Source organism: Bacteroides sp. RCH18 (assembly GCF_058231005.1).
Window position 1 is genome coordinate 1614799 of sequence record NZ_JBIPTC010000001.1, and the last position, 57671, is coordinate 1672469.

The 57671-nt window shown below is 43.8% G+C and carries 54 protein-coding genes and 1 tRNA gene (1 of these 55 running past the window's edge); 26 read left to right on the forward strand and 29 right to left on the reverse strand.

Annotated features, from left to right (window positions below):
* Positions 1–76: 76 nt before the first annotated feature.
* From ACHLI0_RS06540 to gpmA, 4 genes are all read right to left on the reverse strand, one after another.
* A complete protein-coding gene (locus ACHLI0_RS06540; protein ID WP_490748699.1) occupies positions 77–1027 on the reverse strand; it encodes a tyrosine-type DNA invertase cluster 3b in 951 nt (316 codons plus the stop codon).
* Positions 1028–1199: 172 nt separating this feature from the next.
* Positions 1200–1856, reverse strand: a complete 657-nt coding sequence (gene fsa / locus ACHLI0_RS06545; protein WP_490748701.1) for a fructose-6-phosphate aldolase — start codon at positions 1854–1856, stop codon at positions 1200–1202.
* 67 nt (positions 1857–1923) lie between these two features.
* Complete coding sequence (locus ACHLI0_RS06550; protein ID WP_008763387.1) at positions 1924–2976, reverse strand: class I fructose-bisphosphate aldolase; 1053 nt, start codon at positions 2974–2976, stop codon at positions 1924–1926.
* Positions 2977–3026: 50 nt separating this feature from the next.
* Positions 3027–3773, reverse strand: a complete 747-nt coding sequence (gpmA, locus tag ACHLI0_RS06555; RefSeq protein ID WP_011107928.1) for a 2,3-diphosphoglycerate-dependent phosphoglycerate mutase — start codon at positions 3771–3773, stop codon at positions 3027–3029.
* 240 nt (positions 3774–4013) lie between these two features.
* Here gpmA and ACHLI0_RS06560 point away from each other — a divergent pair, with 240 nt between their 5' ends.
* Positions 4014–5819, forward strand: coding sequence for a PAS domain-containing sensor histidine kinase (locus ACHLI0_RS06560; protein ID WP_490749554.1), 1806 nt, complete (start codon positions 4014–4016; stop codon positions 5817–5819).
* A gap of 88 nt (positions 5820–5907) precedes the next feature.
* Here the strand turns inward: ACHLI0_RS06560 and ACHLI0_RS06565 are convergent, their stop codons facing one another.
* The 4 genes from ACHLI0_RS06565 to ACHLI0_RS06580 all read right to left on the reverse strand — a co-directional run bounded on the left by ACHLI0_RS06565 (position 5908) and on the right by ACHLI0_RS06580 (position 10356).
* A complete protein-coding gene (locus ACHLI0_RS06565) occupies positions 5908–7362 on the reverse strand; it encodes an ATP-binding cassette domain-containing protein (RefSeq protein ID WP_490748702.1) in 1455 nt (484 codons plus the stop codon).
* 36 nt (positions 7363–7398) lie between these two features.
* On the reverse strand, positions 7399–9405 hold the full coding sequence (pulA, locus tag ACHLI0_RS06570) for a type I pullulanase (protein ID WP_490748703.1): 2007 nt from the start codon (positions 9403–9405) through the stop codon (positions 7399–7401).
* 85 nt (positions 9406–9490) lie between these two features.
* Complete coding sequence (ruvC, locus tag ACHLI0_RS06575) at positions 9491–10057, reverse strand: crossover junction endodeoxyribonuclease RuvC (RefSeq protein ID WP_008763383.1); 567 nt, start codon at positions 10055–10057, stop codon at positions 9491–9493.
* Positions 10054–10356, reverse strand: coding sequence for a DUF4286 family protein (locus tag ACHLI0_RS06580; protein WP_151210105.1), 303 nt, complete (start codon positions 10354–10356; stop codon positions 10054–10056). Before ACHLI0_RS06580 ends, ruvC begins: the two co-directional genes overlap by 4 nt.
* Positions 10357–10476: 120 nt before the next feature.
* Here ACHLI0_RS06580 and ACHLI0_RS06585 point away from each other — a divergent pair.
* A tRNA-Ala gene (locus ACHLI0_RS06585) sits at positions 10477–10550 on the forward strand.
* Positions 10551–10640: 90 nt separating this feature from the next.
* Here ACHLI0_RS06585 and ACHLI0_RS06590 read toward each other — a convergent pair.
* The 3 genes from ACHLI0_RS06590 to ACHLI0_RS06600 form a co-directional block, all read right to left on the reverse strand.
* On the reverse strand, positions 10641–11417 hold the full coding sequence (locus tag ACHLI0_RS06590) for a Cof-type HAD-IIB family hydrolase (protein ID WP_234120716.1): 777 nt from the start codon (positions 11415–11417) through the stop codon (positions 10641–10643).
* Positions 11418–11527: 110 nt separating this feature from the next.
* Positions 11528–11740: a hypothetical protein gene (locus ACHLI0_RS06595; RefSeq protein WP_008767859.1), complete on the reverse strand. Its 213-nt coding sequence runs from the start codon at positions 11738–11740 to the stop codon at positions 11528–11530.
* 62 nt (positions 11741–11802) lie between these two features.
* Complete coding sequence (locus ACHLI0_RS06600) at positions 11803–12855, reverse strand: energy transducer TonB (protein WP_258973167.1); 1053 nt, start codon at positions 12853–12855, stop codon at positions 11803–11805.
* 121 nt (positions 12856–12976) lie between these two features.
* Between ACHLI0_RS06600 and pheS the strand changes: the two genes are divergently transcribed.
* The 7 genes from pheS to ACHLI0_RS06635 all read left to right on the forward strand — a co-directional run bounded on the left by pheS (position 12977) and on the right by ACHLI0_RS06635 (position 21738).
* A complete protein-coding gene (gene pheS, locus ACHLI0_RS06605; protein ID WP_055221940.1) occupies positions 12977–13996 on the forward strand; it encodes a phenylalanine--tRNA ligase subunit alpha in 1020 nt (339 codons plus the stop codon).
* 147 nt (positions 13997–14143) lie between these two features.
* The gene (locus ACHLI0_RS06610; protein WP_055221954.1) at positions 14144–15343 is read left to right on the forward strand and encodes an MFS transporter; all 1200 of its coding nucleotides are present in this window, start codon (positions 14144–14146) and stop codon (positions 15341–15343) included.
* Positions 15340–16017 (forward strand): endonuclease III, encoded by a 678-nt coding sequence (gene nth / locus ACHLI0_RS06615; protein WP_151210093.1) that lies wholly within the window; start codon positions 15340–15342, stop codon positions 16015–16017. Before ACHLI0_RS06610 ends, nth begins: the two co-directional genes overlap by 4 nt.
* Positions 16018–16110: 93 nt before the next feature.
* The gene (locus tag ACHLI0_RS06620; RefSeq protein ID WP_008763375.1) at positions 16111–17370 is read left to right on the forward strand and encodes a phosphoglycerate kinase; all 1260 of its coding nucleotides are present in this window, start codon (positions 16111–16113) and stop codon (positions 17368–17370) included.
* An 88-nt stretch (positions 17371–17458) separates the two neighbouring features.
* A complete protein-coding gene (locus ACHLI0_RS06625) occupies positions 17459–18430 on the forward strand; it encodes an ABC transporter substrate-binding protein (protein ID WP_258973169.1) in 972 nt (323 codons plus the stop codon).
* 62 nt (positions 18431–18492) lie between these two features.
* Complete coding sequence (locus ACHLI0_RS06630; RefSeq protein WP_490749555.1) at positions 18493–19485, forward strand: porin; 993 nt, start codon at positions 18493–18495, stop codon at positions 19483–19485.
* A 48-nt stretch (positions 19486–19533) separates the two neighbouring features.
* Complete coding sequence (locus ACHLI0_RS06635; protein WP_490748706.1) at positions 19534–21738, forward strand: tetratricopeptide repeat protein; 2205 nt, start codon at positions 19534–19536, stop codon at positions 21736–21738.
* Here the strand turns inward: ACHLI0_RS06635 and ACHLI0_RS06640 are convergent.
* From ACHLI0_RS06640 to ACHLI0_RS06660, 5 genes are read right to left on the reverse strand one after another with little or no spacing between them, the layout of a single operon-like run.
* Complete coding sequence (locus tag ACHLI0_RS06640) at positions 21733–22314, reverse strand: Maf-like protein (RefSeq protein WP_011107938.1); 582 nt, start codon at positions 22312–22314, stop codon at positions 21733–21735. The two genes, ACHLI0_RS06635 and ACHLI0_RS06640, sit on opposite strands and share 6 nt — an antisense overlap.
* A gap of 30 nt (positions 22315–22344) precedes the next feature.
* The gene (locus tag ACHLI0_RS06645; protein WP_048695643.1) at positions 22345–22866 is read right to left on the reverse strand and encodes a KdsC family phosphatase; all 522 of its coding nucleotides are present in this window, start codon (positions 22864–22866) and stop codon (positions 22345–22347) included.
* On the reverse strand, positions 22847–23641 hold the full coding sequence (locus tag ACHLI0_RS06650; protein WP_413555588.1) for a Rossmann-like and DUF2520 domain-containing protein: 795 nt from the start codon (positions 23639–23641) through the stop codon (positions 22847–22849). Before ACHLI0_RS06650 ends, ACHLI0_RS06645 begins: the two co-directional genes overlap by 20 nt.
* Before the next feature lie 7 nt (positions 23642–23648).
* Complete coding sequence (locus ACHLI0_RS06655; RefSeq protein WP_008763370.1) at positions 23649–23984, reverse strand: hypothetical protein; 336 nt, start codon at positions 23982–23984, stop codon at positions 23649–23651.
* Between the two features lie 2 nt (positions 23985–23986).
* Entirely contained in the window at positions 23987–24523 is a 537-nt protein-coding gene (locus tag ACHLI0_RS06660) for a nitroreductase family protein (protein ID WP_055221928.1), read from the reverse strand.
* 99 nt (positions 24524–24622) lie between these two features.
* Here ACHLI0_RS06660 and ACHLI0_RS06665 point away from each other — a divergent pair, with 99 nt between their 5' ends.
* A complete protein-coding gene (locus tag ACHLI0_RS06665; RefSeq protein WP_008763368.1) occupies positions 24623–24808 on the forward strand; it encodes a hypothetical protein in 186 nt (61 codons plus the stop codon).
* A 113-nt stretch (positions 24809–24921) separates the two neighbouring features.
* On the opposite strand, the gene ACHLI0_RS06670 is transcribed toward ACHLI0_RS06665, so the two are convergent.
* From ACHLI0_RS06670 to ACHLI0_RS06680, 3 genes are all read right to left on the reverse strand, one after another.
* Positions 24922–25464 carry a beta-class carbonic anhydrase gene (locus ACHLI0_RS06670; protein ID WP_008763367.1) on the reverse strand — a complete coding sequence of 181 codons (543 nt, stop codon included), beginning with the start codon at positions 25462–25464 and terminating at the stop codon, positions 24922–24924.
* A 186-nt stretch (positions 25465–25650) separates the two neighbouring features.
* Entirely contained in the window at positions 25651–27606 is a 1956-nt protein-coding gene (locus ACHLI0_RS06675) for a RagB/SusD family nutrient uptake outer membrane protein (protein WP_490748707.1), read from the reverse strand.
* Between the two features lie 11 nt (positions 27607–27617).
* Positions 27618–30812 carry a SusC/RagA family TonB-linked outer membrane protein gene (locus ACHLI0_RS06680; RefSeq protein ID WP_490748709.1) on the reverse strand — a complete coding sequence of 1065 codons (3195 nt, stop codon included), beginning with the start codon at positions 30810–30812 and terminating at the stop codon, positions 27618–27620.
* Between the two features lie 248 nt (positions 30813–31060).
* Between ACHLI0_RS06680 and ACHLI0_RS06685 the strand changes: the two genes are divergently transcribed.
* The 7 genes from ACHLI0_RS06685 (at position 31061) to ACHLI0_RS06715 (ending at position 38341) form a co-directional block, all read left to right on the forward strand.
* Positions 31061–32059: a GNAT family N-acetyltransferase gene (locus tag ACHLI0_RS06685; RefSeq protein ID WP_055221920.1), complete on the forward strand. Its 999-nt coding sequence runs from the start codon at positions 31061–31063 to the stop codon at positions 32057–32059.
* 173 nt (positions 32060–32232) lie between these two features.
* Positions 32233–32637 carry a methylmalonyl-CoA epimerase gene (mce, locus tag ACHLI0_RS06690; RefSeq protein WP_004311398.1) on the forward strand — a complete coding sequence of 135 codons (405 nt, stop codon included), beginning with the start codon at positions 32233–32235 and terminating at the stop codon, positions 32635–32637.
* A 29-nt stretch (positions 32638–32666) separates the two neighbouring features.
* Positions 32667–34220: an acyl-CoA carboxylase subunit beta gene (locus ACHLI0_RS06695; RefSeq protein WP_008763364.1), complete on the forward strand. Its 1554-nt coding sequence runs from the start codon at positions 32667–32669 to the stop codon at positions 34218–34220.
* A 31-nt stretch (positions 34221–34251) separates the two neighbouring features.
* Positions 34252–35172 (forward strand): OadG family transporter subunit, encoded by a 921-nt coding sequence (locus ACHLI0_RS06700; protein WP_008767844.1) that lies wholly within the window; start codon positions 34252–34254, stop codon positions 35170–35172.
* Between the two features lie 24 nt (positions 35173–35196).
* Positions 35197–35631, forward strand: a complete 435-nt coding sequence (locus tag ACHLI0_RS06705) for a biotin/lipoyl-containing protein (protein WP_048695632.1) — start codon at positions 35197–35199, stop codon at positions 35629–35631.
* A 1-nt stretch (position 35632) separates the two neighbouring features.
* Positions 35633–36793, forward strand: a complete 1161-nt coding sequence (locus ACHLI0_RS06710; protein WP_490748712.1) for a sodium ion-translocating decarboxylase subunit beta — start codon at positions 35633–35635, stop codon at positions 36791–36793.
* Between the two features lie 213 nt (positions 36794–37006).
* A complete protein-coding gene (locus tag ACHLI0_RS06715; RefSeq protein ID WP_055221918.1) occupies positions 37007–38341 on the forward strand; it encodes a tetratricopeptide repeat protein in 1335 nt (444 codons plus the stop codon).
* 79 nt (positions 38342–38420) lie between these two features.
* Here ACHLI0_RS06715 and ACHLI0_RS06720 read toward each other — a convergent pair whose 3' ends face one another.
* Complete coding sequence (locus tag ACHLI0_RS06720; RefSeq protein ID WP_490748713.1) at positions 38421–39425, reverse strand: class II fructose-bisphosphate aldolase; 1005 nt, start codon at positions 39423–39425, stop codon at positions 38421–38423.
* Positions 39426–39826: 401 nt separating this feature from the next.
* Between ACHLI0_RS06720 and ACHLI0_RS06725 the strand changes: the two genes are divergently transcribed.
* The 4 genes from ACHLI0_RS06725 (at position 39827) to ACHLI0_RS06740 (ending at position 46152) form a co-directional block, all read left to right on the forward strand.
* A complete protein-coding gene (locus tag ACHLI0_RS06725; RefSeq protein WP_005678397.1) occupies positions 39827–40081 on the forward strand; it encodes a type B 50S ribosomal protein L31 in 255 nt (84 codons plus the stop codon).
* Positions 40082–40726: 645 nt separating this feature from the next.
* Positions 40727–41779: an efflux RND transporter periplasmic adaptor subunit gene (locus tag ACHLI0_RS06730; protein WP_234120691.1), complete on the forward strand. Its 1053-nt coding sequence runs from the start codon at positions 40727–40729 to the stop codon at positions 41777–41779.
* Positions 41776–44814, forward strand: a complete 3039-nt coding sequence (locus ACHLI0_RS06735) for an efflux RND transporter permease subunit (RefSeq protein WP_490748714.1) — start codon at positions 41776–41778, stop codon at positions 44812–44814. Before ACHLI0_RS06730 ends, ACHLI0_RS06735 begins: the two co-directional genes overlap by 4 nt.
* 66 nt (positions 44815–44880) lie before the next feature.
* Positions 44881–46152, forward strand: a complete 1272-nt coding sequence (locus ACHLI0_RS06740) for a TolC family protein (RefSeq protein WP_032813712.1) — start codon at positions 44881–44883, stop codon at positions 46150–46152.
* Between the two features lie 115 nt (positions 46153–46267).
* On the opposite strand, the gene ACHLI0_RS06745 is transcribed toward ACHLI0_RS06740, so the two are convergent.
* From ACHLI0_RS06745 to ACHLI0_RS06760, 4 genes are all read right to left on the reverse strand, one after another.
* Positions 46268–47503, reverse strand: coding sequence for a sodium ion-translocating decarboxylase subunit beta (locus tag ACHLI0_RS06745; protein WP_008763355.1), 1236 nt, complete (start codon positions 47501–47503; stop codon positions 46268–46270).
* Positions 47503–49332: a biotin/lipoyl-containing protein gene (locus tag ACHLI0_RS06750; protein ID WP_008767838.1), complete on the reverse strand. Its 1830-nt coding sequence runs from the start codon at positions 49330–49332 to the stop codon at positions 47503–47505. The genes ACHLI0_RS06745 and ACHLI0_RS06750 overlap by 1 nt, the downstream gene beginning before the upstream one ends.
* Positions 49333–49360: 28 nt before the next feature.
* Positions 49361–49621, reverse strand: a complete 261-nt coding sequence (locus ACHLI0_RS06755; RefSeq protein WP_225719488.1) for an OadG family protein — start codon at positions 49619–49621, stop codon at positions 49361–49363.
* A 233-nt stretch (positions 49622–49854) separates the two neighbouring features.
* Positions 49855–50004, reverse strand: coding sequence for a hypothetical protein (locus tag ACHLI0_RS06760; protein ID WP_008763350.1), 150 nt, complete (start codon positions 50002–50004; stop codon positions 49855–49857).
* Between the two features lie 153 nt (positions 50005–50157).
* Between ACHLI0_RS06760 and ACHLI0_RS06765 the strand changes: the two genes are divergently transcribed.
* On the forward strand, positions 50158–50784 hold the full coding sequence (locus ACHLI0_RS06765; RefSeq protein WP_490748715.1) for a BT4734/BF3469 family protein: 627 nt from the start codon (positions 50158–50160) through the stop codon (positions 50782–50784).
* A 65-nt stretch (positions 50785–50849) separates the two neighbouring features.
* Positions 50850–52691, forward strand: coding sequence for a DUF3987 domain-containing protein (locus tag ACHLI0_RS06770; RefSeq protein ID WP_258973194.1), 1842 nt, complete (start codon positions 50850–50852; stop codon positions 52689–52691).
* 155 nt (positions 52692–52846) lie between these two features.
* Here ACHLI0_RS06770 and ACHLI0_RS06775 read toward each other — a convergent pair whose 3' ends face one another.
* Positions 52847–53065: a DUF4248 domain-containing protein gene (locus ACHLI0_RS06775; RefSeq protein ID WP_008767886.1), complete on the reverse strand. Its 219-nt coding sequence runs from the start codon at positions 53063–53065 to the stop codon at positions 52847–52849.
* Between the two features lie 219 nt (positions 53066–53284).
* Between ACHLI0_RS06775 and ACHLI0_RS06780 the strand changes: the two genes are divergently transcribed.
* From ACHLI0_RS06780 to ACHLI0_RS06790, 3 genes are all read left to right on the forward strand, one after another.
* Complete coding sequence (locus ACHLI0_RS06780; protein ID WP_490748717.1) at positions 53285–53785, forward strand: HU family DNA-binding protein; 501 nt, start codon at positions 53285–53287, stop codon at positions 53783–53785.
* Positions 53786–53875: 90 nt separating this feature from the next.
* The gene (locus ACHLI0_RS06785; RefSeq protein WP_008767884.1) at positions 53876–53980 is read left to right on the forward strand and encodes a smalltalk protein; all 105 of its coding nucleotides are present in this window, start codon (positions 53876–53878) and stop codon (positions 53978–53980) included.
* A 4-nt stretch (positions 53981–53984) separates the two neighbouring features.
* Positions 53985–54398 carry an N-acetylmuramoyl-L-alanine amidase gene (locus tag ACHLI0_RS06790; protein ID WP_234120900.1) on the forward strand — a complete coding sequence of 138 codons (414 nt, stop codon included), beginning with the start codon at positions 53985–53987 and terminating at the stop codon, positions 54396–54398.
* Positions 54399–54472: 74 nt separating this feature from the next.
* Here the strand turns inward: ACHLI0_RS06790 and ACHLI0_RS06795 are convergent, their stop codons facing one another.
* From ACHLI0_RS06795 to ACHLI0_RS06810, 4 genes are all read right to left on the reverse strand, one after another.
* Positions 54473–55099 carry a sugar transferase gene (locus ACHLI0_RS06795; protein WP_016267031.1) on the reverse strand — a complete coding sequence of 209 codons (627 nt, stop codon included), beginning with the start codon at positions 55097–55099 and terminating at the stop codon, positions 54473–54475.
* 78 nt (positions 55100–55177) lie between these two features.
* Positions 55178–56413, reverse strand: a complete 1236-nt coding sequence (locus ACHLI0_RS06800; protein WP_490748718.1) for a protoporphyrinogen/coproporphyrinogen oxidase — start codon at positions 56411–56413, stop codon at positions 55178–55180.
* A gap of 4 nt (positions 56414–56417) precedes the next feature.
* Positions 56418–57173, reverse strand: a complete 756-nt coding sequence (locus tag ACHLI0_RS06805; RefSeq protein WP_016267029.1) for a glycosyltransferase family 2 protein — start codon at positions 57171–57173, stop codon at positions 56418–56420.
* Positions 57166–57671: the final stretch of a glycosyltransferase family 4 protein gene (locus ACHLI0_RS06810; RefSeq protein WP_490748719.1), read on the reverse strand. 571 nt of this gene lie beyond the right edge of the window; the window shows 506 of its 1077 coding nt (coding positions 572–1077); the start codon falls outside the window, past its right edge — the gene reads right to left on this strand; the stop codon is at positions 57166–57168. Before ACHLI0_RS06810 ends, ACHLI0_RS06805 begins: the two co-directional genes overlap by 8 nt.

Below are 57671 nucleotides of genomic sequence, written 5' to 3' on the forward strand. Positions count from 1 at the left end.
CATCTTTGCGCCATGAATCATTCCGTTACCTAAGAAGTAACGCACACCGATAAACACTGTATATCAAGCTTCTAAATCAGATGTACTGACCTACTCCGCACCGCTTTACGTAAGACAAATTCATCCGGTTTACCTCCGTACGCTCTTTCAGTTCAAAGCCTTTCAGATAAATCTGCGTAGTCTTGATGGACTTATGACCAAGCGACTCGCTGATCATCTCAATAGGGACACCACGGTACTTGGCAGTAGTAGCCCATGAATGACGAAGCGTGTAGGAAGTGACGGGGAAGTTGAGACGCAGCCGCTTTGCCAGAGACTTCAGGCAGTAGTTGAATCTTCGGAGAGCGGACTGGTATTCACGGTAGGCTCTCTCATCCTTCCTCTTCTTATCACCTTGAAGAATGCTGAAAAGGTAGTCGGGACAACCGGGACGGGGAGACTGTCGGTTCCGGAGCTGGTCGAGCATCTCCTTTGCGCTGTCCAGAACCTCAACGCTCATGGGAGTCTTCGTCTTGACACGATTGTAGCGCAGCACATTGCTGTCAAGAGCGGATTTCTCCAGATGCGTCAGATCGGCGAAAGACATCCCGCAGAACTGGAACATCAGAGCGGCAATAGCCTGGGTACGGCGGAGACGATCAGACTGGGGATCTTCATAAAGAAGCCTGCGAAGAGCGACGACAGGAAGCGCCCTTTTCTGACGCACGTCCACCCCCGTATAGACCTCATGGAACAGGCGGTGGACATAAGGAGCACTACCCGCCTCCACACCCCGATTATAGATACTCCGAAGCATACGCATATACGTGGAAATCGTATTGGGCTTCAGACCACATTCATAAAGGTGCTGTTCGTAACGGCGAAGACGATCACGGGTGACTTGACGGAAAGACACACTATGGACACCACAAAACTTGCTAAAAGAAAGAAGGGCGTTCTGATAGACGTGCGCTGTAGAATAGCGGCCCTCCTCTCGCAAACGGCCGATATAGATATCGGCACATCGACTAAATCCATTTTTATTCATTATTTACATCACTAGTTAGATTACACGATACAAATTAAGATGAATAAACGAGAAGTCTTAGTTTTATGTTGTTTGACATTATTAAAATAACTAAAAAAGGCTTCTAACATACATTTATGTCAGAAGCCTCTATCAATATAACTTTGAAGAAAACTTAGTTTCTCAAATCCGATTATCCATTTACCTTTTTATAATCTTCCAAAAATTTCTTCAATCCCGAATCAGTCAGCGGATGATTCAACAACCCTTTGATAGCACTCAACGGACAGGTAGCCACATCTGCTCCCACCTCCACACACTCGATGATGTGCTTCGTATTGCGGATAGAAGCCGCCAATACCTGAGTCTTGTAATCATAGGTGCGATACATATGTACAATATCACCAACAAGTCCTACCCCGTCTTCGCAAATATCATCCAGACGTCCGACAAAAGGCGAAACGTAAGTCGCTCCGGCTTTTGCAGCCAGCAATGCCTGTCCGACGGAAAATACCAATGTACAATTGGTCCGGATTCCTTTTTCTGTAAAGTACTTGATAGCTTTGATACCATCGGCAATGCAAGGCACCTTGACAACGATATGCGGATTGAGTGCGGCAAGCTCTTCCCCTTCGCGGATCATCCCTTCATAATCCGTTGCTATTACTTCCGCACTTACGTCAGCATTGACAATCTTACATATTTTAATGTAATGTTCACGTTGATTCTCCGTACCTTTAATGCCTTCTTTCGCCATCAGCGAAGGATTGGTAGTCACTCCGTCAAGTACTCCGAGGTCATACGCCTCCTGAATCTGCTCCAAATTGGCTGTGTCAATAAAAAACTTCATAATTCTATTTTTTAATGGTTAACTATCTGGTAGTCAAAGATAAGAATTATTTCTCATCTTTCCTAGATCAGGCAATGGTTATTGCCGGATCGAGGTAGACATCCTGAATAGCGTTTAATAATTCGACACCCTTATTCATCGGCTTTTGGAAAGCTTTACGTCCGCTGATCAATCCCATACCACCGGCACGCTTATTGACAACTGCTGTAATGACCGCATCACGCAAATCGGAGGCTCCATGAGACTCTCCACCGGAATTGATCAATCCGACACGTCCCATATAACCATTTGCCACCTGATAGCGACAGAGATCAATCGGATGTTCCGATGTGAGTTCCGTGTACATGCGTTCATCAGTCTTTCCGAAACCTATCGCTTTGAAACCACCATTATTGGTAGGAAGTTTCTGCTTCACAATGTCCGCTTTGATGGTAACTCCCAAACGGTCAGCCTGTCCGGTAAGGTCGGCAGCAGCATGATAATCAATAGCTCCTTTCTTGAAATCGCTATTACGCAAATAACACCACAGAATGGTAGCCATACCGAGTTCGTGGGCATATTCGAAAGCCTCAGCAATCTCTACCAATTGGCGGCGACTCTGTTCCGAACCGAAATAAATGGTTGCGCCTACTGCTACGGCTCCCATATTCCAAGCCTCTTTCACCGTACCAAATAATACCTGATCGTATGTATTCGGATAGGTCAGCAGCTCATTGTGATTCAACTTTACCACGAAAGGTATTTTGTGCGCATATTTACGTGCGACTGATCCCAAAATACCAAATGTAGAAGCTACCGCATTACAGCCTCCTTCGATAGCCAGCTTCACAATATTCTCCGGATCGAAATAAATGGGATTCGGTGCAAAGGATGCGCCGGCTGTATGCTCGATATCCTGATCAACAGGAAGAATGGACACATAACCCGTATTTGCCAGACGTCCATGCCCTAAAAGGGTTTGCAGGCTGTTCAATACTTTAATGTTTCGGTCCGAATCAATCCAGACTTTATCAATGGTATCCGGTGAGGGTATATAAATCAACGACTTATCAATGGTCTTACAGGTATGATCCAGATAATAACTGGTCTTATCTCCTAATAAATCAACTACTTTACTCATAACTTTATTTTTTTAATGTATAACAATTTATATACAGGCGATGAAGCCTGCTATTTTTTCTTCCCCTGATTGGCTACCGCTTCCATCAGCTTACGAATTTCTTCCGGATTGCCCAGGAAGTAATCATTGGCAACATTCAGGTTCTCGTCGAACTCGAATACATAAGGAACGGCAGTAGGAAGATTCAGTTTGATGATATCTTCATCAGAAATATGTTTCAAATGCTTAATGATACCTCGCAGACTATTGCCATGCGCGACAACCAGCAAGGTATGCGCATCTTTTAAAGCCGGGAATATATCCGACTCCCAGTACGGCATAATACGGTCGATGGTATCTTTTAATGATTCGGTACGCGGCAGTTCCGCATCGGATACTTCGTGATAGCGATAATCGAAACGCGGATTTCTCAAATCGCTTTCGGAAAGCGGATTGGGAGCTATATCATAACTGCGACGCCAGATCAGCACTTGTTCTTCTCCGTATTTCTCGGCTGTTTCCGCCTTATTGAGTCCTTGCAAGTCGCCGTAATGCTTCTCATTCAGACGCCAGCTCTTCTCGACGGGAATCCAGTCCAGATTCATTTTATCAAGCACGCAGTTCAAGGTTTTGACTGCCCTTTTCAGATAAGAAGTATAGGCTTTATCAAAGTTGAAGCCATATTCCCTCAACGTGACGCCTGCCTTTTCCGCTTCGGCAACTCCCTTTTCCGTCAGGTCTACATCCGTCCAACCTGTGAAACGGTTTTCTTTGTTCCAAGCACTCTCTCCATGACGAAGTAATACTATCTTTTTCATTCTTAATGGTCTCCTTTCTTCTTTTTATATATACAACATTTTGTTTCTCTACAAAGTTCACGAAAGAATCAGCAGGTATCAATACCTAAAAGTGATGGTTTATTGAAAAGAATTCAATAGAAATGACTATTTTTACGGACTAAATGAATATTCAACCGCCAACTTAAAACAAGTCAGACATTGGAAACAAGCAAACAGAAAGAATACACATTCCTGCAAAAACTGCTGAATAAAGCGAATATGGGATGGTGGGAAGCGGACTTAAAAACAGAAAGTTATGTATGTTCCGAGTTTATCTCCCGATTACTCGGGATAGACGAAGACGGAGTGATCAGTTTTGAAGATTTCAATAAACGTATCCTAAGGGAGGATCAGCACCATACTACCAGCTACTCTTTCGATAAATTGCAACAGAGCATTGAGGAGGTGTACCTGCTCGATACTCCCCACGGGGAAGTATGGATTCGCAGTAAAATATGCTTTCAGGAAACTGATGGGGAAGGAAACACCAAAATATACGGAATAGCAGAAACTCAAGATGGTCCACGCATGGCTTCCGCCTATCAGGCACTGCAAAACAGCGAACGCATTCTGCACAATATCTATAAGAATCTACCCGTCGGCATTGAACTGTATAATAAAGACGGTTACCTGATTGACTTGAATAAAAAGGAACTGGAAATGTTCCATATCACCCATAAAGAAAAAGTTATTGGTATCAATATCTTTGAGAATCCGGCACTACCCGAAGAAATAAAGCTAAAGATCAGAGATAATGAAGAGGTTGAATTCACCTTCCAATATGATTTTTCAAAAATCAAAGGATATTATGAATCGGAAAAAACATCCGGTTTCATTAATCTGACAACAAGAATAACAACACTCTATGATCATGACCGGCAGCCTATCAATTATCTGTTGATAAACGTAGATAAGACGGAAAACACCATCGCCTACAACAAAATTCAGGAATTTAAAAATTTCTTTGAACTGGTAGGAGATTATGCCAAGGTTGGATACGCTCATTTTGATGCGTTAAGCCGCAATGGTTATGCCTTAAGCAGCTGGTATAAAAATGTAGGAGAAGAGGAAGGCACGCCCCTACCGGAAATTATCGGTATCCATTCTCACTTTCATCCGGAGGACCGGGCTGTTATGCTCGACTTTCTGGCGAAAGTGGTCAAAGGCGAAAGTACGAAATTATGCAGGGATGTACGTATCCGCAGAGCCGACGGAAGTTATACGTGGACACGGGTGAATGTGTTGGTCCGCAACTACCGACCGCAGGATAATGTCATCGAAATGCTGTGTATCAACTTTGATATTACCCAGCTAAAAGAAACCGAGCAAATGCTTATCAAAGCCAAAGAGAAAGCCGAAGAAGCGGATCGTTTAAAATCTGCATTCCTTGCCAACATGAGTCACGAGATACGTACTCCGCTCAATGCGATCGTCGGTTTCTCAAGTATGCTGGAAGAGGCGGAGGATCAGGAAGAAAAGCATCAGTATATCACGATCATAGAAGATAATAACAAGTTGTTGCTTCAGCTTATTTCCGATATCCTCGACTTATCGAAAATCGAAGCGGGAACTTTCGACATTATTCCTGAAAGGGTGAATGCGAAACAGCTTTGTAACGATCTGTTTCAGGCTATACAAATGAAAACTAGTCCACAAGTAGAACTCCGCCTGAAAGATAATTTACCCGAACTGACGTTCACCAGTGACAAGAATAGACTTTATCAGGTATTACTGAACTTTGTGACTAACGCATTAAAATTCACTTCCGAAGGAAATATCACCATCGACTACCAAATAGACGGAAACGAAGTGAAATTCTCCGTTCAGGACACGGGAATGGGGATAGAGCCGGAAAAACAGGAAGCTATCTTCACCCGATTTGTAAAACTCAACAGTTTTATTCCCGGTACGGGACTCGGACTGTCTATCTGCCAAAGTATCGTCACGCAACTGGGAGGGAAAATCGGTGTGGAATCGGAACCGGGAAGAGGGTCTTGCTTTTGGTTCACCCATCCAATTAATTAAAGAAAAATCTCTTTTAAATAACTCTGCCATCCCTCACTAAGTTCGGAATGGCAGAGCTAAACATTATTTTTCTGACAACAGTCCATTTTTATCGGTTTCTCTTCAGGAAAATACGGTCTGTAATAGTGCCCGGCAACTCTGATTCGTAGTGAGTCACCATAATCATCGTCTTGTCTTTGCGATGACAGAAAGCCTCAATAATCTTCTTTACCCGACGACGGTTGTAAGTATCCAGACCGTGAAGCGGTTCATCCAGAATCAGCAGCTCAGGGTCCTTCACAAAAGCACGTGCCAGCAATGCCAGCCGTTGTTCTCCACTGGAAAGTTGCAAAAAAGGTTTGTCTTTCAATTCCGCAATACCAAATATATCCATCCACCATTCGCAGATGGCCATTTGTTCCGGCTGGGGACGTTTGTACAGCCCGATGCTGTCATGAAGCCCACTGGCCACGATTTCAATAGCCGGCAAATTTTTGAGATAGGCACGATGCATCTCCGGACTTACATAACCAATATGCTTTTTAATTTCCCAAATACTCTCCCCTGTACCCCGCTTCCGCCCGAAAAGGCTGATGTCACAAGCATATGATTGCGGATTATCCGCACAGACAAGGCTTAACAAAGTAGATTTTCCGGCTCCGTTTTCACCGCTCAATGCCCATTTCTCACCACGTCGCACCGTCCAGTCGAGCTCTTTCAGAATAGTGCGGTCATCATAGCGAATGCTGACTTTATTCAGTTTGACCACTTCATCAGAATCGTAATTATTGCCATCATAGGGCAAATTGACGATACGCTGCTGTAACTCATCAAAAGAAACGGCTGCATCTCTGGAACGAAAAGCTTCCAGATAGGCCTCACGTTCCATTTTGGGGTACACCGTCATTTTATCCACAGGAATTACATGGGTAATAAATGAAGGAATATCATCCAGCATTGACAATACCAGAAGAATCTGTACGGACGACATTTTTGTCAAGCGATCGAGTAAAGAGAACAACAGCTCGCGGGTAGGTGCATCCAGACCAATAAACGGATTGTCCATAATCAATACACGGGGAGCTGTCAGCAGAGTTTTGACCAGCTGGAATTTACGCAGTTCGCCACTGGAGAGAAGAATTATTTTCTTATCGAGCATCGGCTCTATGCGAAAAAGCTCAAACAGTTCTTGTTTCAGTTGTTCATCCTTAATTTCTCCCAGCGTTTCACGAACATCGGGTGCTTCGTCCTGATCGTGGGCGTTCCAGCGTTGCTGATAGTAATAATTAGCATCGGCAGCCCCGTAAGTGTCACGGAAAGCGATGTACTTCACATTATCATAGACGGTCTGGGTGGCAGAAGGAGAAAAGTCATATTGCAGCGTCCCTTCACGCAATGGGTATTTACCGATCAGCGTATCGACAAAAAGACTTTTTCCTCCTCCGTTGGGACCTACGATTGCAATGTGTTCTCCGGCCGAAATCGTTGCCGTGATGGGAGCAGCTAAACGCACAAGCGGGTTGCGTGCCACGCCCCCCGCTATGTTGAATGTATTTTGAATCATATTCTTCTATTCTGTTTGATTATCAAAAGACTGAATTTACTTATATAAAATCAAAGCCGACTGACCGGGAATAATAACTTCCGGCCCGTTTTGTATGCCTAATCCACGTACATCTATCACTCCGTCTTTACATACCACTGTATATTTGCCCACCGGAATAGTCAGCCTGGCAGGAGTAGGACGAGAATTAAATGCGACGATGATATCTTCCCAATGATCTCCATTTGCATGGTCTTTCAGGCGAAAAGCAATCAGGTTGCTTCCTTCCACAGGAAGAAATTCCAAATGTTTCCGAACCTGTCCTGCATCTCCCATGCGGAAGGCCGGATGAGATTTACGCAAATCGATCAATCGTTTATAATACATGAAAACATCTGCGTTGGTGGTTTTGCGCCGCCAGTCGATGGCATTCACTGCATCCGAGCTCTTATAACTATTGTCCACGCCTTGCTTATCACGCATGATTTCTTCTCCGGCGTAAATAAACGGAATACCTTGTGAAGTAAAAACCACAGTCTGTGCCAGTTTATCGAGACGTATAAGTTGTTCGGGAGTGATGTCCGGCATGCTTGCCTTCAGTCGGTCTACCAAACACAGCCCGTCGTGACAGGAAACGTAACTGATCATTTGCACAGGCTGTTTCGCCCACGGCTTTTGAGTATAATTAACCGAATCACACTGTACTTGCGGATGCTCGATAGCTCCTGCTATGCCGAACTTTACGCTCATCTCCCCTCCCGGAATTCCAGCAAGAAAAGCTCCTTTGCGCTTATCGCCCACAGGTCCGCAAAGCCCGTCACGCAACTCGTCAGAGAAGACAGCGACTCCGGGTACCTGTGCTATATTTCCCTTCATTGCCAAGGAGTCAGCCGGATACTGAGGCGCTTCGGCAGCCCACCCCTCTCCATAAATGCAAATGGTGGGATCGACCGCATTCACTGCCTTCCGTATCTCGTTCATCGTTTCGATGTCATGAATTCCCATCAAGTCGAACCGGAAGCCGTCAACATGATATTCTTTTATCCAATAAAGGACGGATTCTACCATAAACTTACGCATCATAGGGCGTTCGCTGGCAGTCTCGTTACCACACCCTGAGCCATTCGCCAACGTTTTATCTTCTTTCTGGCGATAGAAATAACCGGGAACGGTCCGCTCGAAATTACTCTCATCGGTATTGAATGTATGATTGTACACCACATCCATTATCACACGGATACCAGCTTTATGCAATGCCTGTACCATCTGCTTGAATTCTTTCACACGAGTGGCGGGCTGATAGGGATCAGTGGCATAGGAACCATCGGGTACATTATAGTTTTGCGGATCATATCCCCAGTTGTACGAATTTTCATTCAGCCTGGTTTCATCTACCGAAGCGTAATCAAAGGAAGGAAGCAGATGCACGTGTGTCACGCCCAGTTCGATCAGATGATCGATGCCTGTCAGCAACTTGTCGGAGTTCATCGTTCCATGTTCGGTCAGTGCCAGGTATTTTCCTTTATTCTTCACTCCTGAAGTGGAATCGACCGAAAAGTCACGGTGGTGCATCTCATAAATAATCATATCGGCGGGAGACTTCAAAGGAGGTCGAATATCACTCTCCCAACCGTCCGGATTGGTGGATTGCCAGTCGATAATGGCGGCCCGCTTCCCGTTTACTCCGACAGCACGGGCGTTTATTCCGGGAGTATCTCCCTGCCACTTGTCATTGATCTTCACATTGAAAGTATAGAACTTGCCAATGAGGTCCTTACTTACCACAGCTGTCCAGGTTCCTTCTTCCCCCGACTGCATCTTTACCGTTTCATAGGCATGTCCGCCCTCGCCTGCCTCATAAAGCATCAGACGTACTTCATCTGCCGTAGGCGACCAAAGAGTAAACTTCGTTGCCTCCGGTGTATACTCCATTTCAATCAGACTTCCTGTACGGACCGGATATAATTCATAAGACATATATTCCTTTTTCGCAGTAGTACAACTCATTACTGTCGTCACCGTAGTCACCCCTAATATCGCTAAATAATTGGTTCCCATTTTCATACTAAACCTCCCCTGCGGTACTCACACTACCTTCGCACTTACTTGTTTATTACTATTCTCACTCCCAGCCTCTTTCATTGCGGGTTTATTTTACTTTATCGGGATTTTTCGCAATAAAATCTTTCCAACTGCTATATCCTTTTTCCATTGCCGGACGTCCCATTTGCAGAAAATGACAATAGGCTGCCGCCAAACCGTCCGTCGCATCCATAAAGGTAGGCATCTCTTCTTTGGGAAAATGCAGCATACGCTGCAACATATCCGCTACTTGTTCCTTTGATGCCTGTCCGTTTCCGGTTATAGCCATCTTGATCTTCAAAGGAGCATATTCTGTGATCGGAATATCACGGCTCAATGCCACTGCCATCGCCACTCCCTGAGCACGCCCCAACTTCAGCATGGACTGTACGTTCTTGCCGAAAAAAGGAGCTTCGATAGCCAGTTCGTCAGGCAGATAGCTTTCGATGATACTTAATACCCGCTCGTGAATATGCCGCAGCTTCAGATAATGATTGGCAAATTTACGTAAATCAATAATTCCCATCGCGATCATCTCAGGCTTAGTCCCTTTCACGCGCAGGACTCCATATCCCATGATGGTCGTACCGGGGTCGATACCCAAAATAATCTTTTCTTTTACCGGCTGAATCACTCTACTATCTCCATCAATGTCGGAAAACCGACTACTTTATCCTTGAATATTTTCGTCAGTTCATCATTCAGTCGTACTCCCTGTTCCATGTGCCAGCGATGCAGCAATCCACTACTTTCTACTTCCCATTGCAGAGAATAAGAACTTCCGTCGTCCCGATGGCTCAGTATCCGACAGATACGCGGTGCTCTCAACGTCCCGTGTTTCTGTACTTCAGGTATATAGCTTTCCTTTATCCAAATCAAAAAATTATCGTGAACAGCATCGTCCACTTGAAAAGTTGTATTATAAATCAGCATATCATCTGTCCTTTCAATAAATTATTTTCCGCAAACATAGCAATTATTTCAGAATATTCCATTATATTTGCGCCAACAAAAGCAAAACGTTGACAAACGTTATATCAGTGACGTAAAAACGGGGCGTTAGCTCATCTGGCTAGAGCGCGACACTGGCAGTGTCGAGGTGATCGGTTCGAGTCCGATACGCTCCACAAAATGAAAAGAGTAACTTATAATAAGTTACTCTTTTTTTTATTTTAAACCTGTGATTGGCTTTGTAGTCAGCCTTCATTAAGACATTTTTATATTACCCCGAATTGTTTCAAAACCTTGTAAAGTCCATTATTATCCACCGTATCAGTGACAAAGTCGGCAACTGACTGAACTTTTTCGGACGCATTTCCCATCGCCACTCCTATTCCGGCAGCCTTCAACATGGGGATATCATTACCGCCATCACCACACGCCATTATTTCAGCAACTTTAATCCTGTAGTAATCGGCAAATAACGAGAGACCAGTTGCCTTGCTTGTCCCTGCGACATTAACATCAGCGAATAAAGGATGCCAGCGCGTTGCGGAAAGACCCGGCAGAAGCGACATCACTTTTTGTTCTGTTTCCTCATCAAAATAAAAACAAAGTTGACAGCATTCTTTTTTATCAAACATCTCTTCGATGTCGACAACCGGCGGAACCGGATGCTCAACAATTCCGGCAATCTGTTCGACAGTCGGGGTAAGGCGATTAACAAATACACCTTCATTTAATTCGAGAGCGACTGCAAAATTAAATTCCCGTGCAAGCTCCATTGACTTTCTAAAGTCTTGTACAGGTATTGCTACTTTTCTTATCACACTTCCGTCACGCAATACACACTCTGCTCCATTAAGTGCGATAACTCCATCATACGGCACAGAGTCAATCTCATGAAGATCACTTGCCGCCCTACCGGTAGCAATCACGATCTTAATTCCACTATCATGTACTTTTTTAAGAGCATCTATAGAGGATTGCGACACTTTATGAGTTTCAAAACTCAACAAAGTTCCATCTACATCAAGCAATAATGCCTTTATCATACTATCTATATTTTTAGGCAACAAAGTTACTGAAAAGTTTCTCATGGCCTACAACGACAAGCACCAGATCGCGTTAAAAAAGATATCATATATACAATAAAAAAGGACCTTTATTCAAGGTCCTTTTTTATCACTTCATCCATTTCTTTTATTCGTTTCTCACGATCCTTGATGGGACCGTCTTTCGTATCACCTTTGAATACATTATCTGCACGATCGGTAACTTCAGTACTCCATTCTTCAAACTCATTCTTAGCCGGACGGCCATTCGGTTCGATATTTTCTTCGGCTATCGAATCGTGTCTGTTAATCATATCATCCATATCTTCTCTTTTTTTATTGGTTACAATGATAATACAATATAAAAAGAGAAAAGTTCCGGGCATTAATGTTTTTTGGACAACTCGCGTTCGCGTATCTGCAACTGTTCTTTATACAACTGGGGACGGAAAGGGACATAAAGGGTATAATCACTTTCAACTGCCTTGCCTCCTACCAGTGCCGGTATCCACTTCGGCATTTCCTTTACAATGCGAAGAGCTTCTTCGGCAAACTCCGGATGAGTCGATTTTAATATATGAGGACGAAGAATCACTCCTTCCTTATCTATAGTAAACTCACACAAAGCATATCCCGAGACATTGTCTTTAAGCAATTCCGCAGGATAAATCATTTGTCCGGCTACATATTCCCGTACACAAACATCAGCCAAGCAGGGTAATTCTTCAATTTGCTTTCCCGAATGCGTTTTGAGCTTCGGACCGACAGAATAAATCCCCACATACATCGGCTTTTTGTGAGCGTCCGGCTGTTCTTTGGTACGGTGCTCCAGCTCTTTCAATAAAGCGGTCGCTTCCTCCGCCAATGTTTGTTCCGAAATATTTTCTCCCTGAGATAACATATAAGCCGACTGACAAACCAACACAAGCCGCTCCATCAAAGTACCTTTCATGGGTGACCACTTCCGTCCCATCATCTCTTTTCCTTTCGCATCTGTCGATGAGAAGTAATAAACAACTCCATCCAGTCCGGCTGTCGAACCGTCCAAATCCTGTATCTGGCTGGTTACCAAACGGGCGATAGCTCCCAAAGACTGGTATAAGGACTGACTGATCTCCACTGATTTAGTTTCCACTTTCACCGTTCCTTTCTCTGCCTGCCAATAGGTACGCGACAAGGTATTCGCAATCAACAGACAACGTCCATTCTTCTTCTCTACCGACATTGCATATTCCGGCGAAAAAGAAGGAATGGTTACAAAACGCGCGTAAGGACGCTGTTGAAAACCTGTATTAAGCAAAGAAAAGACATTTCGATAATACTCACCCAACTCACCCGTATAGGTAGTAAAAGGCTTCACCGGCTCCAGATAGTCGATCTGAGCTGACAGGCGAAACGATAAAGTCAATAGCAGAAGAGAAATAACAATCTTTTTCATAAGTGTTCCCCGATTTTCGGTACATTCGGCAACAAAGATACAAATTATTTCGATGGTTCGTGATAAAATTATATCTTTGCACGGTTTTTACTAAGAAACTGAATAACAATACATCAAAAATATGATAGCTAAGATTGAACAACTTCTGAAAGAGGTGGAAGCTTTGCACGCCTCCAATGCCGAAGAACTCGAAGCTCTCCGCATCAAATACCTGAGTAAGAAGGGAGCCATTAACGATTTGATGGCGGATTTCCGTAACGTAGCTGCCGAACAGAAAAAAGAAGTCGGCATGAGACTGAATGAACTGAAAACTAAAGCGCAGGACAAAATCAATGCGTTGAAGGAACAGTTCGAGAGCCAGGATAATAGTTGCGACGGCCTTGACCTGACCCGCTCGGCTTATCCGATTGAACTCGGTACACGTCATCCGATTACAATTGTAAAGAACGAAGTCATCGATATCTTCGCACGTCTGGGATTCAGCATCGCCGAAGGTCCGGAAATCGAAGATGACTGGCATGTATTCTCGGCACTGAACTTTGCCGAAGATCATCCGGCACGCGATATGCAGGACACATTTTTCATCGAAGCTCATCCGGATGTAGTACTCCGTACTCATACCTCTTCTGTACAGACCCGTGTGATGGAAACTTCCAAACCTCCTATCCGCATCATCTGTCCGGGACGTGTATACCGTAACGAAGCTATCAGCTACCGTGCACACTGTTTCTTCCATCAGGTAGAAGCGCTGTATGTAGACAAAAACGTATCATTCACCGACTTGAAACAGGTATTGCTGCTCTTCGCCAAAGAAATGTTCGGTGCGGACACCAAAATCCGTCTGCGTCCGTCTTATTTCCCATTTACAGAGCCAAGTGCCGAAATGGATATCAGCTGTAACATCTGCGGTGGTAAAGGTTGTCCGTTCTGCAAACATACCGGTTGGGTGGAAATCCTCGGTTGCGGTATGGTAGACCCGAATGTACTCGAATCAAACGGCATCGACAGCAAAGTATACAGCGGTTATGCGCTCGGAATGGGTATCGAACGCATCACGAACCTGAAATATCAGGTGAAAGACCTCCGTATGTTCTCCGAAAATGATACACGCTTCTTAAAAGAATTCGAAGCGGCATATTAAATAGAGCACAGAATTTACCAGTATGCCAATGTGCCAATAAAACCGTCTGACGGTAATTGGGACATTGGCATTTAATCAATATACCGATTACACTGAAACGGGATGACTTATCACCGTTCCGATCAGCAAATAGAACGTTCACTTATTATGGCAAAGGATAGACTCATTACTCCCGGTTATTGTTTCATCTTGGCAGCCAACTTCCTGCTCTACTTCGGTTTCTGGTTGCTGATTCCTGTTTTGCCGTTCTATTTATCCGAGTTCTTTCAGGCAGGAAATTCCACAATCGGCATCGTGCTTTCCTGTTATACGGTAGCTGCACTCTGCATCCGCCCGTTTTCCGGCTATCTGCTGGATACGTTTGCCCGTAAGCCGCTTTATCTTTTCGCTTATTTCATCTTTATGCTGATGTTTGCGGGATATCTTATCGCCGGCTCGCTTACCTTATTTATTATATTCCGAATTATCCATGGAGTCTCTTTCGGCATGGTCACGGTAGGCGGAAATACAGTAGTCATTGACATTATGCCCTCTTCCCGCAGAGGTGAAGGGCTGGGCTATTATGGGCTGACCAATAATATCGCCATGTCCATCGGACCGATGTTCGGACTGTTTTTGCATGATGGAGGGGCTTCTTTCGCTACGATATTCTGCTATGCGCTCGGTTCCTGTATGCTGGGATTCCTGTCCGCAAGCCTGGTGAAGACGCCTTATAAACCACCGGTAAAGCGTGAACCGATTTCACTCGACCGTTTCATTTTATTAAAAGGAATGCCTGCGGGACTCAGCCTGTTGCTACTCTCCATCCCCTACGGAATGACCACCAATTATGTGGCCATGTATGCCCGTGAAATAGGGATTCATACACAAACAGGTTTCTTTTTTACCTTTATGGCGATCGGTATGGCCATTTCCCGTATATTCTCAGGAAAGCTGGTGGACCGGGGAAAGATAACCCAAGTAATTGCCGCCGGACTCTATCTGGTGGTGGTCAGTTTCTTCCTGCTCGCATCCTGTGTATATCTGATTCAATGGAATGATACTGCCTGCACCATTCTCTTTTTCGGAATTGCCCTGCTGATGGGAATCGGATTCGGAATTATGTTTCCGGCATTCAATACTCTGTTCGTAAACCTTGCCCCCAACAACCAACGGGGAACAGCTACTTCCACCTACCTGACCTCATGGGATGTAGGAATTGGTATCGGCATGCTGACCGGAGGATATATAGCCGAAGTCTGTTCGTTTGACAAAGCATATCTTTTCGGTGCCTGCCTGACAGTAGTTTCCGCTGTCTATTTCAAATTAAAAGTAACGCCTCACTACCATAAAAACAAGCTACGATGAGAAAGAAAGAACGTTATGAAAAAGTAATCGCATGGTTTCAGGAGAATGTTCCTGTAGCCGAAACAGAATTACATTACAATAATCCGTATGAATTACTGATCGCTGTAATCCTTTCTGCACAATGTACGGATAAACGAGTGAATATGATCACTCCGCCTCTCTACAGGGACTTCCCTACTCCGGAAGCTCTCGCTGCCAGTACTCCGGAAGTTATTTTCGAATATATCCGGAGCGTGTCTTATCCGAATAATAAAGCCAAACATCTGGTAGGAATGGCTAAAATGCTGGTTAATGACTTCAACAGCAAAGTGCCCGACAACATGGATGATCTGATCAAACTTCCCGGTGTAGGAAGAAAGACTGCCAATGTGATTCAGTCCGTCGTTTTCAACAAAGCCGCGATGGCGGTTGACACCCACGTTTTCCGTGTCAGTCACCGCATCGGACTGGTGCCGGACAGCTGTACGACTCCATTCAGTGTAGAGAAAGAACTGGTGAAGAACATTCCGGAAAAATTGATACCCATAGCCCATCACTGGCTTATTCTGCACGGTCGTTATGTTTGTCAGGCACGTACGCCGAAATGTGACACCTGCGGTTTGCAAATGATGTGCAAATATTTCTGTAACACTTATAAAGTTACAAAAGAGGCACCAAAAGCCAAGAATAAATAACGATTTAATAGCAAGGAACCGAAATAAATAGTAACTTTGCGGTCGATCAAAAAAGAGAATATTAAAAACACTTTTAAATAAAAATAGAGTATTATGCAGACAATTGACAAATTCAATTTTGCCGGTAAAAAGGCATTTGTTCGCGTGGACTTCAATGTACCCCTGGACGAAAACTTCAACATTACAGATGACACTCGTATGCGTGCAGCTCTTCCTACTTTGAAGAAGATTTTGGCTGACGGCGGTAGCATCATCATCGGTTCTCACCTGGGCCGTCCGAAAGGCGTTGCCGACAAATTCTCTTTGAAACATATCATCAAACATCTGTCTGAACTGCTGGGCGTTGAAGTTCAGTTTGCTAACGACTGCATGGGCGAAGAAGCTGCTGTAAAAGCTGCTGCTCTGCAACCGGGAGAAGTTCTGTTGCTCGAAAACCTTCGCTTCTATGCTGAGGAAGAAGGCAAACCAAGAGGTTTGGCTGAAGATGCTACAGACGAAGAAAAGGCTGCTGCAAAAAAGGCTGTCAAAGAAAGCCAGAAAGAATTCACCAAGAAATTGGCTTCTTACGCTGACTGCTACGTAAACGACGCATTCGGTACAGCTCACCGTGCACACGCTTCTACAGCTCTAATCGCTAAATACTTCGACACTGACAACAAGATGTTCGGTTACCTGATGGAGAAAGAAGTAAAAGCTGTTGATAAAGTATTGAACGATATCCAACGTCCGTTTACTGCTATCATGGGTGGTTCTAAAGTTTCTTCTAAAATCGAAATCATCGAAAATCTGTTGAACAAGGTAGACAACCTGATCATAGCAGGTGGTATGACTTATACATTCACCAAAGCAATGGGGGGTAAAATCGGTATCTCTATCTGTGAGGACGATAAACTTGACCTGGCTTTGGATCTGATCAAGAAAGCAAAAGAAAAAGGTGTAAACCTTGTACTGGCTGTTGACGCTAAAATCGCTGACGCTTTCTCTAACGACGCTAACACTCAGTTCTGCGCTGTTGACGAAATTCCTGACGGATGGGAAGGTCTTGACATCGGTCCTAAGACTGAAGAAATCTTCGCTAACGTAATCAAAGAATCCAAGACTATTCTTTGGAACGGTCCTACAGGTGTATTCGAATTTGAAAACTTCACTCACGGTTCACGTACAGTAGGTGAAGCTATCGTTGAAGCAACTAAGAACGGGGCATTCTCACTTGTGGGTGGTGGCGACTCTGTAGCTTGTGTTAACAAGTTCGGTCTGGCTAGCGGCGTATCTTATGTTTCTACAGGTGGTGGCGCATTGCTCGAAGCAATCGAAGGAAAAGTTCTTCCGGGTATCGCTGCCATTAATGAATAATGAATTTATAACAATGTAATTTTAGATACGAGGGCAGTTCTTTGTGAAAAGAGTTGCCCTTATTTATATCTGACCCATCAACTAAGGTATGAAGAGAGCAGCACTCATATTCTGTATCCTCCTTTTCTTCCTTTATTCTTGCCAAAGAAAAAAAGGAGAAAGCGTCTTTCTGCCTTCAACAGAATTACAACCACTCACATTGGGAATGCTCCCGACTCTGGACGGACTGCCTTTTCACATAGCCAAAGCGCAAGGAATCTACGATTCGCTGGGGTTGGACCTAACCATCCTTTCTTTTAAATCCGCCTATGACCGCGACGCAGCATTCCAGTCCAAATCACTGGATGGCATGATCACCGACTATCTCAGTGCAGTAACTCAACAGGCTATCCACCATACCGACTTAGGAATCATATTGAAAAATGACGGTTATTTCTGTTTTATAGTCTCCAAAGAAAGCGGTATCAACCAACTTCAGGAACTCAAAGAAAAAAATATAGCTGTTTCACGTAATACGATTATTGAGTATGCAACTGGACAGCTACTGAACAAAGCGGGAATCAGTCAGGCAGAAGTGAACAAACCGGAAATCACCCAGCTTCCTCTTCGCCTGCAAATGCTGCAATACGATCAGATTGACGCATCCTTCCTCCCCGACCCTGCCGCATCCATCGCAATGAATGCCCGCCACCGATCTCTGATCAGCACACAGGAATTGGGAATTGATTTCACCGTCACCGCTTTCTCCCGAGAAGCCATAAACGAAAAAAGAAGAGAAATCGAACTATTAATCACCGGATATAATCTGGGAATAGACTATATAAAAATGCACCCGCAAAAAGAATGGAAACAGGTATTGATAGAGATCGGCGTTCCGGAAAACCTGACCGGCCTCATTGCACTCCCTGTTTACAGAAAAGCGGAGCGCCCCTCAGCCAATGCCCTGGATAAAGCTGTAACATGGCTGAAAACAAACAACCGGATACCTCAGACATATTCCGGATACAAAAGTCTGATAGATACAACTTTTATAAAAACAAATTCAACTACTATCAAATAACAACTAATCACATGCGAAAAACACTCTTTCGACTCTCAATGATCGCGTTCACCCTGCTTGGTATGCAGAGTACGCTCACCGCACAGGAGAAAACACCGTTGAATCAAGTGGTCAATACACTGAAAGAAAGAATCAGTCTGGCCGGTTATGCACAATTGGGCTATACGTATGACGATGCCGCCGATCCCAACAATACATTCGATATCAAACGGATCATCTTTATGGCACACGGTAAAATCACCGACAGATGGACATGTGATTTCATGTATGATTTCTACAACGGCGGTATGCTGCTCGAAGTATATACAGACTACCGGATCCTTTCCGGACTTACAGCACGTATCGGAGAATTCAAAGTTCCTTATACCATTGAAAACGAACTGTCTCCCACTACGGTGGAGCTGATCAACTGCTATTCTCAGTCAGTCTGTTATCTGGCGGGAGTCAGCGGCAGTGACAAATGTTATGGAATGACTTCCGGACGAGACATCGGTATGATGATTCACGGAAAATTATTTCATGATTTCCTCCAATACAAATTTGCTGTCATGAACGGACAGGGCTTAAACACCAAAGACAAAAACAGTCAGAAAGATGTAGTCGGCAATCTGATGGTGTATCCTAACAAATGGCTGTCTGTAGGAGGATCTTTCATTCGGGGAACAGGACACGCCATAGGTGACTCCCAATATTCGGGAATCAAAGCAGGAGAAAATTATGCCAAGAAACGCTTGAGCCTGGGAGGGGTTGTTACCACTTCCGCATTCAACTTCCGTACGGAATATCTTGCAGGAAAAGACAGAAACGTAAAAAGCGAAGGATTCTATGCGACAGGCAGCGTACGTTTATTACAAAATTTTGACTTTATCGCCTCTTTCGATTATTTCAATCCGAACAAAGCGGCAGATTTCAAACAAAATAATTACATTGCCGGACTGCAATACTGGTTTTATCCCAGATGCCGTGTGCAGGCACAATACACTTTTTGTGATAAAAAAGGAGACGGACAAAAGGATTCTAATCTGATACAAGCACAGGTGCAAGTCAGATTCTAACTTTTTGGCATCCTTTTTGTTCTATTACCTATAAATAATTGAACCATTATGAACGAAAAAACGATTAATGAACAATACGCCTATATACGCACTCTGCTTGAAGAAAAAAGACTTAAAGAAGCTCTGATGCAGTTGGAATCCCTGCTCTGGCAATGTCCGGACTGGGATTTACGTACCCGCTTGGAGCAACTGCAAACCTCCTACAAGTATATGCTGGAGTATATGCGCCAAGGTGCAAACGACCCAGAACGCTGGAATGTATACAGAAAACTCATAGCTGATACCTGGGAAATAGCCGACCGTTCGCGCCTGCTTATGCTGGACAATGCTTCATCAAGATATTATCATGAGGTACGCCGCACTCCCCGACCGGAAAGTCTGTCAGCATATACACTCAAAAAATTGATGCACATGCTGGAGTCATTCAATGACGACTTGGCAGTCAGCGGACTGCTGTCTGACGAAAAGATGGACGAGGTACTGAAACGGCATGAAGAAACACTTAAATATATGTTTCTGCAAACATGGACCAACAGTGCATGGACTCCCGAAGAGGAAGAGGATGCACAATCCATGCTTACCTCCGAACTTCTTCCGGTGAACGACCTGTGCCTGTTTATCAGTGCTGTCACATTAAGTCTGATGGAATGCTTTGACCTGCGTAAAATCATGTGGCTGCTGGACGCTTACCGCCATCCGGATGTCAATGCCGGTCAACGTGCACTGGTAGGTGTCATTTTCATTTTCCATATCTACAGGAACCGTCTTTCACTCTACAATGATCTGGTCAAGAGAGTCGACCTCATGGATGAGATTCCTCCATTCAAAGAGGATGTGGCACGTATCTATCGCCAAATGCTACTATGCCAGGAAACAGAAAAGATAGACAAGAAAATGAGAGAGGAAATTATTCCTGAAATGTTGAAGAATGTTTCGTCCATGCGGAACATGAGATTCGGCTTTGAGGAGAATGAGGATGAGAACGATGACAAGAATCCGGATTGGGCGGATGCTTTCGAACAATCAGGACTGGGAGACAAGTTGCGCGAAATGAATGAACTGCAACTGGAAGGAGCCGACGTATACATGAGTACATTTGCGGCACTGAAAAGTTATCCGTTCTTCCGGGAAGTACAGAATTGGTTTTACCCGTTCAGCAAGCAGCAATCCGATGTCATCAAGCAACTGAAACAGGAAGGTAACGAGAAAAATACATTGCTGGATTTAATTCTTCAATCGGGATTTTTCAGCAACAGTGACAAGTATTCACTCTTCTTTACGATCCGGCAGTTGCCAAAGGCGCAGCAAGACATGATGCTAAGCCAGCTCGGTGAACAACAAGTGGCAGAACTGACCGAGAAGTCGAGTGCGGAAACAATGAAGAAATTCAATGAGCGATCGGGAACCGTCAGCAATCAATATCTGCATGACCTGTACCGTTTCTTCAAGCTCAGTGTACGCCGCCATGAGTTTAGGGACATCTTTAAGGAGAAACTCGATTTACACCACATTCCTGCACTTAGTAACGTATTATATAGTGAAGATATCCTGTTCCCGATCGCAGATTTCTATTTAAAGAAAGAACGCTGGAATGAGGCAATAGAAGTGTACGAGGAAATGGAAACGATCGGAGCACTTCAGGAAAGAGGTGCGGAATATTATCAGAAACTGGGATATGCCCTGCAAAAAAGCAAGAAGTATGCAGAAGCGATCGGTGCTTATCTGAAAGCGGATACACTGAAACCGGATAACATCTGGAACAACCGCCATCTGGCTATCTGTTACCGGTTAAACCGAAATTATCAGGCTGCATTGAGCTATTATAAAAAGGTGGAAGAAGCTACACCGGAAGATACCAATGTTATTTTCCATATCGGCAGTTGCTTGGCCGAACTCGGACAATACGAAGAAGCTGCCAACTACTTTTTCAAACTGGATTTCATCGAAAGTAATTGCATAAAAGCATGGCGTGGCATCGGGTGGTGTTCATTCATCAGCCGGAAATACGAACAAGCCATGAAATATTACGAAAAGATCATCGAACAGAAGCCACTGGCTATCGACTATATGAATGCCGGACACGTCGCATGGACAATGGGAGACATTCAGAAAGCGGCCGCCCTGTACGGCAAGTCAATCACAGCCAACGGAAACCGTGAACGCTTTCTGGAGATGTTCCGGAAAGACGAGGAAGCTCTTCTCAAACAAGGTATTCAAGAAGAGGACATCCCGTTAATGCTGGATTTATTATAACTTCTTCAGCTCCCCGTACAGTTTCTGTATGGGGAGTCCCATGATATTATAAAAGCTGCCCGAAATAGACTTTACCCCTATATATCCGATCCATTCCTGCACTCCATACGCTCCCGCTTTATCCATAGGCTGATATTTGTCCACATAATACCGGATTTCCTCTTCGGACAAAACATCAAATTCCACATCGGATGCAGCAGTAAAGCTCTTTTGCCATTCAGTGGTCGTAAGACAAACACCGGTGAACACCTGATGTGACTTACCGGACAAAGAACGGAGCATTTCGACCGCTCCTTCCCGACCTTCCGGTTTTCCAAGCACTTTACCATCGAGCCAGACAATCGTATCTGCCGTAATCAACAGTTCCCCCGGTTGCATAATACTCCGATAAGCATCCGCCTTTTCGCGAGAGATATATTCCGGAATCTCAGCACCAGCCAGATCAGCTGGATATGATTCGTCCACATCCGGTAATGTCCTGACCACATAATCCACTCCCAAACCTGACATCAGTTCTTTCCGGCGGGGAGAATTGGAGGCTAATATAATCTGATATTTATCTAAATTTCCAAGCATAGTTTTATTTATCATTTAGTGATTTACAACTCACCAGCCGAAAGCATCTTCCGCCATCCACTTGCCATGAGCTTTCAATACTTGTTCCACCACATCACGTCCACAGCCACGACCGCCATCGGCATGAGATATATACTTTGCAACCGACTTAACTTCCGGAACTGCATCTTTGGGACAACAAGGCAACCCGCACTCACGCATCACTTCTATATCAGGCACATCATCGCCCATATACAGAATTTCGTCATCAGACAGACCGTATTTATCACGGAAATCACGGTAATCATGAATTTTCACCGCAGAACCCATATACAGATCCTTCACACCCAATGCAGCAAAGCGGATACGTACCGCTTCTGTCCGTCCGCCGGTAATGATAGCAATGTGGAGTCCTTTCTTTACCGCCAGCTGAATGGCATAACCGTCTTTGATATTCACTGTACGCATCGGTTCTCCGGAAGGATGCAACGGGACTGTTGTCGAACTCAATACTCCGTCAACATCAAAAGCCAGTGCTTTGATGCGGGATAGATCATAATTGATGGTGCTCATGGATACTTTTACTCATTAATTTATAAATTTCCTGCAATGCCTGACTGTCTGCCAGCATAGAAAGATGCTTATTCATCACATTCTCGTCATAGCGTACAGCCGGTCCGGTCTGCGCATCACGAGGAGCGAGTTCATGCACTTTGCGTGCCGTTTCGTCAATCAGGGGAAGCATGACATCAAATGGCAAATGATATTTTTCCAGCAATTCGGCGGCAAGAGCATACATATGGTTGGTAAAGTTACAGGTAAAGACAGCTGCCAGATGAAGACTTCTGCGTTGCTCCGAATCGGCTTCGTACACCTTATCAGAGAGTGTACCGGCAACCGCTTTCAGCAGCTCGGCATCTTCCGGTCTTTTTGCTTCAATAAAGAAAGGTACTTCCCGAAAATCAACTTCACGTTGTTTGCTGAACGTCTGCATCGGATAAAATACTCCGTAACGTTCCGCATGACCTTCCCAAATATTCATCGGGATGCTGCCTGCCGTATGTACCAGCAGTGCATGCTGCTTCCCATCAGTGATCTGAGGCAACAGTTCGACGAAAGCGGCATCTTTCAATGAAATAATATATAATCTCGCTTCTTTCGATACGTCTTTTAAATCAGTGATATATTCCGCTTCCACTTCATTGGCTAACGTACGAGCCGATTCTTCCGTCCGGCTGTATACCTGCATGATACGGAATCCTTTCCGATAAAGCGCTTTCGCCAGATTAGTTGCCAGATTTCCGGCACCGAGAAACACAACGGGCGTATCTTCAATACTTCTTTTCATTGTTTCTTCAACGTTTTGAAACCCAAAATAAAATAATTCCGATGATCAACAGTGCCAATGGCAACAGATAACCGGACAAGGAACCGAGCAATGACATTACCAGACCGATATTCATCACCAGCCACAGTCCCAACAGCACAAAGCCGACCGACTTGTCACGCTTGAAAATAAGAAAACTGATAGAGGCATACAACAACAAATTGTCCTTATTCATCACCCAAGGCAAACCTATAGAAGCAAAGGGGAGCAGTTTATTTATCAGGAAAAGAGTTCCGATGACAATAAAAGCGACGGCAGTAGCCTTATAAGTATCTTTATTATTATTTGCTTTGACAGCTCCCATCGTTACTTTCCTCCAAACTTATTAATATGAATTTTCTCCCACTGCAGGTGTTCTTCATTGAAAGGCTTACGTTCCATTCCCTTATGTCCGATGGCAATCACGGAAAGAATCTGCAGTTGCAAAGGAATATCCAAAATTCCATGAACAAACTCGTCAGACGGCATTCCGGTTGCAGTGAAACGTTCGCGAACCTGTACCCAACAGCTTCCCAGCCCCAAATCTTCGGCCTGCAACTGTATCATGATGGAAGCAATAGAAGCATCTTCAATCCAGACATCGCTCGCCAACGGATCTGCCATCACGACAATCGCCAAAGCAGCGTCTGCAATGAAAGAAGAAGCCTGTTCTTTACAATGAGACAGTTCTTTCAGCATTTCTTTATCATCGACTACCACAAACTGCCAGCTATTACTACGTTTGGAACTAGGAGACATCAAGGCCGCTTTCATCAGTGCCACAACCTCATCCTGTGTTAACTCCTCATCCGTAAATTTGCGCATACTGCGGCGATTCTTTATCAGTTCACTGAAATTTTCCATATTATTTCCGTTTTCATTTGATTTATGTATGCAAAGATAGCGCAAACCGATCGTAATAAGAAATGAAATTGTATCTTTGCACTGAGAAATATATTCATTATGAAAAAACGAATTACACAAGACGATTACATCAAAGCGAATCGTAAAGCCAGCCGTGAGGCAGAAATCAAAGAACACGGACACCCCGTTTGTTACAAACGAGTGCATGAATCAAAGAAAGTATATAACCGCAGAAAAATAAAGGCAGCCGATAAAAAGCTGCCTTATTTTTTTCATTTGGGATAGTGTCGGTATCCCAATGACATAGTGACACCATGAGACAGTGATAGTGACACTATCCTGTTGCGATAGTGACACCATGTTTTATGCAGTTCCTGATAGGCAGAAAGGGCGATTTCCTATACAATTCGCGTCAGTTCTCCAGTAGTGGAGTCTATGATAAACCCGTGTACTTTCACGTCCGACGGAATCAAAGGATGATGAACTATAAAATCGACCGTTCCCCTTACCGACTTCTCCGTATCTTCAAAGCCATCGAGCCAAGAATGAAAATCGACCCCGCAAAAACTCATCATATGAATATAATCGGCATTAATACCCCGTGCCTTCATCTTCTCAAGCATTTCTTCACTGTGCATATGGCAGGCTCCACAATCAGAATGGGCAATCACCATTATTTCCTCCACACCTAACTCGAAGATAGCGACAAGCAGACTGCGAATCACACTACCGAAAGGATGGGAAATGACGCCTCCTGCATTCTTGATCATTTTAACGTCTCCGTTTTTAATGCCTAGTGCGGCCGGGAGTAAAGCTGTCAGACGTGTATCCATACAGGATAAGATAGCAATCTTTTTATCGGGATATTTATTCGTTATATATTCTTTATATCCCTCGTTCTTAACGAACTCTCTGTTATAAGCAAGCATTTCTTCTATCATAACGCTATTTTGTTTGGACACACAAAAATAAAGAAAATAATAAAAGGCTGTATCAGGAAACAATGAAAATATGCCGGAAATCCTTTTTAAACTTTTACGCAGGATACAGGTCTGGAAACAAAGAGCCGGACAAGAGAAATATTCTGCCCGGCTCCTATTAATTATGCTTGATTATTAATTAACTGATTAATAACCGGCGTTTTGTCCGAATTCTGCCGGATTATTGATCGCATCCAGATATTTCGTAGGAATAGGACGCAAATAGAATTCTTTCTTAAAGTGCTCGGCAGCACGCTTATTATAAGCAGCCAAACGAGTCTCAAAAGCAGCATTACGTTTCAGCAAATACCAGCGGCCACATTCGCCACAAAGTTCACGGGCATATTCATCGAAAACATAATTCAGATCCACTTGCGACTCACTGACCGTACCGGCACCGGCACGCGTACGGAGTACATTAATATATTTGGCAGCATCTCCCTTGTTCAAGCGTACCGATGCTTCAGCAGCAATCAGGTAAACTTCCGCCATACGCATGATCATCACATCCACAGTTTTTCTCTGAACGTCTCTGCCGACAAACTTATTGCCCGGCATATTGAATTTAGAAAGAGCCGGATAAATAGATAGCCACAAAGCACTGGCAGCACTAGGCTTGTCATAGGTAGCTCTGGCTATTCCATTCTCATCGTAAAGATCGAAAACATTAAGAACCAACCCCGGATATTGAGCTTTTTCCTCTTCTGTCAGCGTCTTCAAAGAACAATAAACGGCATATTGATGAGCTTCTGCCGGATCTAAAGGCATGGCAGGATGAAGAATATTACCATCTGTTTTATCCTGAGTAGTCTTCGCTGTTCCATCTGCATTCCAGATAGCCAGCTGGCAGTAATTAGCATCGGCTGTACTATTGGATTCCAAGTTAAAATGAGGATAAACTTTCTTACCTATATTAGATGCGGGAATACCAAATTTAGCAGCAAGTGTGCTTGTGATTTCTTTGGCACACGCTGAACCTCCATATTCATAAGTCGCCCCCCATGCCGGTATAGAATAAGACGAGTAAGCTGAGATAAATGAATAGCGAAAACGAGAGTCGTTCATATCAGCAGCAAAACAATCCATCAGATATTTGGATGGCAGGAAGATATTACTGTTCGGACGACCGTATACGAAGTTTGAAGTCTTGTCTACCAAACCCAGGTCCGTATATGTTCCCAACGAAGGTAAGAAGTGACGGAACATTTCACTTTGTGAGTAGTTACCATTGGTGTAAGCGTCCGAATTTCTTTCGGCACCCGCAGCAATGAACAAAGCTTCTTCATTGTTACGATTATTATTTTCGTTGAATACATCGGCAAAAGCAGGATGCATATACCACTCATAAATCGCTTTATTATTAATCATGGTTGTCGCCGTATCATAGGCTTTTTCCAGAAAGCTGACACCATCGGTATCTTTCAGATCATAACCGGCACCATTAATATATGCACGTGCCAATAATCCCATCGCCGATTTCTTTGTAACGCGGCTATAGTAATCACTGAAACTTACGGGCAGATTCTCTACGGCAAACTTCAGGTCTTCGATAATGGCAGCATAAATTTCGGGAACGGTAGAACGGTGAGCATCAAAAGAAATATTCTCGCTATCGGCAGCCTTCAACTGCAAATCGACATTTCCAAACTGCTCTACCAGATTCATATAATAGTAAGCACGTAGACATCTGGCCTGTGCCACACATTCATTAATTTCAGTCTCATCCCCTGTCACATTCTCAGCTCCGTCAATCACAATATTACAGCTGTTGATACACAGATAAGAATATTGCCACACTTTATAATAATAGCTATCATCGGTTTTCATACCGTTATAACTATGATAACGCTGATAGCTGGAGCCCGATTTAGGTTCTTCCCAAATATCAGTACCCGCTTCCGTACAAACCAGATAGTCACTACTCTGATAGATGTTGTTGATCAAGGCTGTATAGCACGAGTTGGTGAATGCCTTATAAGTATCCAATGTATAAGAACCATCGGAGAACTGACCCGAGTTGTTGGGGTTCACTTCATCAAGACTGCAAGAGCCCCAAGAAAAAACACCGGCAACAAGTAGAACTAAACTATATATCTTTTTCATATTGCTATTTTTTAGAAAGTTAAATTAAGACCAAATATGCAATCACGAGACAATGGGAAGTTGATGCTTCCGTTCATTTCCGGATCGTAATTCTTCACATATTTGTTTGGCGAATAAGTAAACAGGTTGGTCATTGTCGCATAAACTCTCAGATTGCTGATACCAAAACGTTTTGTAAGTTTACCGGGTAACGTATAACCCAATGTTACGTTTTTAAGTTTAAAGAATGATCCATCCACATAATACATCGAATCATATCCTTCATAAGCACTTCTATCCTTGGATTTATCGATAGCATAGAACAAGACATTCTGATCTGCTTCGATCGTCTTGTCATAGTAAGTAAAATAAGTAGGAATATTGTAATCCGGGTTAGGCGAATATTTACCTATCACACTACCATAGTTCATCATTTGCCCCCAACGTGCATAAAGGAAGACAGACAAATCAAAATCTTTGTATCTGAAATTATTCTTAAAGCCCAATGTCCAGTCCGGAGTATTACGACCTATTACCTGACGATCATAATCCGCACGTACACCATAAGGATTTTCTGCCGTAATATCAACGCGCTCTCCTTCAGGATTCATATAATAGTAACCATTTCCGTCCTTCTTCACACTAGGTAAATCCAGCTTAATATCGCCCGGTTCGCATCCGAACAAAGCAGCAGTTTCCTTTTCGCTATATTGCCAGATACCCAAGACTTTATATCTATAGAAAGAACCGACTCCTTCGCCGACTTTGAACACCATATCACCCTTTTTTGCATTGAACATCATATCCTGCCCTTCGATCAAAGATTTAATTTTTTCTTTGTTGGCGGTAAATGTCACTGTTGAGCTCCAGGTAAAATCTTTCTTCACAATATTACGGGTATTAAGAGCAAGTTCAATACCTCGATTTTCTGTTTCAGCAGCATTCTTGTTCATTTTATAACTTGTGCTACCTGTGTAATTACCCATAATAGATGTCGGCAATGCCTGCGAAAGAATTACATCCGTTGTTTTTGTCCGATACAAATCCACCGTCAGATCAATACGATTATTGAGGAAGCTGGCGTCAATACCAATATTCAAGTCATGAGTCTTTTCCCATGTCAGATTACGGTTAGTGATATACTCCGTAAACTTGGCTGACGGAACAGTCATTCCTCCCAAAGAAGTTGTCACATTTTCCAAAGATGCCATAGAACTGTATTCAGCAATACCGGCAGTAGTTCCGGCAACACCATAGCCTACACGCAGTTTCAAGTTATCCAACCAGCTTTTTGTACCAGCCATAAATGCTTCATCCGAGATTCTCCAGCCTACAGAAACTGCCGGGAATAAATTCCATCTATTGTCTTTCGACAAACGGGAATCCGCTTCATAACGACTGGAAGCAGAGAACAGGTATTTACCTTTGTATGAGTAGTTGACACGACCGATAAAGCCCATCCCTTTCGACATCAGATATTTACTGTTCAGTTTCTTATTATCAGCATTCTGCAATGCATACCACAACATATCATTGGTCGCCGGGTTTTCACCATATACATAATATTCTTCACTCTGATTGTAATTCCAGGAAGTAACCCCTGTAACCGTCAGGTCATGATCCTTATTAAATGTATTGTGATAAGTTACTATGTTTTCCCATTTGTAATTATATCCCGTCTTATTGGTAGCTTCGCCATATGCCACCGTACTGCCTTTCAACACATTATAGGAGCCTTCTCCCATAAATTTACCGGCACGAGATTGAGAATAACTGCCTCCAAGCTGTGACTTGACAGACAATCCTTTTACCGGTTTCCACTCCAGATAAGCGTCAACATAAGCCCTTCCTGCTTTAGTATTGTTCTTATATACCCCATCCTGTTCGTCTGCTAACGGATTCGGGTCTGATGATGAACCGGGAATCGGAAATTCCGTAATAGAGCCATCTTCATTATAAGGAACACCCAATGGGGTAGCAAACAACGCTCTTTCTAAAACGGCATTACGTGAATTCTTGTTGGAGAAAGATGCCTGAACATTAATACCGGCATTAATCCATTTATTGATTTCCTGATCTATACGGACACGGGTAGAGTACACTTTATAGTCATCATTCTCATACATACTCTTCTCATCAGTATAGTTCAACGAGAAATAAGCTTTCGTCTTCTCAGTACCTCCGGCAACGGAAATACTATAGTTCTGCTTCAAGCCTGAATGTAATACTTCATCTCCCCAATTCACCCATTGGTTGTTTTTGATGGCGTCGTATCTTTCACCAAAAATTTCCTCCTCATTGGTAGTACCGACAGGCTTATAAGAATCTTTTATATAATTAATGTATGAGTCACCCGTACGCATCTTAGGAACTTTAGCGCCTAAAGTCGTTCCGGCATAAGCATTAAAATTGATGACCGGTTTTCCACTCTTGGATCCTTTCGTAGTCACGATAATAACACCATTCGCACCACTTGAACCGTAGATAGCCGTAGAAGATGCATCTTTCAGTACTTCGATAGATTCAATATCATTGGGATTCAAGGTAGCAATATCACCCGGCATACCATCGATAATATAAGTCGGCTTAAATGCATCTGAAGAAATATTACCATCCTCATCCAACTGCAAAGAGCGGGTACCACGCAACTGAACTGTCGGTGACGAACCTGCCTGACCTGAAGAATTAGTGATATCCAGACCTGCAATTTTACCTTGCAGCGCATCCATCGGATTCACGCCCGGATTCATGGTGATATCCTCTGATTTCACAGAAGCAACCGCACCTGTCAAATCACGTTTCTTTACCGTACCGTAACCGATGACCACCACCTCATCCAGAGCCTGTGTATCCGGAACCATTTTTATATTTAGCGGGGCATTTCCGCTCACCGTGATAGCCTGTTCTTTATATCCGATATAAGAAATAACCAGTTCTTTACTTCCGGCCGGGAGATTAATGGAGAACTTACCGTCAAAATCAGTTATCGTACCTGTACTTGTACCTTTCACCACAATAGAAACACCGATCAACGGTTCTCCATTTTCATCTAAAACAGTTCCTTTCACTGTCTTTGTCTGCATGACGGCTTGCACAGTAATATCATTCACACCATTTTCTGCATAAACAGATATGGCAGAAGGGGCACACAATAAAGTCAGCCCTAAAATCATGGAAACGCGTCTATGCTGTGCCTTCCACGCTTCAACAAATGCATTCTCTCTCATTCGTTTTAATTTAAAGTTAATATTAATTTTCCTTTGTTTAGTAAAATACAATTAGCACAATCTTTTACATAGACGTTTCCATTTTACTTCTGTACTCACAAAGGACGACAATAATACAAAAATTCGCTTTTCCAAGCCTTTTTTTCCTCAAATATATGCAGAGGATAAAAAGACAAATTTTAGGCTAAGCCAACAAATTCTCTTTTTTATTGTTGAATGAAGAATAAAAAGTGTAAATTTGTATTTGGATGCCACTTAAACTAACAACATATTATCGCGGAAAAGACATTCCCGATTTACCGGGAACCAATACTTTTCATTCCAAGGAGTTGTTTCAGATCTATGAATCGACTCCGGGATATACCCCGCTACTGATAGTGGCAACAGAAGAAGGCCGACCTGTGGCACGCCTGCTTGCCGCCATACGCAAGACCAAAAAGTGGCTTCCCTCCTCTCTTGTCAAACAATGTGTAGTATATGGTGCAGGTGAATTTCTGGACACTTCTCTACCGGCAAGTAAAGAGAAGGAAGAAGAAATTTTCGGTGAAATGCTGGAACATCTCACGCAGGAAGCATCACGCACCTGCATTCTTATTGAATTCCGCAATCTGGATAATTCCATGTTCGGTTACCGTTTCTTCCGGAAGAACGACTTTTTTCCGGTCAACTGGCTACGTGTCCGTAACTCTCTGCATAGTACGCAGAAAGCGGAAGACCGTTTCAGCCCGTCACGTATCCGTCAGATCCGGAAAGGACTCAAAAACGGAGCCAAAGTAGTAGAAGCCCATACGGTGGAAGAGATTAAGGAATTCTCGCGAATGCTGCACAAAGTTTATTCTTCACGAATACGGAGATATTTCCCTGCCAATGACTTTTTCCGCCACATGAACAGCATGCTTATCAGAGGAAAACAGGCCAAAATATTCATCGTAAAATACAAGGAAAAGATCATCGGCGGCTCCGTCTGCATCTATTCCGGCGAAGATGCTTTTATCTGGTTTTCAGGAGGAATGCGAAAGACGTATGCACTGCAGTCACCCGGCATACTGGCAGTATGGAAAGCACTTGAAGATGCCCATGAACGGGGATTCCGTCACATGGAGTTCATGGATGTAGGACTTCCCTTCCGCAAACATGGTTACCGTGATTTCGTACTCCGCTTCGGAGGCAAACAAAGCAGTACCCGCCGCTGGTTCCGTATCAGCTGGCCATGGCTGAATAATCTTCTGGTCAAGTTTTATGTCTAAATGTAATCTCAAGATTACAAAACCCGTCTTTACCACCCATCCGGAGCATTTTTTATGCTTTATTCCCCAATAATTAAATGCAGAAATATTTCTTTATTAGACAAGAAATGTCTTTCTTTGTGCTGTTTTATGCCATATAAGCACATAATTAAACCATATAAAAAAATATAGTTATGAAGATTTCACACATTGAGCATCTGGGCATTGCTGTAAAAAGCATCGAAGAAGCCCTTCCTTACTACGAAAACGTATTGGGTCTGAAATGTTACAACATCGAAACAGTAGAAGATCAAAAAGTAAGAACCGCTTTTTTAAAGGTAGGTGAAACAAAAATCGAATTGTTGGAGCCGACTTGCCCCGAAAGCACCATTGCTAAATTTATTGAAAACAAAGGTGCAGGTGTTCATCACGTAGCATTTGCCGTAGAAGATGGCGTAGCTAATGCCTTGGCAGAAGCAGAAGGCAAAGAAATCCGTCTGATTGACAAGGCTCCCCGCAAAGGTGCCGAAGGTCTGAACATCGCTTTCCTTCACCCGAAATCAACACTGGGTGTGCTGACAGAACTCTGCGAACACTAATCATAAACTCTAAAAAACAACAAGAACTCATGAGTAATCAACTTGAAAAAATTAAAGAGCTTATTGAACGCCGTGCCGTTGCACGCATCGGAGGCGGTGAAAAAGCAATTGCGAAGCAACATGAAAAAGGGAAATACACAGCGCGTGAGCGTATAGCCATGCTGTTGGATGAAGGTAGCTTCGAAGAAATGGACATGTTCGTTGAGCACAGATGCACGAACTTCGGCATGGAGAAAAAGCACTATCCGGGTGATGGTGTAGTAACCGGTTGCGGTACTATCGAAGGTCGTCTCGTATATCTTTTTGCACAGGACTTTACCGTTACTGCAGGTTCACTGTCGGAAACAATGTCACTGAAGATCTGTAAGATTATGGATCAGGCAATGAAGATGGGTGCTCCTTGTATCGGTATCAATGACTCGGGTGGTGCACGTATCCAGGAAGGTATTAACGCTTTGGCAGGTTACGCAGAAATCTTCCAGCGCAATATCCTCGCTTCGGGTGTCATTCCGCAGATTTCCGGTATCTTCGGTCCTTGTGCCGGCGGTGCTGTTTATTCTCCGGCGCTGACTGACTTCACACTGATGATGGAAGGTACTTCTTATATGTTCCTTACAGGTCCGAAAGTAGTGAAGACTGTAACCGGTGAAGACGTAAGCCAGGAAAACCTCGGCGGAGCAAGCGTTCACTCTACCAAATCGGGTGTTACTCATTTCACCGCCAAAACAGAAGAAGAAGGTCTGGCATTGATCCGCACACTTCTGAGCTATATTCCTCAAAACAACCTCGAAGAAGCTCCATACGTGGATTGCACAGATCCGATCGACCGTCTGGAAGATTCTCTGAACGATATTATCCCCGACAGCCCCAACAAACCGTATGATATGTACGAGGTTATCAGCGCTATCGTGGACAACGGCGAATTCCTGGAAATCCAGAAAGACTATGCCAAGAATATCATTATCGGTTTTGCCCGTTTCAACGGTCAGTCGGTAGGTATTGTAGCCAATCAGCCTAAATTCCTTGCCGGTGTACTCGACAGCAACGCATCTCGTAAAGGCGCACGTTTCGTTCGTTTCTGCGATGCTTTCAATATCCCTATCGTGTCGTTGGTAGACGTACCGGGATTCCTTCCGGGAACAGGCCAGGAATACAATGGCGTTATCCTTCATGGTGCCAAACTGCTATATGCTTACGGTGAAGCTACTGTACCTAAAGTAACAATCACATTGCGTAAATCTTACGGTGGTTCTCACATCGTGATGAGTTGTAAACAACTTCGTGGTGACATGAACTATGCTTGGCCAACAGCTGAAATCGCTGTAATGGGTGGTGCAGGTGCAGTAGAAGTATTGTATGCGCGTGAAGCCAAAGACCAGGAAAATCCGGCTCAGTTCCTTGCCGAAAAAGAAGCAGAATATACAAAACTGTTTGCCAATCCTTATAATGCAGCTAAATATGGTTACATCGATGACGTCATCGAACCGCGTAACACACGTTTCCGCGTGATCCGTGCTTTGCAACAGTTGCAGACTAAGAAACTGTCTAACCCGGCGAAGAAACATGGTAATATTCCGTTGTAATCCAACTTTTCACATTAAAACAAGAACGATTATGAACAAAACCAAAATCGGAATATTCCTTTCTCTGCTGTTGCTGATTGGATTGACTTCCTGCGGGGAGCAAAAGTCGAACAATAAGCTATTGCTGAATGAAGTCCTGATAGACAATCAAAATAACTTTCAGGATGACTACGGCTTGCACAGTGCATGGATTGAAATATTCAACAAATCATACGGTAGCGCAGACTTAGCAGCTTGTTTATTGAAAGTAAGCAGCCAGCCGGGCGATACAGTAACCTATTTTATCCCGAAAGGTGACATACTTACATTAGTAAAGCCACGCCAACATGCGTTATTTTGGGCAGATGGCGAACCTAATCGTGGTACCTTCCATACCAGCTTCAAACTGAACCCCGAAACAGCCAATTGGGTTGGTCTTTTTGATTCAGGCAGAAAGCTACTGGATCAAGTTGTCATACCAGCAGGAACTTTAGGTCCCAACCAGTCTTATGCACGCATAAGTGACGGAGCAGCAGACTGGGAAGTAAAAGGCGGAAGCAAAGACAAATACGTAACCCCGAGCACGAACAACAAAACCCTTGACAGTAATGCCAAGATGGAAAAGTTCGAAGAACATGACTCAGTCGGTATCGGTATGTCTATTTCAGCCATGAGCGTAGTATTCTGCGGATTGATTCTTCTCTTCATTGCCTTCAAGGTGGTAGGTAAAGTTGCTGTCAACTTGAGCAAACGCAATGCGATGAAGGCTAAAGGCATCGATAAAGTCGAAGCAAAAGAGCTTTCACAGGCTCCGGGTGAAGTTTATGCTGCTATTTCAATGGCATTACACGAAATGCAGGATGAGGTACACGACGTAGAAGAAACGGTGCTGACCATCACTCGTGTGAAGCGCAGTTATTCACCGTGGAGTTCGAAGATTTACACCTTGCGTGAAAATCCTAACAGAAAGTAAATCATTCCCTAAAAAGATAAAACGATGAAAGAATATAAATATAAAATCAACGGTAACTCATACAAAGTAACCATCGGAGATATTGAAGATAATATCGCTCATGTAGAAGTGAACGGTACGCATTACAAAGTAGAAATGGAGAAACAACCGAAAGCTACTCCCAAACCGGCAGTAGTACGTCCTATGCCTAACTCACCGGCTGCTCCTACCACACCGGTAGTGAAACCGGCTGCTCCTTCTACCGGCAAATCGGGTGTTAAGTCCCCACTGCCAGGCGTTATCCTTGACATCAAAGTAAATGTAGGTGATACAGTGAAGAGAGGACAGACTATCATTATATTGGAAGCCATGAAGATGGAAAACAATATCAATGCAGACAAAGACGGTAAAGTGACTGCCATCAATGTCAACAAGGGAGATTCTGTTCTTGAAGGTAATGACCTCGTAATTATTGAATAATATGGGAGATTTTATTAACTTTTTAGGAAATAACCTTGCCGATTTCTGGACCTACACGGGATTTGCCAACGCGACAGGTGGACATATTGCTATGATCATTATCGGTTTAGGCTTTATTTACTTAGCTATAGCCAAAGAGTTCGAGCCGATGTTGTTAATTCCTATCGGATTCGGTATTCTGATCGGTAATATACCTTTCAATATGGACGCCGGACTAAAAGTCGGTATATATGAAGAAGGTTCTGTATTGAACATATTGTATCAGGGAGTAACGTCCGGCTGGTATCCACCGCTCATCTTCTTAGGTATCGGTGCCATGACAGACTTCTCGGCGCTGATCTCCAATCCGAAGCTGATGCTGATCGGTGCAGCTGCCCAGTTTGGTATCTTCGGTGCATACATGATTGCATTGGAAATGGGATTTGACCCGATGCAGGCCGGTGCTATCGGTATCATCGGTGGAGCAGATGGTCCGACGGCTATCTTCCTTTCGTCAAAGTTGGCACCTAACTTAATGGGAGCCATTGCGGTATCCGCCTACTCTTATATGGCGTTAGTTCCGGTGATACAGCCGCCTATCATGCGTCTGCTCACCACCAAGCACGAACGCGTTATCCGTATGAAACCGCCACGTGCCGTTTCTCATACAGAGAAAGTGATTTTCCCGATTATCGGTCTGTTGCTGACCTGCTTCCTGGTTCCTTCCGGTCTGCCTCTGCTGGGTATGCTGTTCTTCGGTAACCTGTTGAAAGAAAGTGGTGTAACCCGTCGTCTGGCTAACACAGCCAGCGGTCCGCTGATTGACGTTATCACTATCCTGTTAGGTTTGACAGTAGGTGCCTCTACTCAGGCTTCCGAGTTCCTGACACTTGACTCCATCAAGATCTTCGCCCTCGGTGCACTGTCATTTATCATTGCTACCGCATCAGGTGTGATCTTCGTTAAGATCTTCAACCTCTTCCTCAAGAAGGGCAATAAGATCAATCCGTTGATCGGTAATGCAGGTGTATCTGCCGTTCCCGACTCTGCACGTATCTCACAAGTTGTCGGTCTGGAATATGATCCTACCAACTACTTGCTGATGCACGCTATGGGTCCGAACGTAGCAGGTGTAATCGGTTCAGCTGTTGCTGCCGGTATCCTGTTAGGATTCTTAATGTAGGGACAAGGTACCTCTGCCAGACTTCCATTCGGAATGCCGGGACAAAATATTAGGTGCGGATATTGCTGTTTTAGATGCAATATCCGCACTTATCATTATGTTATCTTCTCTTATCATTCCGTTAATCTATTCCAAAAAGGCTACGAATAATTCGTAAATACGATATTTTTTAGCATCTTGCGTTTTTGTTACGACACACTAAAATAAATATTTATGAAACGGATGATTCTCCTCGCCTTCCTTTGTACCACCACCCTGGTGATGGCGCAACGCATCAATCATGTTCAGGAAGCAATAGCAAACTACGATTACGAAGCAGCTCTCACTCTCATTGCCAAAGAAAAGCCGACGATCCCCCTACTCTTGCAAAAAGGTAAAGCACAACGGGGACTTGGGATGAACACAGAAGCACTTTCCACTTATCAGGAAATCATAGCCAATGACACTGCCAATACCCGTGCATATATCGAAGCAGCCGAATGCTGCCGTTCATTGGCCAAATACCAACAGGCACTGAAATATTATGAACAGGCACTCGATCTGAATCCGGAAAACAAATATGTGCGTATTCAATACATCGGATTACTACTCTCCTTACAGAAGTTTCAGGATGCTTTAGGAGAAAGTAGCCTGATGACAGAGAAAGACAGTTCCGCCATCGCCTTGCATCTGCAAGCCCAAAGTTTCGAAGGTATGGGAGAACTTCTCCCCGCCACGGGGTGCTACTATAATATACAGGAGAAATACCCCGACGACTATCTTGCCGCCGCCAAACTCGCTGCACTGAACATAGCCGGTTCTTATTTCAACGAAGCAATTGAAGCCACGGAGAAATATCGACAGATTGACACCACCAACATCGCTGTCAACCGTCAGAATGCACTGGCATATTGCCTGAACAAGGACTACCCTACCGCTATCCGGCGGTATGAATACCTGGTGAGCCAAGGCGACAGTTCTTTTCATACCTGTTATTATCTGGGTATCAGCTATTATGCGGAAGAGAAATATTACGAAGCACATGACTTTCTGGAAGCCGCCCGAAAACATGATCCTGAAAATGTAAACCTGCTTTATTATCTCGGCCGTGCCTGCGCCAAGACTTCATGGAAGAAGTCAGGCGTAGAGTATCTCGAAAAAGCGCTTGATCTGACTATTCCCAAAGACAGTAATATGGTACGGCTCTATATTGGCATGACCGACTGCTACAAAATGGCACAGATGCCCAAAGAGCAGATTGAATCGATCAGAGAACGCTACCGGAAATACGATAAACAAAATCATAAGCTGCTCTATGATATGGCTTTCATTTATTTCTATTCGCTGAAAGACAAGAAAAACACCGAACGCTGTCTGGAAGCATTCTTAAAAACACGCCCGAAAGAAGATAAGGAAGAAGAAGCGAAACTAAACGAACGAGGCGAACTCGTTTTAGGCACTAAGAATTATTATAATGCTGCAGCCAACTGGCTGAAAGACATTCAAAGTAAGCAAAAGATAGAAGATTTCTTCTTGGGAGGAAATGTGCCCGCTCAAAAACCGGAATAAGCAGATAAAGGATATTACGTAAAAAAGGCTGCAACCGTCAAACGATTGCAGCCTTTCTATATAATAGGATAATCTGTGATTATTCAGCCAATTTGTTGTCTGAACCCAGCACATTAAGGATTTTGTGCTTGTACAGTTTTTCCATGTTGTCACGAGCCGGACCAAGATACTTACGTGGGTCGAATTCAGCTGGTTTTTCAGCGAAAGTCTTACGGATAGCAGCAGTCATAGCCAGACGAGAGTCTGAGTCGATGTTGATTTTGCAAACAGCAGACTTGGCAGCTTTACGCAATTCTTCTTCAGGAATACCGATAGCAGCTTTCAGAGCACCACCAAACTTGTTGATAGTTTCAACTTCTTCTTCAGGAACTGAAGATGATCCGTGAAGTACGATAGGGAATCCCGGAAGTTTTTCCATTACAGCATCCAATACTTCGAAAGCCAATGGAGGAGGAACCATACGACCGGTAGCCGGATCGATGTGGCATTGTTCCGGAGTGAACTTGTAAGCACCGTGAGAAGTACCGATAGAGATAGCCAATGAGTCGCAACCTGTACGAGTAGCGAAATCGATTACTTCTTCAGGGTCAGTATATGTGTGGTGGTCAGAAGAAACTTCATCTTCTACACCTGCCAATACACCAAGTTCACCTTCAACTGTTACGTCGAACTGATGAGCGTATTCAACCACCTTCTTAGTCAAAGCAACGTTTTCTTCGTAAGGAAGATGAGAACCGTCGATCATAACTGATGAGAAACCTGAATCGATGCAAGATTTGCAAGTTTCAAAAGTATCTCCGTGGTCAAGGTGAAGAACGATTTCAGGATGTGCACAACCTAATTCTTTTGCGTACTCTACAGCACCCTGAGCCATGTAACGCAACAAAGTAGCGTTAGCATACTGACGAGCACCTTTAGAAACCTGAAGAATCACCGGAGATTTTGTTTCTACTGCAGCCTTGATGATAGCCTGCATCTGTTCCATATTGTTGAAGTTGAATGCTGGGATAGCGTATCCACCCTTAATAGCCTTAGTAAACATGTCTCTTGTGTTTACCAATCCTAAGTCTTTGTAATTAACCATTTTGTTTAAAGTTTATTGTTAGTGAATTAAAATTCTACGCAAAAGTAAGCATTATCCACCGAATAACGAGCATCGGAAAGAAAAATATAATAGAAAAAGGTTTAAATCGATCAGCAAATATTCATCCGCAAGCGGGTCTGACATTAGATTGTAATGTCCACCTAGCAAATAAACGGCTGAAAGGTTCTATCTAAAAACAGGTATTATACCATAAAAAGCACAAGGCTTTCTTTTCGTGCCAATCATATAATTCATAGAAATAGCATAATTCACAGAAGTTTTTTCAGCAAAGCTTTTTCTATTTCGGAGAAATGTACTATCTTTGCGCTCTGAAAATGACCATTACACTATTTCTTACCAAAATAGTAACAGAATATAAATTAAAAAAAGCAGATACTGAAATGAAAAAAGGCCTTCATCCAGAATCATACCGTCCGGTAGTATTCAAAGATATGTCAAATGGTGATATGTTTTTGTCTAAGTCAACTGTAGCAACTAAAGAAACCATCGAATTCGAAGGTGAAACTTATCCGTTGCTGAAGATTGAAATCTCTAACACTTCTCACCCGTTCTATACAGGTAAATCTACATTGGTAGATACTGCAGGTCGCGTTGATAAGTTCATGAGCCGTTACGGTGACCGTAAGAAGAAATAATTCAATCTTTCGTTAAGATGAAAAAAGAGGAGATTTCCGGTTGGAAATTTCCTCTTTTTCGTTTCATAGATAAACTAAAGGACCGCACCATTCTTCACAGAGTAGTGCGGTCCGTATATTAACTGGCTAAGGGGAACTATTACCAGATAATATAAAAATGGTATAGTTAAGGGAATATACCATACCATTATATTGTCTGATCTCCTGAAAAATGATGGTTTATTAAATAGTACTATTCAGGAGAAATACTTCCTATTATATATAATAATATTCAGCAGGCAAAAAAGACGGTCCTGCTGACCCGTTGCACTACATATTACAGTCCACGAGGGATGAGATACAGTGGGCGCATTAACGCTCCACACGGGGGACAGAACCGTATATCTAAGGAAGCCACGAGCATATTCCCACATGCTCGTAGCTTAAATTCGAGAATTAAATTCTCATATCGCATTCCGCGACTGTAATACTAGTGCGGTGCAAAAGTGGGAATAATCTCTGATAAAATCAACAGAAAAGGCATTTTTTATCTATAAACAATCATTTTCCTTTAATGTTGATACTAATTTCACATTTCTAATATACCCGTCTTTACTGAACATAGTCAAGTATCAAATTGTTTACTTCCCAAACAATGAACGACTTATGAAAAATATCTATGTGATTGCACTCGCAGCCATCCTATTTCAGGGCTGCGGGCAAAAAAAAGAGATGACGGCACCCGCCACCCGACCTGTTAAGACAACTATTGTCGAATCAAGGTCAGTAATCAGAAAAGACTTCTCCGGCATTGTAGAAGCAGTGGAGTATGTCAAACTGGCATTCCGCGTCAGCGGACAGATCATCAGCCTGCCTGTTATCGAAGGAGAGAAAGTGAAAAAGGGGCAACTGATTGCAGCTATCGATCCCAGAGATATCGCATTGCAGTACGCTGCCACCAAGTCTGCCTACGAAACAGCTTCCGCACAAGTGGAACGAAACAAGCGCCTGCTCTCCCGGCAAGCGATCTCCGTGCAGGAGTATGAAATCAGCCTTTCCAATTATCAGAAAGCGAAATCGGAGTACGAACTGTCCAGCAACAACATGCGTGACACCAAACTGACGGCTCCTTTCGACGGTTCTATCGAGAAGCGGCTGGTGGAGAACTACCAGCGTGTCAATTCAGGAGAAGGGATCGTACAACTGGTCAACACGCAGAACCTGCGTATCAAGTTCACTATACCGGATGCCTATCTTTATCTCCTCCGTACCAAAGATCCCCGTTTCCTTGTAGAGTTTGATACCTTCAAGGGCCATGTGTTCAAGGCAAGACTGGAGGAATATCTGGACATATCCACCGAAGGAACGGGTATTCCGGTCAGCATCACTATCGACGACCCTTCATTCGACCGGGACTTATATGCCGTGAAGCCCGGCTTCACTTGCAGCATCCGTTTCACAGCCGATGTAGGCCCGTTGGTGCAGGATAGCTGGACAATCATACCGCTCAGTGCTGTTTTCGGCGAAAGTGACGGAAACAACATGTATGTCTGGGTAGTCGAAGACAACAAGGTACACAAACGTAAAATCGTTGTCAATGCCCCCACAGGAGAGGCGCAAGTACTCGTGTCCGAAGGCCTGAAACCCGGAGAACAAATCGTCATAGCAGGAGTATACCAGTTGGTAGAAGGAGAAAGTATTAAATCAATAGACAAATGAATTTAGCAAAATATTCACTGGATAACACGAAGATCATCTATTTCTTCCTTGCCGTACTGCTGATTGGAGGTATTACCTCCTTCGGAAAGCTGGGTAAGAAAGAAGATGCCCCCTTCGTTATCAAATCAGCGGTCATCATGACACGCTATCCGGGAGCCGAACCGGCAGAAGTAGAACGGCTGATCACAGAGCCTATCTCCCGTGAGATACAAAGTATGAGCGGCGTGTACAAGATAAAATCAGAGTCCATGTACGGGCTCTCCAAAATCACGTTCGAACTGCAACCCTCACTTTCTGCCAGTTCCATCCCTCAGAAATGGGACGAACTGCGACGCAAAGTGCTCAATATTCAGCCGCAGCTGCCCAGCGGTGCTTCCACCCCGACCGTCTCCGATGATTTCGGCGACGTATTCGGCATTTATTATGGACTAACGGCAGATGACGGCTTCACCTATGAGGAAATGCGCAACTGGGCGGAACGGATCAAGACGCAGGTTGTCACAGCAGATGGCGTGATGAAAGTAGCGCTGTTCGGCGTACAGACGGAAGTAGTCAACATCTTCGTTTCTACCAACAAACTGGTGGGAATGGGGATCGATCCCAAACAGCTGGCCAACCTGCTGCAATCGCAGAATCAGATTATCAACACCGGAGAAATCCGTGCAGGCGTACAGCAGCTACGGGTGACAGCCAACGGAATGTATACCAACATAGACGATATCCGCAACCAGGTAATCACCACCAAAGCCGGACAGGTGAAACTGGGCGACATAGCCGTGATCGAGAAAGGTTATCTCGACCCTCCTTCCAATATCATGCACGTGAACGGGAAACGGGCTATCGGCATCGGTGTTTCCACCGACCCGCAAAGGGATGTAGTGCAGACAGGTGAGAACGTGAAAGTAAAACTGAACGAACTCCTCCCCCTCATGCCTGTGGGACTGGAACTGCAAAGTCTCTACCTCGAAAACGAGATCGCCAACGAAGCCAACAACGGATTTATCATCAACCTGATCGAATCCATCCTGATCGTGATTGTCATCATCATGCTGGTGATGGGACTCCGTGCCGGTCTGCTCATCGGCTCTTCGCTGATTTTCTCTATCGGAGGTACACTGCTCATCATGTCTTTCTTCGGCGTCGGACTCAACCGAACGTCCCTGGCAGGATTTATCATCGCCATGGGTATGCTGGTGGACAACGCCATCGTAGTGACGGACAACGCCCAAATAGCCATTGCCCGTGGTGTAAACCGACGGAAAGCCCTGATAGACGGAGCGACCGGACCACAATGGGGCTTGCTCGGAGCAACTTTCATTGCCATCTGCTCCTTCCTGCCGCTTTACCTTGCCCCCTCTTCCGTAGCGGAAATCGTAAAGCCGCTGTTTGTGGTACTTGCCATTTCATTAGGACTGAGCTGGGTACTTGCCCTGACACAGACTACCGTATTCGGAAATTTCATTCTGAAAGCCAAAACAGGCGACAGCACGAAAGATCCATACGACAAGCCGTTCTATCATAAGTTCGCTTCCGTACTCGGAGTGCTGATCCGCAAGAAAGCAGTGACACTGGTATCCATGGTGATCCTCTTCATCATCTCGCTCATTATTATGGGAACGATGCCGCAGAACTTCTTCCCGTCGCTCGATAAGCCTTATTTTCGGGCGGATGTATTCTATCCGGACGGATACAGCATCAATGACGTAGTGAAAGAGATGAAATCGGTAGAAGAGCACCTGGCGAAGCAGCCGGAAGTGAAAAAGGTATCCATCACATTCGGCAGCACCCCGCTAAGGTATTACCTTGCCTCCACTTCCGTAGGTCCGAAACCGAATTTTGCCAATGTACTCGTCGAACTGACAGACAGTAAATATACGAAAGAATACGAAGAAGATTTTGACGGATATATGAAAGCCAATTATCCGAGTGCAATCACACGGACCAGCTTGTTCAAACTGTCCCCCGCAGTGGATGCGGCTATCGAAATCGGCTTTATCGGTCCGAATGTGGATACGCTTGTATCACTTACCAATCAGGCAATAGCCATTATGCACCAGAATCCGGATTTAATTAATATCCGCAATTCGTGGGGAAACAAGATACCCGTCTGGAAACCGGTTTACAGCCCGGAACGGGCACAACCGCTGGGTGTATCCCGACAGGGAATGGCACAGAGCATTCAGATCGGTACCACGGGAATGACTTTGGGAGAATACCGGCAGGGAGATCAGGTACTTCCTATCCTATTGAAAAATAACCAGCTGGATTCATTCCGGATCAATGATCTGCGCACACTGCCCGTATTCGGGACAGGCAACGAGACGACCAGCCTGGAACAGGTAGTATCTGAATTTGACTTCCAGTACCGGTTCTCGAACGTGAAAGACTATAACCGGCAGATGGTGATGATGGCACAATGCGACCCGCGTCGCGGAACCAATGCGATTTCCGCTTTCAACCAGGTATGGTCGCAAGTACAGCAAGAGATAAAAATACCGGAAGGATATACCATGAAGTATTTCGGTGAACAGGAAAGTCAGGTGGAATCGAATGAAGCGCTGGCCAAAAACTTACCGCTGACATTCTTCCTGATGTTTGTGACGCTGCTCTTCTTGTTCAAGACGTATCGCAAGCCGACCGTCATCCTGTTAATGCTGCCGCTGATCTTCATCGGTATCGTGTTGGGACTGCTCGTACTCGGCAAGTCGTTCGACTTCTTCTCCATATTGGGTCTGCTAGGTCTGATTGGTATGAACATCAAGAACGCTATCGTACTGGTAGACCAAATCGATTTGGAAACAGCAGCAGGCAAAAAACCGCTGGACGCAGTCATCAGTGCCACGACCAGTCGCATCATTCCGGTAGCGATGGCCTCCGGAACAACGATTCTGGGTATGTTGCCGCTACTGTTCGACGCCATGTTCGGCGGAATGGCCGCCACCATCATGGGCGGACTGTTAGTAGCCTCGGCATTGACACTATTCGTCCTTCCTGTAGCCTATTGCGCCATCCACCGGATCAAAGGAGAACAATAACCATCAACTGACAATTGTCAATTGTCAACTGTCAATTGTCAACTAAAAAGATTATCCATGAAAGAAATGAAAACCCAACTCATACTATTTTCACTGTTGCTCCTTGGCTCCACAGCCTGGGCGCAACAGCCCTGCCTGAGTCAGGACGCCTACCGCGAAAAAGTGGAGGCTTACAGCCAGATATTGAAACAACAAAAACTAAAGACATTGGCCAGTTCGGAGGCGCGAAAGATAGCCCATACAGGTTTCCTGCCGAAAATCGACGTAAATGCAGACGGTACCCTGAACATGAGCGACCTTAGCGCATGGAACGAACCGGTGGGCGAATACCGCAACCATACCTACCAGGGAGTATTTGTCGTATCACAGCCACTCTACACAGGCGGTGCGCTCAATGCCCAACATCAGATAGCGAAGGCAGACGAAAAGCTGAACCAACTGAACGAGGAACTCACGTTAGACCAGATTCACTATCAAAGTGATGCTGTCTACTGGAATGCCTCCGCTTCAAAAGCCATGCTACAAGCGGCCGACAAATACCAGAGCATTGTCAAACAGCAATATGACATTATTCAGGACCGTTTCGATGACGGAATGATCAGCCGTACAGATCTTCTGATGATTTCCACCCGGCTGAAAGAAGCGGAACTGCAGTATATCAAAGCCCGCCAGAATTATACATTAGCGCTGCAACAACTGAATATTCTGATGGGAGAAGCACCGAATACTCCTGTAGACAGCCTGTACAACATCGGAATGATCTCCGCTCCTGTCCGGATACTGCCTCTGGAAGATGTTTTGCAACGACGTGCCGATTATGCCAGTACGGAAGTAAACATCATGAAGAGCCAGGCACAACGTAAAGCGGCTCTCAGCCAGTTCAATCCCCAATTAAACATGTATTTCAGCGGTGGCTGGGCAACGGCCACACCCAACTTGGGATACGACGTATCTTTCAATCCCATCGTAGGAGTCAATCTGAATATTCCCATTTTCCGCTGGGGAGCCCGTTTCAAGACGAACCGGCAGCAGAAGGCATATATCGGAATACAAAAGTTGCAACAGAGTTATATGACGGACAATATCAACGAAGAACTGTCGGCAGCTCTCACCAAACTGACGGAAACAGAATCTCAGGTGAAAACAGCGAAAGAAAACATGAGTCTGGCAAATGAGAATCTGGATCTGGCCACTTTCTCCTACAATGAAGGAAAAGCGAGCATGGTAGATGTACTTTCCGCCCAGTTGTCATGGACGCAAGCACACACCAATCTGATCAATGCTTATCTGGCAGAGAAGATGGCTGTGGCTGAATACAAGAAGGTGACCAGCGAATAGATAAAAACAAAATTAGGCACGGATGACACGGATTTCACGGTTTTAAGAGTTGAGTAACTAAAAACCGTGTTTATCCGCGTAATCCGTGCCTAATCTTTATTGGTTGTTCTTTTTATTATGCAAGGAAGGAGATCAGTACACCTGCAGCTACTGCCGAGCCGATTACCCCTGAGATGTTACTTGCCATACAATACTGCAATACATGATTCTTCGGATCGTATTTCAACGCAATCTCATTCGCCACACGGCTTGCCATCGGAACGGCACTCAGTCCGGTCGCTCCGATCAGCGGATTAATCTTCTTCTTGGAGAATAGATTCACTAACTTCACAAAGAAGATACCACCGGTAATAGAAAGAGCAAATGCAAGGAAACCACCGATGACAATACCGATTGTCGTCCAGTTCAAGAAGGCTTCAGCCGTCATGGTTGCACCTACCGAAAGTCCGAGGAAGATAGTAGCAGCATTCATGATACTGTTGGAAGCAGCGTCGAACAGACGGAAAGTATTGCTTCCGATTTCTTTCACCAGATTACCGAACATCAGCATACCGATCAAAGGTACTGCACTTGGGACGAAGAGAGCTACAATCGTAGTCACTACAATCGGGAAAATAATCTTCAGTACACGCAGATTCTTGATTTCCGTCTTCGAAGGATATTTCTTTTCCTGTTCCTTCATGTTGATGCTCAGTTCTTTCTTAGTACAGAACAGCTTCACTACCAACGGAATGATCACAGGCACCAGTGCCATATAAGAATAAGCGGCAATAGCGATCGGACCCAGCAAATGCGGAGCCAGCTTGATCGTTGTAAAGATGGCTGTCGGTCCGTCCGCACCACCGATAATACCCAGTGAAGCAGCTTCTTGCGGAGTGAATCCCATCAGGATGGCTACCAACAGAACAGTAAAGATACCTAACTGTGCAGCAGCTCCAAAGATGGAAAGATGCAGATTACGCAACATCGGTCCGAAGTCCGTCAACGCACCGACCCCCATAAAGATGATCGGAGGCAGGAAACCGGTCTTGATCAGCATATAATAGATGAAGTTCATAATTCCCAGTTCATGCGCAATGTCATGCAAAGGCATTTCCCAGATATTCTTCATCACACCGTTTATCATCACCATACCATTCTCGTCTGCCTGTATCACTCCCATATCTCCTCCGGGGAAGTTGGCAAGCAACACACCGAAAGCAATCGGAACAAGCAGCAACGGTTCGTACTGTTTCTTGATACCCAGATAAAGCAGGACGAACGCGATGGCATACATTATCAGAAACTGCGGTTCGGCAATGATATTGCTGAACGCAGTCATGTCATATAAGTTCTCAAATATCTCGTTCATTATCCTATCTTCATTAATACATCATCTTCTGAAACAGTGTCTCCCGGATTAGCGCAGATAGCAGTTATCGTACCGCTAAATTCGGCACGGATAGCGTTGTAAGTCTTCATTGCTTCCACATAACAAAGCACATCGCCCTCTTTCACCGCATCGCCAACTTTCAAGGCAGATTCCTGCGCATTCTTCACCAGGAAGAATTTACCTTCCAGCGGAGAAAGAACATCTTTGCCCTCTCCTGCCGGAGCTGCAGCTACAGGTGCAGCAAGCAGTTCGGCATCTCCGTATGCTACCGTCACACGATAAGCCTGTCCGTCCACCTGTACAGTCAGTGTTTTTGGTTTTGCATCTTCTTCCGGCGATTTATCTTTCTCTGCACGACGTTTTGCCACGTCTGCCAGGAAGTCTTCCTTCGCTTTTCCACTCTTGTAAGCCTCATACTGAGCCGGATGCATGGCATATTCGAAGAGTTCTTCGTCGTCCTCTCCCACTTCCCATTTGTTTTCCTTCATCAGCTTGCGATACTTGTCGAGTGAGTCGGGGTAATTGTCCTGCGGATTACCTTCGAAGAATTTACGTCCTTCACGTTCGGCTTTCTCGATGATTTCGGGAGCCAGTGTACCCGGCAGGCGTCCTGCTTTACCTAGCAGCATATCCCAGATATCGTCGGCAATCATTCCCCAGCGTTCCTTGCCTTTCTCCATTGCCATCACATTCATCATGGCAAGGTTCTTCACGTACTGGCTGAACGGAGTTACCAATGGAGGATAACCGACGCGGGGCCATACATACGCCACTTCGTTGAATAGCTTGATCAGCAGCTGATCCTGTGTCATAAACGGCAGGTTATGTTTGGCTTTATACTTGTTGATAGATTCCAGATTCGATTCGAGGTCAGCCATCAGACTACCCATCATACCGCCAGGAAGTCCCGGACCGATCAGCAGCGAGTTCATCAGACGGTTCTTCGGGCTGATATACAAGCCGAGGAAGTCATCCATAAATTCCTGAATCAGCGCACGCACTTTCATGTAGGCTTCCATATTGATTTCCGGTACCTGATATCCGGCATCTTTCAGCATAGCCTGTACGCTGAGAAGATCGGCGTGTCCCGTACCCCATGAAAGCGGTTCCATACCTACGTCAATGTAGTCGCAACCGGCTTCGCATACTTCGAGGATGCTTGCCATGTTGAAACCGGGACCGGCATGACTATGATACTGAATAGGAATTTCAGGATGTGCCGCTTTGATATTGGCCACGATCTTGCCCAATGAAACGGGGCGACCGATACCTGCCATGTCTTTGATGCAAATCTCGTCCGCCCCCAGCTTGATAAGTTCTAACGCCATATTGGTGTAGTACTCTACCGTGTGGATCGGCGAATGGGTGATACAGAGTGAACACTGTGAGATCATGCCTGCCTCTTTGGCATACGTGATGGAAGGAGCGATATTGCGTACGTCGTTCAATCCGCAGAATGTACGGGTGATATCTGTGCCTTGTGCTTTCTTTACTTTGTAGAACAACTTGCGGACGTCTGCCGGAACGGGGCTCATACGGAGTCCGTTCAATGCACGGTCGAGCATGTGTGTCTGTATGCCGGCTTCGTGGAACGGCTTCGTCCATTCGCGCACGGCTCTATTCGGGTTTTCACCAAACAATAAATTCACTTGTTCAAAACCTCCGCCATTTGTTTCTACGCGGGCAAAACAGCCCATTTCAATGATGGCAGGAGCTACCTTTACGAGTTGGTCTACACGAGGTACATATTTTCCGGCAGATTGCCACATATCTCGGAAAACCAGACTAAACTTAACTTCTCTTTTCATGTTTTTCTATGATATACTTTTGATAGGTTTATAACTTTTCTACTTTTGTAATCTTTCCTTTTCCTAATGTCACCACATTCACAGCTGCTGTGATAGCCGCCATTATATTACCCGGAATAGGCGCAGGACCTCGTGGCGCTTCCTTCTTCGCAGGAACCACTTCTTCGGGAGCATACTTGTTGACAAGAGTAATCAGTAACTTACCTAAATAAATCACAATCAGCAGAATAACAAATACGGTAGCCATGCCGACCACCATCAGCAGGATCGCTGTTTCGATATTTTCCATATAATAAACTATTAGTAATTCAAGTCGTTTGTCCAAAAAGCGTCCGAAAATACCAAATATTTGTGATAAAACAAATTAAGAGAGGAATAAAAAAGTATAAATCGTAAGATATCAAACGTCATCCTGCCCCTTCTTGCACCGAATATAAAGTTTTGCCCACTCATTCACTTTCTCCAAAAACTCTTCTTCGGTGCGAGTCCTATAATAATATTCAAGAATACGCTCATAATGAATCAGATCTTTTTCTTCCCCTTTTTTACCTTTTGGTAAGTAGCAGGCCCCATATGTATCTCTTGACACATTTTTGAAAGATTCACATGCGCTACTTTAAGCACCTTTTCAATAAACTCACCGAGTTTAGGATGCACGATTTTATTTTCCATTTTTCTTATTATTAGTTAAAAACACGCCTTATATATTAAACATTTTCACACTACTTCAGACATATCTGAACTCGACTTATTTTATTTGTCTTACTTTCGCACCATGCTTTGAAAGTCAAAGTCATTTATTAAACGTCCTAATAGAAGTATTCTATGCAAAACTTTTTCAGAATGTCTTATTTCATGCCCCCGATTGCTCCCATCAGGAACGAACAAGGGCAAACCGTTACACCCGCCACTCTCACTCCCTTCTGCGAAGTCTCAGTCGAGCAAGTATATCAGATGATCACCTGCAATGAAAATCTTAAAGTACTGACCACACAGGTACGCAGCGCCAAAGATATACGAATGGCGAAAACATCCTTTCTGCCATACGTGACTCCATGCGGCACATTCATCCGCCGGAACAGTAAATTCTTCACATCACCGTCCGGCCTCGTTGTGGTAGATATAGATAACCTCGACTCCTATCAGAAAGCCGTAGAAATGCGTCGTACACTGTTCGACGATCCTTTCCTCCACCCTGTACTCGCATTTATCAGTCCCAGCAGCCGGGGTGTGAAAACATTCGTACCTTACAGCAACCTGTACACAGACGATCAGAGCCGGAATATAAGAGAGAGCATGAACTGGGCAATGCAATACATAGAAATAACCTACGGATCAGAAATGAATAACTCCAACGAAACAGTTCAAAAAGCCGTAGACACCTCCGGCAAAGACATCGTAAGAGCCTGCTTCCTCAGCCATGACCCACAAGCACTATTCAGAGAATATTAAACGATCCATCTTGAATAATCAACGGTGAACTATCCATTATCAATTATCCACTATCAATTAAAAAAATGACCGATATTGAATCCTTACGCCTCCTCACCGAAGCAGTTGAAACAGCAGGTGCCGACATTGCACCCACTTACGCTGAGTATGTACAATTAGCATTCGCCATCGCAACGGACTGTGGTGAAGCAGGACGGGAGTTTTTTCATCGCCTGTGCCGGATTTCCGCCAAGTATCAATCCGCCCATGCCGAACGAATGTTTTCCAATGCACTCACGAAACAGCAGGGAGCAATACATCTCGGAACGGCCTTTCACCTCGCTGAATCGACAGGAGTAAAAATCTGCAGGGAAGCCCGGAAGGAAGTTATGAACAACCGGACGGGTACAGTAGGTACAGAAAGTTCACCGCACAATCTTTCCACACACGCGCACGTATATAATAAGGTAGAAGAAGAGGAAAAGAGTGAATCAGAAGAACTGCTGGAAGGCAGCGACCCGCATCACCCATTACCCACTTTCACCTTAGAAGACTGGCCGAAGCTACTGCTGCGCATCATAAGTTATGGCACTACCGTCACGCAAAAAGACGTACTCTTGCTCGGAGCATTGACTGCCCTGGGCGCCACCATGGAACGATACGTAAGATGTCATTATGCCGGCAAATACCAATCGCCCTGCATGCAATCCTTCATTGTAGCTCCGGCAGCCTCGGGCAAGGGAGTACTATCACTCATCCGCCTACTCGTTATGCCTATCCACGATGATATCCGCCAACAAGTGGAAAAAGAGATGAATGCCTACAAAAAGGCAAAAGTCGCCTACGAAATGATGGGCAAAGAGCGTGCCAAAGCGGAAATCCCCGAAATGCCTTTAAACAGAATGTTCCTCATTTCCGGCAACAATACCGGTACCGGTATCCTTCAAAATATTATGGATGACAACGGAACAGGCTTCATCTGCGAAACCGAAGCGGATACTATCTCTACCGCCATCGGTTCGGAATACGGTCACTGGAGTGATACGCTTCGCAGAGCATTCGACCATGACTGGTTAGCATACAACCGACGTACCAATCAGGAGTACCGGGAAAACAAGAAAAGCTACCTCTCTCTCCTGCTTTCGGGGACACCCGCACAGGTGAAACCACTCATTCCTTCAGTAGAAAACGGACTTTTTTCGCGCCAGCTGTTCTATTATATGCACGGCATCTATCAATGGATCAATCAGTTTGACGAGAACGAAACGGACTTGGAAGCCATCTTCACCGCCATTGGTCTGGAATGGAAAAAGCTCTTGAACTTACTCAAGGAACATGGACTCCACACACTCCGGCTCACGGATGAACAGAAACAGGAGTTCAATGACCTCTTTTCCAAGCTATTCACCCGGTCAACGATCGCCAATGGCAGAGAAATGAGCAGTTCCATCGCCCGAATGGCTGTCAACATCTGCCGTATCATGTCAGTAGTGGCCATGCTTCGTGCTCTTGAAAATCCTCAGCCGTATCAATATCAGACATCTTCTCATCCCCTGCTTACACCGGATAAGGAAATCGCTGCTGATAATATCAAAGACGGTATCATTACCCGTTGGGATATGACGATCACTCCCGAAGATTTTAAGGCTGTATTGAACCTTGTAAAACCACTCTATCAACATGCTACGCATATCTTGTCTTTCCTTCCTCCTTCAGAAGTCAGCCATAGGGCCAATGCCGATCGTGACGCATTCTTTGAGGCACTGGGTGTCCAATTTACCCGTGCACAGTTGTTGGAGCAGGCTGCGACTATGAAAATCAAGCCCAACACTGCCCTCACCTGGCTGAAACGACTGGTAAAACAGGGACTGATTGTCAATCTTGACGGCAAAGGTACTTACGCGCACGCACGCGTGTGCGTGTGTTAGGGAAGGGCTGGTAAAAGTGTACCTACTGTACCTGTTGATAACATCGTCTTTTATCGTTTTTTTATGAAAATCAGAGTATAGCGTTTTGTAGAAGCTAAAGCTAAGCTTTAGAGGCCATAAACCACCGCTTTAGAAGTCGTAAAGCATAGCTTTTGCTAGGGTTCTCCCAGCGCATCCACGATCGCCCTTACCTCCAACGGAGTGTAAGAACGGTGCTGCGGCTGATAGCCCAAATCGGACAGGCGTTCCTGAAGACCGGGACAGCGGACAATCCATTTATTCATTTTGCGGTAAGCGGCAATGCCCGTAAGTTCGGGAGAATAAAGCTGTGCCAGTTCCATACGACCATAAGCACGTATTTTGAATTCTATCATGACAAATAAGTTTCTGTTTTACAGTCACAAAAGTAACAAAATATATTCACATTACCTACGTTTTATCAGGGAATAACAGACTATAACCGACAACAATTGCACATTACCGACTGCCACTGTACACAACCGATTTTTCCGAGTTACAGCATACTATCTTTGTGTCATCAAAAGGGAGAAATCCTCACGAAAATATGTTTAACTCTTTAAAATTATTATTTTATGATTCGTTACAAAATCTATCAGAACCAGCAGAAGAAAGGCTTGAATGCAGGCAAGTGGTTCGCCCGGGCGGTAAGCGACGAGACATTCGACCTTGCCAAACTTGCGAAACATATGTCGAAGCACAATTCACCGTATTCCAGTGGGGTGATCAAAGGCGTGCTCACTGATATGGTGGACTGCATCAAGGAACTACTGCTCGACGGCAAAAGTGTGAAAATTGATGATCTAGCCATCTTCGGTGTAGGAATCCGAAGCAAGGCTGCCGAAACGCTGGAAGAGTTCTCATTGGAGAAGAACATCACAGGTATGCGGCTAAAAGCACGTGCCACAGGAAACTTATCGACGACCAATCTGAAACTCGACAGCCAATTGAAGCAGCAGGCGGAGTATCAGAAACCGACAACGCCCGGAGGAGGAGGTTCCGGGTCAGGCAACACTCCCGATCCGAAACCTAATCCGGACGAAGGAGACGAAGAAGCACCGGACCCGACTGTTTAAGTCATAACCTGAACACTGGCAAAGCCTTTAGCCGAGATAAGCTAAAGACTCATTAAAAATCAATATTTTTTTCATTTAAAACCAAAAGTTATGAGTAATTCATCATCACGATCCGTATGGAGTTTCATTATCAAAGTAATCATCACTGTCGCTACTGCTGTAGGTGGTTTGATAGGAGTACAAAGTTGTATGTAAACTTATGCGGACCATCACACTAATTATCATTCATTGCAGTGCCACGCCGGAGGGAAAAGCCCTCTCGGCGGAGGCTTGCCGACAGGATCATATCCGACATCGGGGATTCCGTGATATCGGTTACCATTTCTACATCACACGTGATGGGGAAATACATCCGGGACGACCGTTAGAAAAGGTCGGAGCACATTGCCGGAATCATAACACACATTCCATAGGAATCTGTTACGAAGGAGGACTGGATGCGGAAGGACAAGCGAAAGACACACGTACGCTGGCGCAACGAGGGGCGCTGTTAGCTTTGATTCGTGAGCTAAAGAAAAATTTCAAAAAAGCGTTGATTGTGGGGCATCATGATTTGAATCCTCTTAAGGAGTGCCCGTGCTACCCTTGTGTAGAGGAATACAGGGAATTGTAGGTTAGTATCTATAAGCACTCATTGCATAGCGATGAGTGCTTTTGATTTTTACAAATACATTGCAATTTTCCCTGCTAGAATTTCTTGCCAAAACAAATATTTATAAATGTCTTCACCAAGATCTTAAAATCAAACCACCATGAGCGATGCTGCAAATAAAACAAATCATAGCGGAGACGACGTAGCATTTTATCCATCGTATCCGTGTACCCATTGTATAACGTAGCATACGAAGTAACACCCGGTCGTATCTGATACAAAAATACGTAACGAGCATCGTGTTCCATTATCTGATCAATGAAATACTTACGCTCCGGACGTGGACCAATAAAAGCCATCTGACCACAAAAGACATTCCAAAGTTGCGGCAATTCATCCAAATGATGTTCACGCAAAAACTTACCCACTTTAGTTAATCGTTTATCTTTCCCACCCCTATATAGCGCAGGACCCATTTTTTCCGCATCCAAACGCATACTGCGGAACTTATAAATATAAAACGGACGACCGAAACGACCGATACGTTCCTGTTTGAAAATAGCCGGACCACCATCTTCACGCTTCACAGCTATATAACAGATTAAAAATAAAGGAGAAAAAATAATCAGTAATATGCCCGCAATAATGCAATCCCCAATTCGCTTGACATTGCGCTCAAAAGCATTCATTCCGTCGGGAATGAAATTATCATTATACCCCATAATTCTGTTTAAAATAAATAGATTAGATTACTTAGTTAGTCCTACCCTATACTAGTATATTACAATAAATTTAACAGTCTATATATTATCCGCTAATAATTTTGCTTCAATTATATTATCTTCAATAGAACAATAAGTCCAACTCCCATATCTTCCTATAGAGTACACATTTTTCATAGATAATTCTTGCTTATATTCATTCAACGCTTTAGTACTTTTTGTATTGATATGCACATAAGCTGGATTCATCAAAACAACCTCATAATCTACCAATTTCTGTGAAGTTATTATTCTTGCTTTTTTTAAATCAATCAATACACGTTCCAAATAAAACGAGTAATCTTTCAATTCTTCTTTTTCCGGAAACCCAATTTCCACATATAAAGACATCCTTTCTCCACCAAGAATGTTATCATAATAGCCAATTCTATAAAATACAAATTCTTTATTAGGAATATAAATCCAATTATTAATTTGATCATTTCCTTTTAAATCGAATCCCAAATTAAAAACCAATACTTTATTACAAGTAAATATATCTTTGGGGTAATCAACATGACACTTCTTTAGAAGCATCGGAAATGGCATAGTAGAAATTAAATTATCATACTCAATTTTTCGCCTATTGGTTATAGCTACTTTATTTTCAATATCAATAGATTCTAATTCCTCTTCAAGACATATTTTATCGGAGTCAATATTTTTCACCAAAGAATTTATATATTCGATAGCTCCTCCTCTAGGGTACGCAAAAGAGTCATTATAAGAAGAGTTATTTGATGCCCGGAAATTTAAAATAATATCTTCTTTATTAGCTTTAGGAAAGAAACGTCCCATTGCTTCCATATCTAAAAGGTCAAGATCACAAGCATATAGTTTCTCATTATAAGGTATAAGAAATTTATTAGCAATCGATTTCCCAAATTTAGCATATATCATTCCTTTAAATGTTGTAAAGTCTCCCTCATACGGATTATCAAAGAGATCATACAAACAATCAATCAACTCTTGTTTATCAAGTTGATGAATATTCTTCTGAAAAGGAAAATCAACATATATTCCATTATACAATATTTGAGTATGTTTTTTTGTTCTGATTAGATCTGAAGAGTGTATATTTTTACAAACTAGCGTTTCTATTTCCGGATCACGAAAATGAAAGAAATGCCCTGAATAATCCCATACATAACCATTCCTTTTTATCGTTCTACAATATCCTCCTATTTCGAGTTCCTTTTCTAGGATAACAAAGTCATTCTTTGTAAAATTAGCATAACTAATCCCTGACACTCCTGCTCCGACTATTAAATCCATAGTTTTATCTATATTTTAAAAAGCCATTAATAGCCCAATGAATAAAATAATATGTACTTTTCACCAACCCTAATTTTTCGACTTTATAATACACCATAAATTGAGGCTTAATTACTTTCTTTTTATTTCCAGTAGTACTAGAAGCAAACACACGATAGGACGCCAAGATTTCCTTATTGCCATAAGCATAATCTATTTTTTTCAACATTGAGAGCCAAAAAGCAAAATCATCCCTCATACTCTTTAATGATTCATCAAAAAACATTTCACCTATTTTCTCTCTATCAAACATAGTCGTCAAACAAGACATAGAACATGTTTTTAATAATCCTTTATAATCAACTTTATCAGGAACTATAAATGGTTTAAGTATTTCATTATTATTTTCATCAATCCTACGATAAGATGCATACACAATTCCTACCTTCTTATTTTTTAAATATTCTAATTGTTTCTCAAGAAAACTGTTATCCAACAAATCATCTGCATCAAGAAAGCAAATATATCTTCCGTTCGCACGTCTCAACGCATTATTTCTTGCTGCAGCAGAACCTGCATTTTGCTGATGCACCAATTTTATTCTATCATCCTCAATTGAATATTTTTTCACAATCTGAGGACTAGCATCTTTCGATCCATCATCCACTATAATCATTTCCCAATTCTGATATGTTTGTGCAAGCACGGATTCTATTGTTTGGGAAACATATTTTTCCCCATTATACATGGGAGTAATAATTGAAATAAGTTGATTATCCATTATAAACCTTATTATAAATATAATTATATTGATTCACCATTTCTTCAATATTATATTGAAAAGAGTTCAATAAGTTCTGTTCAGATATCCTATTGAGTAATTGCCTATCTCCATAAAGACGTCTAATTTTTAAAGCCATATCTTCGAAACTATTAGGCTTAGCTAAACAGTCATCAGATATCAGCTCTCTAATTCCATCCACATCAGTTGCTACAACTGCTTTTCCCGCAGACATATATTCTATGACTGATATAGGTAAACCTTCATAGTGTGTGGACAAAACACACAAATCAGATGTCTTCAATATTCTATTTACATCTGTCCTTCTACCTAAAAAATGTATTCTTTCTGAAAGACCTAATTCGGTTGCCAAAGCTTTACATTCAAAGATTGATTCACCAGAGCCAACAAAAACAACATGTATGTCTGAAGGTAACAATGAAAGAGCCCTGATTAAAGTTGGTTGGTCTTTTTGAGAAAAAAAACGAGCAGTCATTG

What these genes read in the sequence shown, in the direction of transcription:
- ACHLI0_RS06560 (WP_490749554.1), top strand. Translation starts at nt 4,014, where the DNA reads ATGGGATGGTGGGAAGCGGACTTAAAAACAGAAAGTTATGTATGTTCC.
- ACHLI0_RS06730 (WP_234120691.1), top strand. Translation starts at nt 40,727, where the DNA reads ATGAAAAATATCTATGTGATTGCACTCGCAGCCATCCTATTTCAGGGC.
- ACHLI0_RS06670 (WP_008763367.1), bottom strand. Translation starts at nt 25,464, where the DNA reads ATGATAGAAGAAATGCTTGCTTATAACAGAGAGTTCGTTAAGAACGAG.
- ACHLI0_RS06660 (WP_055221928.1), bottom strand. Translation starts at nt 24,523, where the DNA reads ATGGAAAATTTCAGTGAACTGATAAAGAATCGCCGCAGTATGCGCAAA.
- ACHLI0_RS06620 (WP_008763375.1), top strand. Translation starts at nt 16,111, where the DNA reads ATGCAGACAATTGACAAATTCAATTTTGCCGGTAAAAAGGCATTTGTT.
- ACHLI0_RS06680 (WP_490748709.1), bottom strand. Translation starts at nt 30,812, where the DNA reads ATGAGAGAGAATGCATTTGTTGAAGCGTGGAAGGCACAGCATAGACGC.
- ACHLI0_RS06750 (WP_008767838.1), bottom strand. Translation starts at nt 49,332, where the DNA reads ATGAAAAGAGAAGTTAAGTTTAGTCTGGTTTTCCGAGATATGTGGCAA.
- pheS (WP_055221940.1), top strand. Translation starts at nt 12,977, where the DNA reads ATGATAGCTAAGATTGAACAACTTCTGAAAGAGGTGGAAGCTTTGCAC.
- ACHLI0_RS06565 (WP_490748702.1), bottom strand. Translation starts at nt 7,362, where the DNA reads ATGATTCAAAATACATTCAACATAGCGGGGGGCGTGGCACGCAACCCG.
- ACHLI0_RS06610 (WP_055221954.1), top strand. Translation starts at nt 14,144, where the DNA reads ATGGCAAAGGATAGACTCATTACTCCCGGTTATTGTTTCATCTTGGCA.
- ACHLI0_RS06685 (WP_055221920.1), top strand. Translation starts at nt 31,061, where the DNA reads ATGCCACTTAAACTAACAACATATTATCGCGGAAAAGACATTCCCGAT.
- ACHLI0_RS06635 (WP_490748706.1), top strand. Translation starts at nt 19,534, where the DNA reads ATGAACGAAAAAACGATTAATGAACAATACGCCTATATACGCACTCTG.
- ACHLI0_RS06705 (WP_048695632.1), top strand. Translation starts at nt 35,197, where the DNA reads ATGAAAGAATATAAATATAAAATCAACGGTAACTCATACAAAGTAACC.
- ACHLI0_RS06785 (WP_008767884.1), top strand. Translation starts at nt 53,876, where the DNA reads ATGAGTAATTCATCATCACGATCCGTATGGAGTTTCATTATCAAAGTA.
- ACHLI0_RS06710 (WP_490748712.1), top strand. Translation starts at nt 35,633, where the DNA reads ATGGGAGATTTTATTAACTTTTTAGGAAATAACCTTGCCGATTTCTGG.
- gpmA (WP_011107928.1), bottom strand. Translation starts at nt 3,773, where the DNA reads ATGAAAAAGATAGTATTACTTCGTCATGGAGAGAGTGCTTGGAACAAA.
- ACHLI0_RS06765 (WP_490748715.1), top strand. Translation starts at nt 50,158, where the DNA reads ATGCAAAACTTTTTCAGAATGTCTTATTTCATGCCCCCGATTGCTCCC.
- ACHLI0_RS06740 (WP_032813712.1), top strand. Translation starts at nt 44,881, where the DNA reads ATGAAAACCCAACTCATACTATTTTCACTGTTGCTCCTTGGCTCCACA.
- ACHLI0_RS06725 (WP_005678397.1), top strand. Translation starts at nt 39,827, where the DNA reads ATGAAAAAAGGCCTTCATCCAGAATCATACCGTCCGGTAGTATTCAAA.
- ACHLI0_RS06655 (WP_008763370.1), bottom strand. Translation starts at nt 23,984, where the DNA reads ATGGGAGCTGTCAAAGCAAATAATAATAAAGATACTTATAAGGCTACT.
- ACHLI0_RS06805 (WP_016267029.1), bottom strand. Translation starts at nt 57,173, where the DNA reads ATGGATAATCAACTTATTTCAATTATTACTCCCATGTATAATGGGGAA.
- ACHLI0_RS06715 (WP_055221918.1), top strand. Translation starts at nt 37,007, where the DNA reads ATGAAACGGATGATTCTCCTCGCCTTCCTTTGTACCACCACCCTGGTG.
- ACHLI0_RS06745 (WP_008763355.1), bottom strand. Translation starts at nt 47,503, where the DNA reads ATGAACGAGATATTTGAGAACTTATATGACATGACTGCGTTCAGCAAT.
- ACHLI0_RS06735 (WP_490748714.1), top strand. Translation starts at nt 41,776, where the DNA reads ATGAATTTAGCAAAATATTCACTGGATAACACGAAGATCATCTATTTC.
- ACHLI0_RS06630 (WP_490749555.1), top strand. Translation starts at nt 18,493, where the DNA reads ATGCAGAGTACGCTCACCGCACAGGAGAAAACACCGTTGAATCAAGTG.
- ACHLI0_RS06665 (WP_008763368.1), top strand. Translation starts at nt 24,623, where the DNA reads ATGAAAAAACGAATTACACAAGACGATTACATCAAAGCGAATCGTAAA.
- ACHLI0_RS06790 (WP_234120900.1), top strand. Translation starts at nt 53,985, where the DNA reads ATGCGGACCATCACACTAATTATCATTCATTGCAGTGCCACGCCGGAG.
- ACHLI0_RS06590 (WP_234120716.1), bottom strand. Translation starts at nt 11,417, where the DNA reads ATGATAAAGGCATTATTGCTTGATGTAGATGGAACTTTGTTGAGTTTT.
- ACHLI0_RS06700 (WP_008767844.1), top strand. Translation starts at nt 34,252, where the DNA reads ATGAACAAAACCAAAATCGGAATATTCCTTTCTCTGCTGTTGCTGATT.
- ACHLI0_RS06600 (WP_258973167.1), bottom strand. Translation starts at nt 12,855, where the DNA reads ATGAAAAAGATTGTTATTTCTCTTCTGCTATTGACTTTATCGTTTCGC.
- ACHLI0_RS06650 (WP_413555588.1), bottom strand. Translation starts at nt 23,641, where the DNA reads ATGAAAAGAAGTATTGAAGATACGCCCGTTGTGTTTCTCGGTGCCGGA.
- ACHLI0_RS06695 (WP_008763364.1), top strand. Translation starts at nt 32,667, where the DNA reads ATGAGTAATCAACTTGAAAAAATTAAAGAGCTTATTGAACGCCGTGCC.
- ACHLI0_RS06595 (WP_008767859.1), bottom strand. Translation starts at nt 11,740, where the DNA reads ATGGATGATATGATTAACAGACACGATTCGATAGCCGAAGAAAATATC.
- nth (WP_151210093.1), top strand. Translation starts at nt 15,340, where the DNA reads ATGAGAAAGAAAGAACGTTATGAAAAAGTAATCGCATGGTTTCAGGAG.
- fsa (WP_490748701.1), bottom strand. Translation starts at nt 1,856, where the DNA reads ATGAAGTTTTTTATTGACACAGCCAATTTGGAGCAGATTCAGGAGGCG.
- ACHLI0_RS06580 (WP_151210105.1), bottom strand. Translation starts at nt 10,356, where the DNA reads ATGCTGATTTATAATACAACTTTTCAAGTGGACGATGCTGTTCACGAT.
- ACHLI0_RS06640 (WP_011107938.1), bottom strand. Translation starts at nt 22,314, where the DNA reads ATGCTTGGAAATTTAGATAAATATCAGATTATATTAGCCTCCAATTCT.
- ACHLI0_RS06755 (WP_225719488.1), bottom strand. Translation starts at nt 49,621, where the DNA reads ATGGAAAATATCGAAACAGCGATCCTGCTGATGGTGGTCGGCATGGCT.
- ACHLI0_RS06775 (WP_008767886.1), bottom strand. Translation starts at nt 53,065, where the DNA reads ATGATAGAATTCAAAATACGTGCTTATGGTCGTATGGAACTGGCACAG.
- ACHLI0_RS06645 (WP_048695643.1), bottom strand. Translation starts at nt 22,866, where the DNA reads ATGAGCACCATCAATTATGATCTATCCCGCATCAAAGCACTGGCTTTT.
- ACHLI0_RS06760 (WP_008763350.1), bottom strand. Translation starts at nt 50,004, where the DNA reads ATGGAAAATAAAATCGTGCATCCTAAACTCGGTGAGTTTATTGAAAAG.
- ACHLI0_RS06550 (WP_008763387.1), bottom strand. Translation starts at nt 2,976, where the DNA reads ATGAGTAAAGTAGTTGATTTATTAGGAGATAAGACCAGTTATTATCTG.
- ACHLI0_RS06800 (WP_490748718.1), bottom strand. Translation starts at nt 56,413, where the DNA reads ATGGATTTAATAGTCGGAGCAGGAGTGTCAGGGATTAGTTATGCTAAT.
- ACHLI0_RS06720 (WP_490748713.1), bottom strand. Translation starts at nt 39,425, where the DNA reads ATGGTTAATTACAAAGACTTAGGATTGGTAAACACAAGAGACATGTTT.
- ACHLI0_RS06540 (WP_490748699.1), bottom strand. Translation starts at nt 1,027, where the DNA reads ATGAATAAAAATGGATTTAGTCGATGTGCCGATATCTATATCGGCCGT.
- mce (WP_004311398.1), top strand. Translation starts at nt 32,233, where the DNA reads ATGAAGATTTCACACATTGAGCATCTGGGCATTGCTGTAAAAAGCATC.
- ACHLI0_RS06780 (WP_490748717.1), top strand. Translation starts at nt 53,285, where the DNA reads ATGATTCGTTACAAAATCTATCAGAACCAGCAGAAGAAAGGCTTGAAT.
- ACHLI0_RS06675 (WP_490748707.1), bottom strand. Translation starts at nt 27,606, where the DNA reads ATGAAAAAGATATATAGTTTAGTTCTACTTGTTGCCGGTGTTTTTTCT.
- ACHLI0_RS06770 (WP_258973194.1), top strand. Translation starts at nt 50,850, where the DNA reads ATGACCGATATTGAATCCTTACGCCTCCTCACCGAAGCAGTTGAAACA.
- ACHLI0_RS06795 (WP_016267031.1), bottom strand. Translation starts at nt 55,099, where the DNA reads ATGGGGTATAATGATAATTTCATTCCCGACGGAATGAATGCTTTTGAG.
- ACHLI0_RS06625 (WP_258973169.1), top strand. Translation starts at nt 17,459, where the DNA reads ATGAAGAGAGCAGCACTCATATTCTGTATCCTCCTTTTCTTCCTTTAT.
- pulA (WP_490748703.1), bottom strand. Translation starts at nt 9,405, where the DNA reads ATGAAAATGGGAACCAATTATTTAGCGATATTAGGGGTGACTACGGTG.